At 47.9% G+C, this 55,488-nt stretch carries 58 protein-coding genes and 6 pseudogenes; 49 read left to right on the top strand and 15 right to left on the bottom strand.

The window, feature by feature from the left end:
* Window positions 1-76: 76 nt before the first annotated feature.
* Window positions 77-265 (top strand): annotated as a pseudogene (locus H2Z33_RS23390) (HNH endonuclease); the annotation flags it as partial.
* 386 nt (window positions 266-651) lie between these two features.
* Here H2Z33_RS23390 and H2Z33_RS08885 read toward each other — a convergent pair.
* From H2Z33_RS08885 to silR, 4 genes are all read right to left on the bottom strand, one after another.
* Window positions 652-1,002: a DUF305 domain-containing protein gene (locus tag H2Z33_RS08885; protein ID WP_000694953.1), complete on the bottom strand. Its 351-nt coding sequence runs from the start codon at window positions 1,000-1,002 to the stop codon at window positions 652-654.
* A 143-nt stretch (window positions 1,003-1,145) separates the two neighbouring features.
* A complete protein-coding gene (gene silE / locus H2Z33_RS08890; protein ID WP_000790483.1) occupies window positions 1,146-1,577 on the bottom strand; it encodes a silver-binding protein SilE in 432 nt (143 codons plus the stop codon).
* A 250-nt stretch (window positions 1,578-1,827) separates the two neighbouring features.
* Window positions 1,828-3,303, bottom strand: a complete 1,476-nt coding sequence (gene silS / locus H2Z33_RS08895; RefSeq protein WP_000555737.1) for a copper/silver sensor histidine kinase SilS — start codon at window positions 3,301-3,303, stop codon at window positions 1,828-1,830.
* Entirely contained in the window at window positions 3,296-3,976 is a 681-nt protein-coding gene (silR, locus tag H2Z33_RS08900; protein WP_000697969.1) for a copper/silver response regulator transcription factor SilR, read from the bottom strand. The genes silS and silR overlap by 8 nt, the downstream gene beginning before the upstream one ends.
* Window positions 3,977-4,165: 189 nt before the next feature.
* Between silR and silC the strand changes: the two genes are divergently transcribed.
* The 7 genes from silC to H2Z33_RS08935 all read left to right on the top strand — a co-directional run bounded on the left by silC (window position 4,166) and on the right by H2Z33_RS08935 (window position 13,835).
* On the top strand, window positions 4,166-5,551 hold the full coding sequence (gene silC, locus H2Z33_RS08905) for a Cu(+)/Ag(+) efflux RND transporter outer membrane channel SilC (protein ID WP_004098962.1): 1,386 nt from the start codon (window positions 4,166-4,168) through the stop codon (window positions 5,549-5,551).
* A 28-nt stretch (window positions 5,552-5,579) separates the two neighbouring features.
* On the top strand, window positions 5,580-5,933 hold the full coding sequence (gene cusF, locus H2Z33_RS08910) for a cation efflux system protein CusF (RefSeq protein ID WP_004098961.1): 354 nt from the start codon (window positions 5,580-5,582) through the stop codon (window positions 5,931-5,933).
* A gap of 113 nt (window positions 5,934-6,046) precedes the next feature.
* Entirely contained in the window at window positions 6,047-7,339 is a 1,293-nt protein-coding gene (gene silB, locus H2Z33_RS08915) for a Cu(+)/Ag(+) efflux RND transporter periplasmic adaptor subunit SilB (protein WP_004098959.1), read from the top strand.
* Window positions 7,340-7,349: 10 nt separating this feature from the next.
* A complete protein-coding gene (gene silA / locus H2Z33_RS08920; protein ID WP_000574021.1) occupies window positions 7,350-10,496 on the top strand; it encodes a Cu(+)/Ag(+) efflux RND transporter permease subunit SilA in 3,147 nt (1,048 codons plus the stop codon).
* Window positions 10,497-10,582: 86 nt separating this feature from the next.
* A complete protein-coding gene (locus tag H2Z33_RS08925) occupies window positions 10,583-11,023 on the top strand; it encodes a DUF411 domain-containing protein (protein ID WP_000758228.1) in 441 nt (146 codons plus the stop codon).
* Window positions 11,024-11,149: 126 nt separating this feature from the next.
* A complete protein-coding gene (gene silP / locus H2Z33_RS08930; RefSeq protein WP_023295437.1) occupies window positions 11,150-13,597 on the top strand; it encodes an Ag(+)-translocating P-type ATPase SilP in 2,448 nt (815 codons plus the stop codon).
* Between the two features lie 40 nt (window positions 13,598-13,637).
* Complete coding sequence (locus H2Z33_RS08935; RefSeq protein WP_000843497.1) at window positions 13,638-13,835, top strand: DUF2933 domain-containing protein; 198 nt, start codon at window positions 13,638-13,640, stop codon at window positions 13,833-13,835.
* Window positions 13,836-13,868: 33 nt separating this feature from the next.
* On the opposite strand, the gene H2Z33_RS08940 is transcribed toward H2Z33_RS08935, so the two are convergent.
* The gene (locus H2Z33_RS08940) at window positions 13,869-14,606 is read right to left on the bottom strand and encodes a peptidoglycan DD-metalloendopeptidase family protein (protein ID WP_000287501.1); all 738 of its coding nucleotides are present in this window, start codon (window positions 14,604-14,606) and stop codon (window positions 13,869-13,871) included.
* 288 nt (window positions 14,607-14,894) lie between these two features.
* Window positions 14,895-15,344, bottom strand: a complete 450-nt coding sequence (locus H2Z33_RS08945; protein WP_016151365.1) for a hypothetical protein — start codon at window positions 15,342-15,344, stop codon at window positions 14,895-14,897.
* A gap of 233 nt (window positions 15,345-15,577) precedes the next feature.
* Here H2Z33_RS08945 and pcoA point away from each other — a divergent pair, with 233 nt between their 5' ends.
* From pcoA to H2Z33_RS08980, 7 genes are all read left to right on the top strand, one after another.
* Complete coding sequence (gene pcoA / locus H2Z33_RS08950; RefSeq protein WP_000925242.1) at window positions 15,578-17,395, top strand: multicopper oxidase PcoA; 1,818 nt, start codon at window positions 15,578-15,580, stop codon at window positions 17,393-17,395.
* Between the two features lie 5 nt (window positions 17,396-17,400).
* Window positions 17,401-18,291 carry a copper resistance outer membrane transporter PcoB gene (gene pcoB, locus H2Z33_RS08955; RefSeq protein WP_001378118.1) on the top strand — a complete coding sequence of 297 codons (891 nt, stop codon included), beginning with the start codon at window positions 17,401-17,403 and terminating at the stop codon, window positions 18,289-18,291.
* 39 nt (window positions 18,292-18,330) lie between these two features.
* Window positions 18,331-18,711, top strand: a complete 381-nt coding sequence (gene pcoC / locus H2Z33_RS08960) for a copper resistance system metallochaperone PcoC (RefSeq protein ID WP_000025662.1) — start codon at window positions 18,331-18,333, stop codon at window positions 18,709-18,711.
* A gap of 55 nt (window positions 18,712-18,766) precedes the next feature.
* Entirely contained in the window at window positions 18,767-19,645 is an 879-nt protein-coding gene (pcoD, locus tag H2Z33_RS08965; protein ID WP_080821469.1) for a copper resistance inner membrane protein PcoD, read from the top strand.
* Between the two features lie 54 nt (window positions 19,646-19,699).
* On the top strand, window positions 19,700-20,380 hold the full coding sequence (pcoR, locus tag H2Z33_RS08970) for a copper response regulator transcription factor PcoR (RefSeq protein WP_001188930.1): 681 nt from the start codon (window positions 19,700-19,702) through the stop codon (window positions 20,378-20,380).
* On the top strand, window positions 20,377-21,777 hold the full coding sequence (gene pcoS / locus H2Z33_RS08975) for a copper resistance membrane spanning protein PcoS (protein WP_021242123.1): 1,401 nt from the start codon (window positions 20,377-20,379) through the stop codon (window positions 21,775-21,777). The genes pcoR and pcoS overlap by 4 nt, the downstream gene beginning before the upstream one ends.
* Window positions 21,778-21,992: 215 nt before the next feature.
* Window positions 21,993-22,427, top strand: a complete 435-nt coding sequence (locus tag H2Z33_RS08980; RefSeq protein ID WP_016151366.1) for a hypothetical protein — start codon at window positions 21,993-21,995, stop codon at window positions 22,425-22,427.
* A gap of 199 nt (window positions 22,428-22,626) precedes the next feature.
* On the opposite strand, the pseudogene tnpC reads toward H2Z33_RS08980, so the two are convergent.
* From tnpC to H2Z33_RS23570, 3 genes and pseudogenes are all read right to left on the bottom strand, one after another.
* Window positions 22,627-24,219 (bottom strand): annotated as a pseudogene (tnpC, locus tag H2Z33_RS08985) (IS66 family transposase).
* Window positions 24,220-24,249: 30 nt separating this feature from the next.
* Window positions 24,250-24,600 (bottom strand): IS66 family insertion sequence element accessory protein TnpB, encoded by a 351-nt coding sequence (tnpB, locus tag H2Z33_RS08990; RefSeq protein WP_016151369.1) that lies wholly within the window; start codon window positions 24,598-24,600, stop codon window positions 24,250-24,252.
* Window positions 24,597-24,917, bottom strand: a pseudogene (locus tag H2Z33_RS23570) (IS66 family insertion sequence element accessory protein TnpB); the annotation flags it as partial. The pseudogene H2Z33_RS23570 and the gene tnpB, both read right to left, overlap by 4 nt.
* An 81-nt stretch (window positions 24,918-24,998) precedes the next feature.
* Between H2Z33_RS23570 and H2Z33_RS09000 the strand changes: the two are divergent.
* A pseudogene (locus tag H2Z33_RS09000) lies at window positions 24,999-25,867 on the top strand (IS3 family transposase); the annotation flags it as partial.
* 272 nt (window positions 25,868-26,139) lie between these two features.
* Window positions 26,140-27,216: pseudogene (locus H2Z33_RS09005) on the top strand (IS110 family transposase).
* A 517-nt stretch (window positions 27,217-27,733) separates the two neighbouring features.
* Here H2Z33_RS09005 and H2Z33_RS09010 read toward each other — a convergent pair.
* The gene (locus tag H2Z33_RS09010; RefSeq protein WP_017384073.1) at window positions 27,734-28,030 is read right to left on the bottom strand and encodes a helix-turn-helix transcriptional regulator; all 297 of its coding nucleotides are present in this window, start codon (window positions 28,028-28,030) and stop codon (window positions 27,734-27,736) included.
* An 858-nt stretch (window positions 28,031-28,888) separates the two neighbouring features.
* On the opposite strand from H2Z33_RS09010, the gene H2Z33_RS09015 reads away from it, so the two are divergent.
* From H2Z33_RS09015 to H2Z33_RS09125, 24 genes and pseudogenes are all read left to right on the top strand, one after another.
* The gene (locus H2Z33_RS09015; RefSeq protein ID WP_021242119.1) at window positions 28,889-32,164 is read left to right on the top strand and encodes a P-loop NTPase fold protein; all 3,276 of its coding nucleotides are present in this window, start codon (window positions 28,889-28,891) and stop codon (window positions 32,162-32,164) included.
* 204 nt (window positions 32,165-32,368) lie between these two features.
* Window positions 32,369-32,698, top strand: a complete 330-nt coding sequence (locus tag H2Z33_RS09020; RefSeq protein WP_000140246.1) for a hypothetical protein — start codon at window positions 32,369-32,371, stop codon at window positions 32,696-32,698.
* 153 nt (window positions 32,699-32,851) lie between these two features.
* Entirely contained in the window at window positions 32,852-34,264 is a 1,413-nt protein-coding gene (locus tag H2Z33_RS09025; RefSeq protein ID WP_022646499.1) for a hypothetical protein, read from the top strand.
* 249 nt (window positions 34,265-34,513) lie between these two features.
* Window positions 34,514-34,753, top strand: coding sequence for a hypothetical protein (locus H2Z33_RS09030; protein ID WP_001180999.1), 240 nt, complete (start codon window positions 34,514-34,516; stop codon window positions 34,751-34,753).
* A 62-nt stretch (window positions 34,754-34,815) separates the two neighbouring features.
* Window positions 34,816-35,127 (top strand): hypothetical protein, encoded by a 312-nt coding sequence (locus H2Z33_RS09035; protein WP_000172888.1) that lies wholly within the window; start codon window positions 34,816-34,818, stop codon window positions 35,125-35,127.
* Window positions 35,124-35,318 (top strand): hypothetical protein, encoded by a 195-nt coding sequence (locus tag H2Z33_RS09040; protein WP_000159617.1) that lies wholly within the window; start codon window positions 35,124-35,126, stop codon window positions 35,316-35,318. Before H2Z33_RS09035 ends, H2Z33_RS09040 begins: the two co-directional genes overlap by 4 nt.
* 54 nt (window positions 35,319-35,372) lie before the next feature.
* Window positions 35,373-35,906, top strand: coding sequence for an HNH endonuclease (locus H2Z33_RS09045; protein WP_000241452.1), 534 nt, complete (start codon window positions 35,373-35,375; stop codon window positions 35,904-35,906).
* 110 nt (window positions 35,907-36,016) lie between these two features.
* Window positions 36,017-36,628, top strand: a complete 612-nt coding sequence (locus H2Z33_RS09050) for a DUF6012 family protein (protein WP_001371923.1) — start codon at window positions 36,017-36,019, stop codon at window positions 36,626-36,628.
* 570 nt (window positions 36,629-37,198) lie between these two features.
* Window positions 37,199-38,008: a toxic anion resistance protein gene (locus H2Z33_RS09055; protein WP_000368643.1), complete on the top strand. Its 810-nt coding sequence runs from the start codon at window positions 37,199-37,201 to the stop codon at window positions 38,006-38,008.
* Window positions 38,005-39,117, top strand: a complete 1,113-nt coding sequence (locus H2Z33_RS09060; protein ID WP_000609386.1) for a toxic anion resistance protein — start codon at window positions 38,005-38,007, stop codon at window positions 39,115-39,117. The genes H2Z33_RS09055 and H2Z33_RS09060 overlap by 4 nt, the downstream gene beginning before the upstream one ends.
* Window positions 39,107-40,000 carry a hypothetical protein gene (locus H2Z33_RS09065; RefSeq protein WP_000252081.1) on the top strand — a complete coding sequence of 298 codons (894 nt, stop codon included), beginning with the start codon at window positions 39,107-39,109 and terminating at the stop codon, window positions 39,998-40,000. Before H2Z33_RS09060 ends, H2Z33_RS09065 begins: the two co-directional genes overlap by 11 nt.
* Before the next feature lie 174 nt (window positions 40,001-40,174).
* On the top strand, window positions 40,175-40,402 hold the full coding sequence (locus H2Z33_RS09070; protein ID WP_000336109.1) for a hypothetical protein: 228 nt from the start codon (window positions 40,175-40,177) through the stop codon (window positions 40,400-40,402).
* A gap of 178 nt (window positions 40,403-40,580) precedes the next feature.
* Window positions 40,581-40,901 (top strand): hypothetical protein, encoded by a 321-nt coding sequence (locus tag H2Z33_RS09075; RefSeq protein WP_000071366.1) that lies wholly within the window; start codon window positions 40,581-40,583, stop codon window positions 40,899-40,901.
* 516 nt (window positions 40,902-41,417) lie between these two features.
* Window positions 41,418-41,729: a DUF957 domain-containing protein gene (locus H2Z33_RS09080; protein WP_001165367.1), complete on the top strand. Its 312-nt coding sequence runs from the start codon at window positions 41,418-41,420 to the stop codon at window positions 41,727-41,729.
* Window positions 41,730-41,733: 4 nt separating this feature from the next.
* Window positions 41,734-42,225, top strand: coding sequence for a DUF3085 domain-containing protein (locus H2Z33_RS09085; RefSeq protein ID WP_001371932.1), 492 nt, complete (start codon window positions 41,734-41,736; stop codon window positions 42,223-42,225).
* A 552-nt stretch (window positions 42,226-42,777) separates the two neighbouring features.
* Window positions 42,778-42,981, top strand: a complete 204-nt coding sequence (locus H2Z33_RS09090) for a hypothetical protein (protein WP_000781547.1) — start codon at window positions 42,778-42,780, stop codon at window positions 42,979-42,981.
* Window positions 42,982-43,035: 54 nt separating this feature from the next.
* Complete coding sequence (locus H2Z33_RS09095) at window positions 43,036-43,260, top strand: hypothetical protein (RefSeq protein ID WP_000551490.1); 225 nt, start codon at window positions 43,036-43,038, stop codon at window positions 43,258-43,260.
* Between the two features lie 39 nt (window positions 43,261-43,299).
* Window positions 43,300-43,500 carry a hypothetical protein gene (locus tag H2Z33_RS09100; RefSeq protein ID WP_000814953.1) on the top strand — a complete coding sequence of 67 codons (201 nt, stop codon included), beginning with the start codon at window positions 43,300-43,302 and terminating at the stop codon, window positions 43,498-43,500.
* Window positions 43,501-43,722: 222 nt separating this feature from the next.
* A complete protein-coding gene (locus H2Z33_RS09105) occupies window positions 43,723-44,034 on the top strand; it encodes a hypothetical protein (RefSeq protein ID WP_000633161.1) in 312 nt (103 codons plus the stop codon).
* A 53-nt stretch (window positions 44,035-44,087) separates the two neighbouring features.
* Window positions 44,088-44,264 (top strand): hypothetical protein, encoded by a 177-nt coding sequence (locus H2Z33_RS09110; protein ID WP_000802040.1) that lies wholly within the window; start codon window positions 44,088-44,090, stop codon window positions 44,262-44,264.
* A 145-nt stretch (window positions 44,265-44,409) separates the two neighbouring features.
* Complete coding sequence (locus H2Z33_RS09115) at window positions 44,410-44,691, top strand: hypothetical protein (RefSeq protein WP_000703842.1); 282 nt, start codon at window positions 44,410-44,412, stop codon at window positions 44,689-44,691.
* A gap of 216 nt (window positions 44,692-44,907) precedes the next feature.
* A complete protein-coding gene (locus H2Z33_RS09120) occupies window positions 44,908-45,513 on the top strand; it encodes a hypothetical protein (RefSeq protein ID WP_000137794.1) in 606 nt (201 codons plus the stop codon).
* A 321-nt stretch (window positions 45,514-45,834) separates the two neighbouring features.
* Window positions 45,835-45,945, top strand: a pseudogene (locus H2Z33_RS23395) (DUF5431 family protein); the annotation flags it as partial.
* Window positions 45,893-46,012: a type I toxin-antitoxin system Hok family toxin gene (locus H2Z33_RS09125; protein WP_223152483.1), complete on the top strand. Its 120-nt coding sequence runs from the start codon at window positions 45,893-45,895 to the stop codon at window positions 46,010-46,012. The pseudogene H2Z33_RS23395 and the gene H2Z33_RS09125, both read left to right, overlap by 53 nt.
* Window positions 46,013-46,620: 608 nt before the next feature.
* Here the strand turns inward: H2Z33_RS09125 and H2Z33_RS09130 are convergent.
* From H2Z33_RS09130 to H2Z33_RS09145, 5 genes are all read right to left on the bottom strand, one after another.
* Complete coding sequence (locus tag H2Z33_RS09130; RefSeq protein ID WP_000332796.1) at window positions 46,621-46,941, bottom strand: hypothetical protein; 321 nt, start codon at window positions 46,939-46,941, stop codon at window positions 46,621-46,623.
* A 281-nt stretch (window positions 46,942-47,222) separates the two neighbouring features.
* A complete protein-coding gene (locus H2Z33_RS23400) occupies window positions 47,223-47,426 on the bottom strand; it encodes a hypothetical protein (protein ID WP_001015183.1) in 204 nt (67 codons plus the stop codon).
* A 46-nt stretch (window positions 47,427-47,472) separates the two neighbouring features.
* Window positions 47,473-47,823 (bottom strand): hypothetical protein, encoded by a 351-nt coding sequence (locus tag H2Z33_RS09135; RefSeq protein WP_000743059.1) that lies wholly within the window; start codon window positions 47,821-47,823, stop codon window positions 47,473-47,475.
* Window positions 47,824-47,882: 59 nt separating this feature from the next.
* Window positions 47,883-48,485 carry a hypothetical protein gene (locus H2Z33_RS09140; RefSeq protein ID WP_001371889.1) on the bottom strand — a complete coding sequence of 201 codons (603 nt, stop codon included), beginning with the start codon at window positions 48,483-48,485 and terminating at the stop codon, window positions 47,883-47,885.
* Window positions 48,486-48,580: 95 nt separating this feature from the next.
* Entirely contained in the window at window positions 48,581-49,525 is a 945-nt protein-coding gene (locus H2Z33_RS09145) for a DUF5417 domain-containing protein (RefSeq protein WP_198091830.1), read from the bottom strand.
* Between the two features lie 510 nt (window positions 49,526-50,035).
* On the opposite strand from H2Z33_RS09145, the gene H2Z33_RS09150 reads away from it, so the two are divergent.
* From H2Z33_RS09150 to H2Z33_RS09185, 8 genes are all read left to right on the top strand, one after another.
* Window positions 50,036-50,212 (top strand): hypothetical protein, encoded by a 177-nt coding sequence (locus H2Z33_RS09150; protein WP_001371930.1) that lies wholly within the window; start codon window positions 50,036-50,038, stop codon window positions 50,210-50,212.
* A 416-nt stretch (window positions 50,213-50,628) separates the two neighbouring features.
* Window positions 50,629-51,813, top strand: coding sequence for a hypothetical protein (locus H2Z33_RS09155; protein ID WP_001272971.1), 1,185 nt, complete (start codon window positions 50,629-50,631; stop codon window positions 51,811-51,813).
* 65 nt (window positions 51,814-51,878) lie between these two features.
* Window positions 51,879-52,160, top strand: a complete 282-nt coding sequence (locus tag H2Z33_RS09160) for a hypothetical protein (protein ID WP_000708863.1) — start codon at window positions 51,879-51,881, stop codon at window positions 52,158-52,160.
* 314 nt (window positions 52,161-52,474) lie between these two features.
* Window positions 52,475-53,176, top strand: a complete 702-nt coding sequence (locus H2Z33_RS09165; RefSeq protein ID WP_000237191.1) for a hypothetical protein — start codon at window positions 52,475-52,477, stop codon at window positions 53,174-53,176.
* A gap of 134 nt (window positions 53,177-53,310) precedes the next feature.
* Window positions 53,311-53,607, top strand: coding sequence for a hypothetical protein (locus H2Z33_RS09170; protein ID WP_000856246.1), 297 nt, complete (start codon window positions 53,311-53,313; stop codon window positions 53,605-53,607).
* Window positions 53,608-53,651: 44 nt separating this feature from the next.
* Entirely contained in the window at window positions 53,652-54,089 is a 438-nt protein-coding gene (locus H2Z33_RS09175; protein WP_000286108.1) for a hypothetical protein, read from the top strand.
* A gap of 67 nt (window positions 54,090-54,156) precedes the next feature.
* Window positions 54,157-54,693, top strand: a complete 537-nt coding sequence (locus tag H2Z33_RS09180) for a hypothetical protein (protein ID WP_000800251.1) — start codon at window positions 54,157-54,159, stop codon at window positions 54,691-54,693.
* A 225-nt stretch (window positions 54,694-54,918) separates the two neighbouring features.
* Window positions 54,919-55,287 (top strand): hypothetical protein, encoded by a 369-nt coding sequence (locus H2Z33_RS09185; RefSeq protein WP_000537761.1) that lies wholly within the window; start codon window positions 54,919-54,921, stop codon window positions 55,285-55,287.
* Window positions 55,288-55,488 lie beyond the last annotated feature (201 nt).

The following is a 55,488-nucleotide window of genomic DNA, read 5'->3' on the forward strand; positions in this document are numbered from 1 at the left end:
GAAAGCGTGCGTATTGCCTGAAAACACAACCCGCTACGGGGGAGACTTACCCGAAATCTGATTTATTCAACAAAGCCATTCACTGGATGTGGAAGAGAATATCATATCACTATGTTGCAACTGCCATAAACAAATTCATCTTGGCAAGGGGTTTGAAGATATGTTGAGGAAAATATATGCCGAGCGGAAAGATGTATTAAAAAAAGCGGGAATCGAGATATTATTAGAGGATTTGATTCTTTTTTACAAGATGGAAGGTAATTAATCTTCGAGAAGATGCATGCTTATTTTTATTTTTTAGCAATGAATGTGAAATACTGCCTGACTATCAATCCTGTCATGTGGTTCAGATTTATGGGGGAGGATTTTAATATTTTACCAGCATGGCATGTCGATCAATCGGTTAAGTATAGCGCCAGGTAACCAGACGGATTTTCCCTCTCAGGCGGGAGTCGTTATCCATCGTCCAGTACCTGATTAAAAGTAGGAGTAATTACAAGAAAATTAAATTGTATGACTATTATTTCCGTTCAGAAAAGAAAGTTACATTAAAAACCCGAAATTATTCGGGTTTTTAATTAGTTAAGTGCTATATATTTTCGTGTCCGGGGGTACCCTAAGAGGGTGCGCAAGACAACACTCCAGTGTTCATTATTTATGACTGTCAAGCCATTTATTCATCTGCTCAATTTCACCTTTTTGAGCTTTAATGATGTCCTGCGCAAGCTTTCTCATTTCGGGATCTTTTCCGTATTTGAGCTCGGTCTCAGCCATTGCGATTGCCCCTTCATGGTGTGCGATCATACCTTTTGCAAAGGCCTTATCGGGATTGGATTCATTAACGGCGGCCATCATTTTTTCATGCATATTTTTCATGCCAGCCATATATTCCTGTGATGATGCCGATGAGTGCATATCTGACATTTTCATTTCCGAATGTTCAGCAGAAATGGCTGGCAGGGATAACATTAATATTACAAAAAGGGTGTTTTTGATTTTCATATAATAATTCCTTTCAGACAGGTACCGGTTAAGTGTAGCTGAGTCAGACAAAAAAGCCCTCTGACGGGGGGCAAAAATGTAGCAACGTTGTTTCAGGAAAATCTATCAGGGAAAAGGTAACAGCACGGATACTACCGTCGCATTCAGCCTGCATTGATCATGCGGCGGTGCGCTTCGGCCATGGCCTGATGTGGGCCGGATTGCCCGTTATTCATGAATTCATGGGCAACCGCTGCTCTTTCATGCTCATTCATCGCCGCGTAAGACGTTGACGGGACGGTCGTGGATACCGTGTTATTTCCCATCATCTTCTGATGACTTTCCACCATTTTCTGGTGCGCATCCGCCGAGCCGTTCGTCATGGTCTCATGAGCAATAATGGCCTGTTCATGCTGGTCCATACCGGTCATACGAGGAGCAGTCCCCTGGATCCCGACAGGAGCCGCAGCAGACTGCATCTGGTGAGCAGGAGCCTGTGCATTGTTGACGCGATCATGGATATTCACGGTTTCAGTGGCCCAGGCCGATGAAATTAAACCAAAGCCCAGCAAAGATGCTAATACGATATTTTTCATGATAACTCTCCATTTCTGAATTAGTGATGTCCGGGGAAGTACAACCGGTGTTTTCAGTTCCATAACTGAAACAAGTTCGGCAGCGTTTATTTCTCCGGAAGAGGGCTGGATATTCATTTCCTGGCGTACTCTGACGCCGGGTATTGATGAAGCAATCCAGCCTTCCTGATAAGTTGCACTAATTATATCGAATGGCTTCTGTTTGCTGCATGACAGGCTAATGACATCTTTGTCATTTACATCTTTATTTTCAGCATTGGGTTTCCGGGATCATTTTCTCCAGTCTGGGCACGGATAAGATAAAACGCGTGGAGCGTACGTCTGATTCCACCTGCACTCTTCCGTGATGTGCTTCCACGATTGACTTCACAATCGCAAGGCCGATGCCGCTGCCTTCTCCTTTTCGTTGTCTGGATGGATCCACCCGATAAAAACGGTCAAACAGCCTTGATAAATGTTCTTCAGGGATCGGTTTCCCCGGATTTTCAATCACAAGGTCAAAAAAGCTCTCCTGCTCTCTTATTGAGACGGTGATTGCCTGTCCCTCCGGGGTATAACGCAGGGCATTGGATAACAGATTATTGATCGCCCTTCTGAACATTTGTGGATCTCCCTCAACCAGGCAGGGCATCCCGTTAAATTTGAGCGTGATATTGCGTTCTTCGGCCCAGGCTTCGAAAAACTCGAAGACTTTCATGACTTCCGCTCTGAGGTCAAACATGACCCTGTCAGGTATCAGCTGATTATTATCTGCCTGTGCCAGGAACAGCATATCGCTGACCATTTTGGTCATCCGGTTATACTCTTCAAGACTGGAATAGAGGACATCCTCAAGTTCCCTCTGTGTTCGATCCTGACTCAGTGCGATTTCAGTCTGCGTCACCAGATTGGTGATGGGCGTTCTGATCTCATGCGCGATATCGGCAGAGAAATTGGCCTGGCGGGTAAAGACATCCTCAATCTTTCCAATCATATGATTGAACGAGATAACCAGTTGCTCCAGCTCAATGGGAACGCGTGTCGGTTCCAGTCGCGCATCAAGATTCTCGGAGGTGATGTTTTTAATGGCATTGCTGACATTACGAAGGGGCAGGTGCCCCTGACGGACAGCGATTCGAATGATCAGAACAATCAACAGGCTTATCACGACGGCAATCGCAATCAGGTTCTTTTTCAGCGCATCGAGGTAATGGAGATGGAAATTAATGGATAGGCCAGTCAGCATGACATAGTTCTGCTGTTTGCCCTGAAATATCGCCTGACCAGAGGAGGCGATAATCCTGTATGTTTCCATCTTCATTTCGGACCCGGTATCCATCGGTCCCGCAGGATCCTCCACCGTCCAGAGAAAGACATCCCGTGCGCGGCTGTGCTCGCTAAAATCTGCTGAATTCACTGCCGGGCGTAGTGCCGCCCCCTGAGCTGAGCTAAAGAGCACTTCCCCCCTGGGATTGAGGAGCAAAAGGGCAACGTTGCGGTAGCTGGCAATTGATTCCTTTATTTTGCTTATTTTTTTATCATCCGGATCCACCGGGGACTGCAGTATACGGTTCAGTGTGGTGCTGATTTGTTGAAGATCGCTGACATCCTGCTCGGCAAAATGATTTTCAACAGAATGCAGCATAAACCAGGTGAAGGCGATAAAAGCCAGTATCGTGGACAGGCTGATAAAAAAGGTCAGCCGCAGAGCGAGTGAGAAAGGGCGTCTGGAAGGTTTGCTATGCATCCGGGACCTCCAGCATGTAGCCCACGCCCCGGACTGTCTGGATCAGCTTTGTCCCGTAATCGTTGTCTATTTTAGCGCGGAGTCGCTTTACTGCGACATCGATCGCATTAGTGTCGCTGTCAAAATTCATGTCCCAGACCTGAGAGGCAATCAGGGAGCGGGGAAGAACCTCTCCCTGATGGCGAATGAAGAATTCCAGCAGGCTGAACTCTTTACTGGTGAGCACAATGCGGTTTCCGGCGCGACTGACTTTTCTGGATACGAGATCAATCGAGAGGTCAGCCACCTTAAACTGGCTTTCCGTGATCATCGTGTTTCCCCGCCTCAGAAGGGTTCTCACCCGGGCGAGCAGTTCAGCAAACGCAAAGGGTTTAACCAGATAATCGTCCGCACCCAGTTCCAGTCCTTTGACCCTATGTTCGATCGTGCCGAGGGCTGTCAGCAGTAAGACCGGCATACCCTTTCCGGCAGTGCGCAGCATGCGGATGATATCCCAGCCGTTCACATCAGGTAGCATGATATCCAGAATGACTAAATCATACTCGGCTGTCATGGCGAGATGATATCCGGTAAGACCATTATCAGCGTGATCCACTACGAACCCTGCCTCTGTAAGCCCTTTGCTGAGATATTCACCTGTTTTAATTTCGTCTTCGACGATCAATATTTTCATCTTGCTCCCCGGCTGGCTGCTAATGTCATTCTATTGCGCCCACGATCGTTATCAACGGATTACAGCAAAAATGACAACATTGTCATTATCCTGTCACCCGGCAAACAGAGAGCGTTAGGTAAAGTACCCCTATCAATACTCTGGACTTCATTTGAACCATTTACCAGGTCTGCCTGGACGAGAAGCGTTATGTTCAAATTAAAATTACTCAGCATTAGCACGATATTCATCCTGGCAGGCTGCGTGTCGCTTGCGCCTGAATATCAGCGGCCCGCAGCACCGGTACCCCAGCAGTTTTCACTGTCCCATAACAGCCTGACGCCAGCGGTAAATGGCTATCAGGATACGGGCTGGCGTAACTTTTTTGTCGATCCCCAGGTTACCCGGTTGATCGGTGAAGCTCTGACTAATAACCGTGATTTGAGAATGGCTGCCCTGAAGGTTGAAGAGGCCCGAGCCCAGTTCAACGTCACGGATGCAGATCGTTATCCCCAGCTGAATGCCTCATCCGGGATAACATACAGCGGTGGTCTGAAAGGTGACAAGCCGACCACACAGGAGTACGACGCGAGACTGGAGCTCAGCTATGAGCTCGATTTTTTCGGCAAACTTAAGAACATGAGTGATGCTGACCGCCAGAACTACTTTGCCAGCGAAGAAGCCCGTCGGGCCGTACACATCCTGCTGGTCTCCAACGTTTCACAGAGCTATTTCAGCCAGCAACTGGCGTACGAACAACTCCGTATTGCGCGGGAAACGCTGAAAAATTATGAACAGTCCTATGCTTTCGTTGAGCAACAGCTCGTGACCGGGAGTACGAACGTTCTGGCACTTGAACAGGCGAGAGGACAAATCGAAAGTACCCGCGCCGAAATAGCCAAACGAGAAGGCGATCTGGCTCAGGCAAACAATGCCCTGCAACTGGTGCTTGGAACGTACCGCGCAGTTCCGTCAGAAAAAGGGATGAAAGGTGGGGAGATCGCACCAGTAAAATTGCCACCAAATCTGTCGTCACAAATATTGCTGCAGCGTCCGGATATTATGGAAGCGGAATACCAGTTGAAAGCGGCTGATGCCAATATTGGCGCAGCGCGAGCGGCTTTTTTCCCGTCCATTACCCTGACCAGTGGTCTCTCCTCAAGCAGTACGGAGCTGTCCAGCCTCTTTACGTCAGGAAGTGGAATGTGGAATTTTATTCCTAAAATTGAAATTCCTATATTTAATGCTGGCAGGAACAAAGCCAATCTGAAGCTGGCTGAAATTCGCCAGCAACAGTCGGTGGTTAATTACGAACAAAAAATTCAGTCAGCCTTTAAGGATGTTTCCGACACGCTTGCGCTGCGCGACAGCCTTAGCCAGCAACTTGAGTCACAGCAGCGTTATCTTGATTCACTACAGATAACTCTACAGCGTGCCAGAGGATTGTATGCAAGTGGTGCTGTCAGTTACATCGAAGTGCTGGATGCAGAACGTTCCCTCTTCGCGACGCAGCAAACCATTCTCGATCTTACCTATTCCCGACAGGTTAACGAAATTAATCTGTTTACCGCGCTGGGTGGCGGTTGGGTAGAGTAAATTTATTCAATTAATCAGGAAATTAAAAATGCGTAATTCACTTAAAGCCGTTTTATTTGGTGCCTTCTCTGTCATGTTTTCTGCCGGTCTTCATGCTGAAACACATCAGCATGGCGATATGAATGCTGCCAGTGATGCTTCGGTACAGCAGGTTATCAAGGGCACCGGTATCGTTAAAGAAATTGATATGAATAGTAAAAAGATCACCATTTCGCACGAAGCAATCCCTGCGGTGGGCTGGCCTGCAATGACCATGCGCTTCACTTTTGTTAATGCAGACGACGCTATCAATGCCCTGAAAACCGGCAACCATGTCGATTTCTCGTTTATTCAGCAGGGCAATATATCCTTACTCAAAAGCATTAACGTTACGCAATCCTGATTGACTGTCCGGAGCGAATACATCCAGTGCGTCTGAACATTCATTAAGGGATTACTGTGAATGAATGATCGGCCGCATATGCCAGGTGTTTTGATTTTTCAGCGAGAAATTGTATGGCTTCTTTAAAGATAAAATATGCTGCAATAATTATCAGCAGCCTCATAGCAGGAGGGCTGATATCGGTTACTGCCTGGCAGTATGTAAACTCATCACAAAAAACAGTACAAACCGAACAAAAGGCACCCGAGCGAAAGGTACTTTTCTGGTATGACCCGATGAAACCGGATACCAAATTTGATAAACCCGGAAAATCTCCCTTTATGGATATGGACCTGGTGCCAAAATATGCTGATGAAAGCGGCGATAAAAGCAGTGGCGGGATCCGTATCGATCCAACGCAGGTTCAGAATCTGGGATTAAAAACGCAAAAAGTCACGCGAGGAATGCTGAATTATTCTCAGACAATCCCGGCTAATGTCAGTTACAACGAGTATCAGTTTGTCATTGTGCAGGCGCGCTCTGACGGTTTCGTCGAAAAAGTGTATCCCCTGACGATTGGCGATCATGTGAAGAAAGGCACTCCGCTTATCGATATCACCATTCCTGAATGGGTTGAGGCACAAAGTGAGTTCCTGCTGTTATCCGGTACAGGCGGTACGTCAACCCAGATAAAAGGGGTTCTGGAGCGACTTCGTCTGGCTGGTATGCCGGAAGAGGATATTCAAAGGCTGCGTTCAACCCGCACAATCCAGACCCGTTTTACCATTAAAGCACCTATTGATGGTGTCATTACTGCGTTTGACCTGCGCACCGGCATGAATATTTCGAAAGATAAAGTAGTGGCTCAGATTCAGGGGATGGACCCGGTCTGGATCAGCGCTGCAGTGCCAGAATCTATCGCATATCTGCTGAAAGATACGTCGCAGTTTGAAATTTCGGTACCGGCTTATCCGGATAAAACATTCCATGTCGAAAAATGGAACATTCTTCCCAGCGTGGATCAGACAACCCGTACGCTTCAGGTCCGTCTCCAGGTTTCTAATAAGGATGAGTTTCTCAAGCCGGGCATGAATGCCTATCTGAAACTGAATACCAAGAGCCAGGAGATGCTGCTGATACCAAGCCAGGCCGTTATCGATACCGGCAAAGAACAGCGCGTGATTACTGTTGATGATGAAGGCAAGTTTGTGCCGAAACAGATCCACGTTCTGCATGAATCACAGCAACAGTCCGGCATCGGTTCCGGCCTGAATGAAGGCGATACCGTGGTGGTCAGTGGCCTGTTCCTCATTGACTCCGAAGCCAATATTACGGGCGCGCTGGAACGTATGCGCCACCCTGAAAAAACAGAAAGCAGTATGCCAGCAATGTCTGACCAGCCTGTAAATATGCATTCAGGGCACTGAGGAGACGACGATGATTGAATGGATTATCCGGCGCTCTGTCGCCAACCGTTTCCTGGTCATGATGGGGGCCCTGTTTCTCAGCATCTGGGGTACATGGACGATTATTAACACGCCGGTCGATGCCTTGCCTGACCTGTCAGATGTGCAGGTCATTATCAAAACCAGCTATCCCGGCCAGGCCCCGCAGATTGTAGAAAACCAGGTCACCTATCCACTTACCACCACCATGCTGTCCGTACCTGGCGCAAAAACCGTGCGTGGTTTTTCACAGTTCGGGGATTCGTATGTGTATGTCATTTTTGAAGACGGCACCGATCTGTACTGGGCCCGTTCCCGCGTGCTGGAATATCTGAATCAGGTTCAGGGAAAACTGCCTGCCGGTGTGAGTTCTGAAATCGGTCCTGATGCCACGGGTGTGGGCTGGATTTTTGAATATGCCCTTGTCGATCGCAACGGAAAACACGACCTTTCAGAACTGCGCTCTCTGCAGGACTGGTTCCTGAAATTTGAGCTGAAAACCATCCCGAACGTGGCTGAGGTCGCTTCGGTTGGCGGCGTGGTGAAACAGTACCAGATTCAGGTCAATCCGGTAAAACTGTCCCAGTACGGTATCAGCCTGCCCGAAGTGAAACAGGCACTTGAATCGTCTAACCAGGAGGCCGGTGGCTCATCCGTTGAAATGGCCGAAGCGGAGTATATGGTCCGTGCCAGCGGTTATCTTCAGAGCATTGATGATTTTAATAACATCGTCCTGAAAACAGGTGAGAACGGCGTGCCGGTTTATCTGCGGGATGTTGCCCGCGTGCAGACCGGGCCCGAAATGAGGCGTGGTATTGCCGAGCTGAACGGCCAGGGAGAAGTCGCTGGCGGCGTGGTGATCCTGCGGTCGGGTAAAAATGCGCGCGACGTTATCACGGCAGTGAGGGATAAACTGGAGACGCTGAAGGCCAGCCTGCCGGAAGGCGTTGAAATCGTGACCACCTACGATCGCAGCCAGTTAATCGACCGGGCGATTGATAACCTCAGTTCCAAACTTCTGGAAGAGTTTATCGTGGTGGCCATCGTCTGTGCTCTGTTCCTGTGGCACGTACGTTCTGCCCTGGTGGCGATTATCTCTCTGCCGCTTGGCCTGTGTATCGCCTTTATCGTCATGCACTTCCAGGGACTGAACGCCAATATCATGTCGCTGGGAGGGATAGCGATTGCCGTCGGTGCGATGGTGGATGCCGCCATTGTGATGATTGAAAATGCGCACAAACGGCTTGAGGAGTGGGATCATCAGCATCCGGGTGAGCAGATTGACAACGCCACCCGCTGGAAGGTGATTACCGACGCCTCCGTGGAAGTGGGACCCGCGTTGTTCATTAGCCTGCTGATCATCACCCTGTCCTTTATTCCTATCTTTACCCTGGAAGGGCAGGAAGGTCGTCTGTTTGGCCCGCTGGCATTCACGAAAACGTACTCCATGGCGGGAGCGGCCGCACTGGCCATCATCGTCATTCCTATTCTGATGGGATTCTGGATCCGGGGGAAAATTCCTGCCGAGACCAGTAACCCCCTGAACCGGGTGCTGATCAAAGCGTATCATCCTTTGCTGCTGCGGGTCCTCCACTGGCCAAAAACAACCCTGCTGGTTGCGGCCTTGTCCATTTTCACGGTTATCTGGCCACTGAGTCAGGTGGGCGGTGAATTTCTGCCGAAGATTAACGAGGGCGATCTGCTGTATATGCCGTCGACCTTGCCTGGCGTCTCTCCGGCAGAAGCTGCAGCGCTCCTGCAGACAACAGACAAGTTAATCAAAAGCGTTCCTGAAGTGGCTTCTGTATTTGGCAAGACCGGTAAAGCAGAGACCGCAACGGATTCCGCGCCGCTCGAAATGGTGGAAACCACGATCCAGCTCAAACCTGAGGATCAGTGGCGTCCCGGCATGACAATTGACAAGATTATTGATGAACTCGACAGGACAGTCCGTTTACCGGGTCTGGCAAACCTCTGGGTGCCGCCTATCCGTAACCGTATTGATATGCTCTCAACCGGGATCAAAAGCCCGATAGGTATCAAAGTGTCCGGGACTGTTCTGTCCGATATCGACGCGACGGCGCAGAGTATCGAGGCGGTAGCCAAAACCGTGCCTGGCGTGGTGTCTGTCCTGGCTGAGCGACTTGAGGGCGGGCGCTACATCGATATCGATATCAACCGGGAGAAAGCCTCCCGCTACGGGATGACGGTAGGTGATGTCCAGCTGTTCGTCTCTTCAGCAATCGGAGGTGCTATGGTGGGTGAGACGGTTGAAGGGGTGGCCCGGTACCCTATTAACATTCGCTACCCGCAGGATTACCGGAACAGTCCGCAGGCGCTGAAACAGATGCCGATCCTGACCCCGATGAAGCAGCAGATCACGCTGGGCGATGTCGCGGATATTAACGTCGTTTCTGGACCAACCATGCTGAAAACCGAAAATGCCCGGCCAGCCAGCTGGATTTATGTTGATGCCCGCGGCAGGGACATGGTGTCGGTGGTTAACGACATTAAGACGGCCATCAGCGAGAAAGTGAAACTGAGACCGGGAACCAGTGTGGCATTCTCCGGACAGTTTGAACTGCTTGAGCATGCCAACAAGAAACTGAAGCTGATGGTGCCGATGACGGTGATGATCATTTTCATCCTGTTGTATCTGGCATTCCGCCGGGTTGACGAAGCCCTGCTGATCCTGATGAGCCTGCCGTTCGCCCTGGTTGGCGGAATATGGTTCCTGTACTGGCAGGGCTTCCATATGTCAGTGGCGACCGGAACCGGGTTTATCGCCCTGGCCGGGGTGGCAGCAGAGTTTGGCGTGGTCATGCTGATGTATCTGCGTCATGCCATTGAAGCGCACCCGGAATTGTCCCGTAAAGAGACGTTCACACCGGAAGGTCTTGATGAAGCCCTCTATCATGGTGCCGTACTGCGTGTCCGGCCGAAAGCCATGACCGTGGCGGTGATCATTGCGGGTCTGCTGCCAATACTCTGGGGAACCGGCGCAGGTTCAGAAGTCATGAGCCGTATTGCGGCACCCATGATTGGTGGGATGATCACGGCTCCGCTGCTGTCCCTGTTCATTATTCCTGCCGCCTACAAATTAATCTGGCTGCGCAGACATAAAAAAAGCGTGTCCTGAACCTGAAAGGGCACCCCCTGTGGGTGTCCTTCTTTACTGATTCACCCTGACGTCAGGGTTTATATCGATAATATACAGAGGTGAGTATGAAAAAAGTGGTTCTAATGGCGCTGGCTCTCGGCCTTTCACTACCCGCGATGGCGAGTGAAAAAGTGATTGATATGTACAAATCTGAAAACTGTGGCTGTTGTTCCCTGTGGGGCAAAGCGATGGAAAAAGACGGGTTTGAAGTACGAACTCACGTCATGAATGATCAGGCGCTGTCAGCCCTGAAAGAAAAGCATGCTATTCCTGCAGGACTACGAAGTTGTCATACCGCGGTTGCCGGTAATTTGATCATTGAAGGCCATGTGCCTGCGACAACGATACATAAGGCAATGCAGTCTGGTTCGGGTATATACGGTCTCGCCACCCCCGGTATGCCAGCAGGAAGTCCTGGAATGGAGATGGGAGCCCGAAAAGAGGCTTACGATGTTATCGCATTCTCACCGGATGGAAGTAAAAAAGTCTTCCAGCGAATCGAATAGTCAGCGGAACGGCTGATAACGGGACGCCGGTAGCAGGCACTCCTGTGCCGGCGATATTCGTGGTAATCGCATCCATGACATACCCTGAAGACAGAAGATGCTTCGGTATGCATAAGGAGAGTTACTGTGAAAAATGACAATGCAGTGCAACACAACAACCAGACTGCTTCTGAGCAGACATTATCCCCGGACGAGGGCCACGTATTGCATAAGGTGAGAGATCCCGTGTGCGGGATGGCCATCCTGCCCGACAGGGCGCACAGCAGCATTCGATACCAGGACCACCAACTTTATTTCTGCTCCGCCAGCTGTGAGAGTAAATTTAAAGCCCATCCCGATCGTTATCTTACCGAAGATGCCAGTGAACATTCCCATCACCATCACCACGATCATCACGAAGTCAGCCCTGATCAGATAAAACAGCCTCACAACCAGGCGGAAAAAGAGAATTCTGAAGGTGTGTGGACATGTCCGATGCACCCGGAGATACGCCGCAGTGGTCCCGGAAGCTGTCCTGTCTGTGGAATGGCACTGGAGCCGCTCGTAGCTACGGCATCCACGGGGCCGAGTGATGAACTTCACGACATGACAAGACGCTTCTGGCTGGGGTTGTTGCTGGCGTTTCCGGTTCTGGTACTCGAAATGGGATCTCATCTGTTTCCCGACTTGAGGAATACAGTACCGCCACAGTACAACACATGGCTGCAGTTGCTTCTGGCCTCCCCTGTCGTGTTGTGGTGTGGCTGGCCATTCTTCGCCCGGGCCGGAATGTCGTTACGTAACCGCTCCCTGAATATGTTTACCCTTGTTGCAATGGGGACCGGCGTAGCCTGGGTTTACAGCGTCATTGCAACCGTCTTCCCCTCCTGGTTTCCTGCATCGTTCAGAAACATGGATGGCCTGGTGGCCGTTTATTTTGAAGCCGCAGCAGTTATTACGGTGCTTGTTCTGCTGGGACAGGTTCTTGAGCTGCGGGCACGGGAACAAACCTCAGGCGCCATTACTGCGCTTCTGAACCTTGCCCCCAAAACCGCCAGACGGCTGGATCATGACGGTCATGAAACGGATATTAATGCGGAAGATGTCCTGCCTGGCGATAAGCTCCGCATCAGACCTGGAGAGAGTATTCCGGTCGACGGTATCGTGGTCGAAGGCAAAACAACCGTTGATGAATCGATGGTGACCGGGGAATCTATGCCTGTTACCAAAACGGAGGGTGACCCTGTCATCGGGGGGACCATTAATCAGACAGGTAGTCTTATCATCCGTGCAGAGAAAGTCGGTGATGAAACGATGCTCTCACGAATTGTTCAGATGGTCGCTGATGCACAGCGTTCGCGGGCCCCCATCCAGAGAATGGCTGACAGCGTTTCAGGCTGGTTTGTTCCTCTGGTGATACTTATCGCGGTTGTTGCTTTCATGATCTGGTCTGTCTGGGGGCCCGAGCCCAGGATGGCGCACGGTCTCATTGCGGCTGTGTCGGTCCTGATTATTGCCTGTCCCTGCGCGCTGGGGCTGGCCACGCCGATGTCGATAATGGTGGGGGTGGGCAAAGGAGCCCAGGCCGGGGTGTTAATCAAGAATGCCGAAGCCCTTGAGCGTCTTGAAAAAGTGGACACGCTGGTTGTCGACAAAACAGGCACGCTCACGGAAGGTTCGCCGACGGTGACAGGGATTATCAGTCTCAATCCGGGTGGGGAAACATCTCTTTTGCGTGTAACGGCCGCAGTGGAAAAAGGCTCGCAGCATCCGCTGGGTATGGCAGTAGTTAAAGCAGCACAGGAAAAGGGGATCGCAATACCCGCAGTCACTCATTTCAATGCGCCGTCGGGTAAAGGTGTCTCAGGCGATGTCGAAGGTCAACGGGTTGTTATTGGTAATGAACTGGCTATGCAGGAAAACAGTATCGTTATTGATAATCAAAAGGCCGTTGCGGATACGTTGCGGATGGAAGGTGCTACCGTTATCTATGTGGCCACAGACGGGCACCTTGCAGGCCTGATAGCTATCTCGGATCCCGTGAAAGCAACCACGCCGGATGCGCTTAAAGCTTTGCGTCAGGCGGGGATCCGCATCGTTATGCTCACCGGGGATAACCAGCTTACCGCTGAAGCAGTCGCACGGAAACTGGGAATAGATGAGGTTGAAGCCGGGATTCTGCCGGATGGCAAAAAAGCAGCGATAACCCGACTGAAAGCGTCTGGCCATGTGGTTGCGATGGCCGGAGACGGTGTGAATGATGCCCCGGCGCTGGCAGCGGCTGACGTGGGAATAGCCATGGGAACGGGTACAGATGTGGCAATTGAAAGTGCCGGAGTCACCCTTCTCAAAGGCGACTTGATGATACTGAACAGGGCCCGTCATCTGTCAGAAATCACCATGAAAAATATCCGACAGAATCTGTTTTTTGCATTTATCTACAACGCACTTGGCGTGCCTGTGGCTGCAGGCCTGCTTTATCCTGTGTATGGAATACTGCTGTCGCCAGTTATTGCGGCGGCGGCCATGGCTCTTTCCTCCGTCAGCGTCATTGTGAATGCGTTGCGTCTGAAAAGTGTCAGGCTCGGGAAATAACACTGAGTGAAGGGGCTGTTACGAACAGAAGGAGTCCAGTATGAAAAGTACCACCTATGCGCTTATTGCTGTCGCCGCGATCGCGGCATTTGCCCTCCTGCGCGAACACTGGTCACATGTGGCAGGTTACTGGCCATATCTGTTATTGCTGGTCTGCCCGCTAATGCATCTTTTCCACGGCCACGGAGGGCATGGAGATCATCAACATCAAGGAAGTGAAAACGATAAAAAAAATTAATCCGGCAGACGGGGCCGCGTCGCGGCCCCGTTATCAGTCCAGGTATCGTTCGTAGTCTCTGGCATGCGCAAAGGCATGCTGTTCAAGTTTGTTATCAGCGGGTGCCGCTGCCCGGAACGCCAGTGAGTTAACAGGATTGTTATTGATGACCAGCTCGTAATGCAGATGAGGACCGGATGAACGTCCGCTGTTACCGGATAACGCAATAGCGCCTCCCCGGGTAACCCTGGCCCCTTTAGTAACGAGTATTTTATTGAGGTGGAGATAGCGAGTTTTAACACCGGCTTTTCCTGTTACTTCAACAAAATATCCCATGGTGCTGTTGTATTCGGCCCGGGTGATTTTTCCGTCGATGACGCTGACTATTTTCGTGTTCATGGGCATGGAATAATCAATGCCATTATGGGGACTCACTTTTCCCGATACCGGGTTAAGTCTTGCAGGATTGAAAGGCGAACTGAGTCTTGCTGTGGCCGGTAACGGATAATCGAGACTGCCTTTCCCGGAAGTATCGGAAAGGTTATAGAACTTTTTATCTGATATACGATACGCCGTGTAATTAAATGAACCGGACGTAAATTTATAGGCCACGACACGTGATTTTCCCGCTTTCTTTTGCAGTACGAGTTTTAATGATTCATTTTTTTTCAAATGCCGCAGATTAAACCGGGAAGGCAAGGAGCGCTGAAGAGTAGCGATCTCGTTCGATTCCAGCCCCGAGCGGGTGGCTGAAAGGTAGGCATTTTCTTTTACGACATCGGTAGAATACATTTACTGGAATTCGCCGTTAGCATGAACACTGCGGCGTATGCTAGGGGTTTTCAGGAGGCGTGTCATCTGTCAGTTAATCGGGAGCACCGTTGATGGTCGTCATTTTTGTAACATATCTTGTTTCCCGTTTGCTCCTGAAGCTCTGGGAACTGTATGACCAGCCCGACGGTGATGATTAACGGGACTGAAACAGGTTACGGCAGAGCAATATGGGGCTCATGTCCTGCTACGTAACCCGTCAGTAAAGCCCTGCTGCGCACCTGACGCTAAGCACTAACCCGCCTGCAGTTACCTGGTCGAATACAGCCCGCGAAGCTTTCTTGCCTGCGTCTGATGTGCTTCCGCACCGGCATTATTGACCTGCTCATGCACGAGAGCGGCTTTTTCTCCGGCATTCAGTTCGTTAAAAGAAGAAGACGAGGTCTTTGAATTTGCATCACTGCCGGACAGCATTTTTTTATGTTCCTCAATCATTTTCTGATGCACATAGGACGCGCTGTTGTTCATAAATGAATGAGCAACAATGGCCCTTTCATGTTCATTCATTTCAGAGAATGAGGGCGTGTTGTTTTTATTAACCCTGTCCGGTAAGTTTTCATGCGTCGAGGAGTTCACATGACTGACGGCTGAGGCATTATTAACAAATCGATGTGCTTCATGGGCAATATCACTGGACTGAGCAAAAGCTGCCCCACAAAATAAAGCTGTAAACGCAGTGGTCGTGATTAATATATTCATGTGTAATTACCTTCTGAGGTACATAAAAGATGTCCTTATGATCATATATAAAAAAATCAACCTGTGGGGAAGATGACGTAAATGTAATACAGCCACGTACATTACACGATTGTAATGAATTTGTTTCTTAAGGTGTGCTAGATTCATTTCATTGTAAGTGGATGAACCAGTAATTTAATTTAAATCGGTTCTCGAATTCTGTCAGTAACCATACTTTAAATAAGGGAATGCGCATGCTGTTGAAAACGTCTCGACGAACTTTCCTGAAGGGGTTAACCCTCTCTGGCGTAGCCGGAAGTCTTGGCGTATGGAGTTTCAATGCGCGTTCCAGTCTGAGCCTGCCAGTTGCCGCATCCCTGCAGGGTACTCAGTTTGACCTGACCATTGGTGAAACGGCCGTCAATATCACGGGCAGTGAGCGTCAGGCCAAAACAATCAATGGAGGCCTGCCGGGGCCCGTTCTTCGCTGGAAAGAAGGTGACACCATTACCCTGAAGGTCAAAAACCGTCTTAATGAACAGACGTCCATTCACTGGCACGGCATTATTCTTCCGGCCAATATGGATGGTGTTCCGGGGCTGAGTTTTATGGGCATAGAGCCTGATGATACCTACGTTTACACCTTTAAGGTTAAGCAGAACGGGACTTACTGGTACCACAGCCATTCCGGTCTGCAGGAACAGGAGGGGGTATACGGTGCCATTATCATCGATGCCAGGGAGCCAGAACCGTTTGCTTACGATCGTGAGCATGTGGTCATGTTGTCTGACTGGACCGATGAAAATCCTCACAGCCTGCTGAAAAAATTAAAAAAACAGTCGGATTACTACAATTTCAATAAACCAACCGTTGGCTCTTTTTTCCGCGACGTGAATACCAGGGGGCTGTCAGCCACCATTGCCGATCGGAAAATGTGGGCTGAAATGAAAATGAATCCGACTGACCTCGCGGATGTCAGTGGCTACACCTACACCTATCTCATGAACGGGCAGGCCCCGCTGAAAAACTGGACCGGACTGTTCCGTCCCGGTGAAAAGATACGCTTACGGTTTATCAACGGCTCGGCAATGACCTATTTCGATATCCGTATCCCCGGGCTGAAAATGACGGTCGTGGCTGCAGATGGCCAGTATGTAAACCCGGTTACCGTTGACGAATTCAGGATTGCCGTTGCCGAAACCTATGATGTCATTGTGGAGCCTCAGGGTGAGGCCTATACCATCTTCGCACAATCCATGGACAGGACCGGTTACGCTCGAGGGACACTGGCCACGAGAGAGGGGTTAAGTGCTGCCGTTCCCCCCCTCGATCCCCGTCCTCTGTTGACCATGGAAGATATGGGTATGGGGGGAATGGGACATGATATGGCAGGAATGGACCACAGCCAGATGGGAGGCATGGATAACAGCGGAGAGATGATGTCTATGGACGGTGCTGACCTTCCGGATAGCGGGACATCCTCCGCGCCCATGGATCACAGCAGCATGGCCGGTATGGATCATTCCCGGATGGCCGGAATGCCGGGTATGCAAAGTCATCCTGCGTCAGAAACGGATAACCCACTGGTTGATATGCAGGCGATGAGCGTCTCTCCGAAATTAAATGATCCGGGTATTGGTCTTCGAAATAACGGAAGAAAGGTTCTCACGTACGCGGATTTGAAAAGCCGCTTTGAGGATCCTGACGGACGTGAACCTGGCCGTACCATAGAACTGCATTTAACCGGCCACATGGAAAAGTTTGCCTGGTCATTTAACGGAATCAAGTTTTCAGATGCCGCACCGGTGCTGCTGAAATACGGTGAGCGGCTCAGGATCACGCTGATCAACGATACCATGATGACTCACCCCATTCACCTGCATGGTATGTGGAGCGATCTGGAAGATGAAAACGGTAATTTCATGGTTCGTAAACACACAATAGATGTTCCCCCTGGTACAAAACGCAGTTACAGAGTGACAGCAGATGCGCTTGGCCGCTGGGCGTATCACTGCCATTTGCTCTATCACATGGAAATGGGAATGTTTCGTGAAGTCCGGGTGGAGGAATGATGCGAATGAAGAGAAATTTGAAGGCCATACCTGTTCTGGTCGCCGGTTTGTTTACCTCACAGCTTTCTATTGCGGCGGGCTCCGTCTCTGCAGATCCCCACGCCGGGCACGACATGTCTGCCATGCAGATGCCAGCAGATGAGAATTTCACTGAGATGACGTCAATGGAGCCCATTGTAACTGAGAGCAGAACGCCAATTCCGCCTGTTACCGATGCCGACCGGAAGGCTGCATTCGGCAATTTACAGGGGCATGCGATTCACGACAGTGCGATTAATTATCTGGTTCTGCTGGATCAACTGGAATGGCAACGGTCGGATAACACCAACAATTTCAGCTGGAGTGTTAACAGCTGGATTGGAGGCGACACAGATCGGATTTGGCTAAAGAGTGAAGGTGAACGAAGCAATGGGGAAACGGAGGCGGCTGAAGCGCAGTTACTCTGGGGACATGCGGTTGGCCCATGGTGGGATTTGGTTGCGGGTGTCAGGCAGGATTTCAGACCTGCTTCTGCCCGGACCTGGGCTGCTGTCGGTTTTCAGGGGCTGGCACTCTATAATTTTGAGTCTGAAATTACGGGTTTTGTCAGTAATGGCGGAAAAGCAGCCCTTCGTCTGGGAGGAGAATACGACGTTTTACTGACTAACCGGCTCATACTCCAGCCATCCTATGAGGTGAATTTCTACAGTCAGGATGATGAATCGCGGGGTCGCGGCAGGGGACTGACTGACACAGAGCTGGGGCTCCGGCTGCGCTATGAAATACGCCGTGAGTTTGCACCCTATATAGGCGTTTCCTGGAATCAACTTTACGGGAAAACATCCGATATGGCGAAAAGAGAAGGTGAGAAAGACCATCAGGTAGTATTCCTGGCGGGAGCCAGAATCTGGTTTTAACGCACTGATATAAAACACTCAACTAAACAGGTAAATAAAATGTCGATTTTAAATAAAGCCATTCTTACAGGTGGCCTCGTTATGGGCGTTGCTTTCTCTGCTATGGCCCATCCGGAATTAAAAAGCTCTGTGCCACAGGCTGATTCAGCCGTAGCGGCCCCGGAAAAGATTCAGCTTAATTTCTCGGAAAATCTGACCGTGAAATTCTCAGGTGCAAAATTAACGATGACGGGTATGAAAGGCATGTCATCACATTCTCCGATGCCGGTCGCGGCAAAAGTGGCGCCAGGCGCTGACCCTAAATCGATGGTCATTATTCCGCGAGAGCCTTTACCCGCTGGCACTTATCGTGTTGACTGGCGCGCGGTTTCTTCAGATACGCACCCTATTACCGGTAATTACACCTTTACAGTGAAGTAATATTATGAACGACCTGATTATGATTGTTATTCGTTTTCTTCTTTATCTGGATTTGATGGTAATATTTGGATTGCCATTTTTTCAGATATATGGAATAAGCGGTGTCAGACATGAAACCTATAACCTGACTAATTTCAGGTCGTTTATAACCTTTGCTGTTGTTACAGGCATCATTCTTACTGGCATTAATATGCTCCTGGTATCTAATGCCATGAGTGGAGTAACTGACCTCAGAGAATTATCCATCCATGTTATCGAGATGGTGATAGAAGAAACTGATGTGGGTATTAGCTGGATTGTCAGGCTCTGTGCCCTGTTTACCACACTCGGTGCTTTGTTCCTTTACACTAATAAGAGAGTATTGTCCTGCCTGCTGATGACGATGAGTGGGGGCGTGGCGCTGGCTACACTTGCCTGGGGAGGACACGCCGTTATGCATGACGGTCTGCATTACTATCTCCATTTACTGAGCGATCTGACCCATCTCGGCGCTGCAGGTGCCTGGACAGGTGCTCTGGTTGCATTTGCTATCCTGCTGATGCGCAGAAACGAGCATAATGCACAGAGCGTCATTGTGATATCTGACTCCCTGGCAAAATTTGCCACGGCAGGAACGGTGATTGTTGTAGCCCTGATCCTGAGTGCGCTGGTCAACTATCTGTATATTGCTGAGGGTAACTTAACTCCCTTATTCAACAGTTCCTGGGGGAGGATATTGCTTGCCAAGACGGCTCTGTTTGTTCTGATGCTTCTTCTGGCTGCAGCAAACCGGTTTCACCTGGGTCCCCGGCTTGAAGTTATGGTCAGGGAAGGGAATTATGATCGCAGCGTTGCCCTGATGCGAAACAGCATCCTGACAGAATTCGTTGTTGCGATTATCATTCTGGGCGCCGTAGCGTGGCTTGGAATGCTTGCTCCGTCTCAGATCAGCTAGGGGACAGCCAAAGCTTATGCGTGAGATTTTTACTTTCATATCAGCGAGTTGACCATGCAGCGTATTTTAATCGTTGAAGACGAACAAAAAACAGGTCGTTACCTGCAGCAGGGACTGGTTGAGGAAGGCTATCAGGCCGATCTCTTTAATAATGGCCGCGATGGTCTCGGGGCCGCGTCGAAGGGACAGTATGATTTGATAATACTGGACGTGATGCTGCCTTTCCTCGACGGGTGGCAAATCATCAGCGCACTGAGGGAGTCCGGGCACGAAGAACCGGTCCTGTTTTTAACCGCAAAGGACAACGTGCGGGACAAAGTGAAAGGACTGGAGCTTGGCGCAGATGACTACCTGATTAAGCCCTTTGATTTTACGGAGCTGGTTGCACGTGTAAGAACCCTACTGCGCCGGGCACGCTCGCAGGCCGCAACAGTCTGCACCATCGCCGATATGACCGTTGATATGGTGCGCCGGACCGTGATCCGTTCGGGGAAGAAGATCCATCTCACCGGTAAAGAATACGTTCTGCTTGAGTTGCTGCTGCAACGCACCGGAGAAGTGTTACCCAGGAGTCTTATCTCGTCCCTGGTCTGGAACATGAATTTTGACAGTGATACGAATGTGATTGATGTCGCCGTGAGACGTCTGAGAAGTAAAATTGATGATGACTTTGAGCCAAAACTGATCCATACCGTTCGCGGTGCCGGATATGTCCTGGAGATCAGAGAAGAGTGAGGTTCAAAATTTCCCTGACCACACGCCTGAGCCTGATTTTTTCTGCGGTGATGCTTACGGTATGGTGGTTATCAAGTTTTATCCTGATTAGCACCCTGAATGGCTATTTCGATAATCAGGACCGCGATTTTCTGACAGGTAAACTTCAGCTCACCGAAGAGTTTCTTAAAACAGAGACGTTCAGGAACAAAACGGATATTAAGTCATTATCAGAAAAAATAAACGATGCGATGGTGGGGCACAATGGCTTATTCATTTCTATAAAAAACATGGAAAATGAAAAAATTGTTGAACTCTATGCCAAAAATTCTGTTGTTCCAGCGGTCCTGCTTAATAAGTCGGGTGATATTCTCGACTATATGATCCAGACGGAAGAAAATAACACCGTGTACCGCAGTATCTCGCGGCGGGTTGCCGTGACGCCGGAACAGGGTAAAAGCAAACATGTCATCATTACGGTTGCCACGGATACTGGGTATCACACCCTGTTTATGGACAAACTCAGTACCTGGCTGTTCTGGTTCAATATCGGTCTGGTCTTTATTTCTGTTTTTCTGGGCTGGCTGACCACACGTATTGGTCTGAAACCGCTACGGGAAATGACCAGTCTGGCTTCCTCCATGACCGTACACAGCCTGGATCAGCGTCTAAATCCCGATCTGGCTCCGCCGGAAATCTCTGAGACCATGCAGGAGTTCAATAATATGTTTGATCGCCTGGAGGGGGCATTCCGGAAACTGTCAGATTTCTCGTCTGACATCGCGCATGAGCTGCGCACACCAGTCAGTAATCTGATGATGCAGACGCAGTTTGCACTGGCTAAGGAAAGGGATGTTTCGCATTACCGCGAAATTTTATACGCTAACCTGGAAGAACTGAAAAGGTTGTCACGAATGACCAGTGACATGCTTTTTCTGGCACGTTCAGAGCATGGTCTGCTGCGGCTGGATAAACATGATGTGGATCTGGCAGCCGAACTGAATGAATTACGTGAGTTGTTCGAGCCCCTGGCAGACGAAACAGGAAAGACAATCACGGTTGAAGGAGAGGGCGTTGTTGCCGGAGACAGCGATATGCTCCGACGTGCTTTCAGTAACCTGCTTTCCAATGCAATCAAGTATTCTCCCGATAACACCTGTACAGCGATACACCTTGAGCGTGACAGTGACTGTGTGAACGTGATGATTACGAATACGATGTCCGGCCAGGTTCCCGCTAATCTGGAACGTTTGTTTGACCGGTTCTATCGCGCAGACTCATCAAGGTTCTACAACACGGAAGGCGCGGGGCTGGGATTATCAATTACAAGGTCGATCATTCATGCTCACGGCGGCGAGCTGTCAGCAGAACAGCAGGGGCGGGAAATTGTGTTCAGTGTGCGTCTGTTAATGGATTAATACCGTTATTCAGGAGAAACCCGGAAGGTGACAAAAATGTCATCGTTCAGTCACGCGATAAACAGAGGCGGTTTTTTATAATCAGCCATAAATCAGGGCAGCGTGATAATTCAATCGCCCGGTTCCTGGCGTGATGATCAACCAGCCCTGAGATCAAATGCTTTCTCTGTTATAAGCATTGATTGTTCGGGTATGAAAACACCGGAGACCCAACCATGAAAAAGATCCTTGTATCCTTTATTGCCATGATGGCTGTCGCTTCATCTGCCTGGGCTGCAGAGACAATGAACATGCATGACCAGGTAAATAATGCCCAGGCGCCTGCCCATCAGATGCAATCATCCGCTGAAAAAAGTGCAGTTCAGGGGGAGAGCATGAAAATGATGGATATGAGCGGTCACGATCAGGCCGCAATGTCCCATGAAATGATGCAAAACGGCAATTCTGCTGCCCATCAGGACATGGCTGAAATGCATAAAAAAATGATGAAATCCAAACCTGAGAACACCCAAGAAACTGCTAAGCCATTTTCCGAAATGAACGAGCATGAGAAAGCCGCTGTTGTGCATGAGAAGGCGAATAATGGTCTATCTTCCGTTATTCATCAGCAGCAGGCTGAAAAGCATCGCAGCCAGATCACCCAGAATTAACCCGCAGCTCCACTTGTCAGACCCTCATTTGACGCCGAAGTCACTGGCTTACGCTCCCGTCCGGGAGCGTTTTTTTCCCATATATCAAACTTTAACTCTGAAGAGGTGGAAGTATCTGACCAACACTGTCACGTAACGCCAGATAACTACAAAAACACCTCAGGTGAACGTAAGCGTTAAGTGAGCGCCGTATTGACGGCTATTTATTGGTGAGATCTACGTTCCATGGCAGCAGTTCGGCCACTTTGTTGATGGGCCACTCCGGCAATACGCTCAGGATATGGCGAAGGTAACCCTCTGGATCGATACCGTTCAGCCTGCACGTTCCGATCAGACCATACAGCAGGGCACCACGTTCACCACCATGATCACTGCCGAAGAAGATGTAGTTTTTCTTGCCCAGACAGACCGCTCGTAGCGCGCGCTCAGCAGCGTTATTATCCGGCTCTGCCAGACCATCATCGCAGTAGTAACACAGGGCATCCCACTGGTTCAGTGCATAAGCGAACGCCTCGCCTAACCGGGATTTTTTCGACAGAGTGGCACTTTTCTCCACCAACCAGTCATGCAGGGATATCAGCAACGGTTAACTTCGGGACCGTCTGGCGGCCAGCCGCTGAGATGCCGGAAGGCCGCGTATTTCCTCTTCTATCGCGTATAACTCACTGATGCGCTTCAGAGCCTCCTCTGCTGTGGCCGTCCGGGTGCTGATATAGACGTCATGGATTTTGCGCCGCGCATGAGCCCAGCATGCCGCTTCTGTCAACGGGCCACCTTCACGCTCTGCGCTGAACAACCTGTCGTACCCTGCGAAGGCATCTGCCTGCAGCACGCCATGATAGTGCCGAAGATGTTGCTGAGGGTGTTTCCCCTGTCGGTCCGGTGAGAAGGCGAACCATGCCGCTGGCGGATCTGATGAACCCGCGCTTCTGTTATCACGGACATATGTCCAGATACGCCCGGTTTTCGTCTTCTTTCTGCCCGGCGCCAGCACGGGCACCGGAGTGTCATCCGTATGCAGTTTGCGGCAGTCCATCACGTAGTGGTAGAGGGCTTCATCCAGCGGGGCCATTAACCGGCAGCACGCATCCACCCAGTTGGAGAGCAGCGCACGACTCAGATCCACACCCTGACGGGCAAAGATTTCGCACTGGCGATACAGCGGCAGGTGTTCACAGTATTTGGCCGTTAACACGCGGGCCAGCAGACCCGGCCCGGCGATGCCCCGGTCGATAGGACGTGAGGGCGCTGGCGCTTCAACGACGCAGTCGCATCGGGTACAGGCCTTTTTCACCCTGACCGTGCGGATCACTTTCAGGGCGCTGGAGACCAGCTCCAGTTGCTCCGCGCTGACTTCGCTGAGATAGGCCATATCACTACCGCAACCAGGACAGCTGGTTTCAGCTGGCTCCAGTCTGTTTATTTCGCGGGGAAGATGTTCCGGTAACGGGCGACGATGACGGGACTGGCGCAACTGACGCGGAACCTGCTGATCATTGTCCCGGCCGTTGTAACGATCGCTTTGCTGCTCCTGCTGTTTCAGCAGGGCTTCGGCTTCTTCGACCTGCCGGCGTAGCTTTTCTGAACGGGTACCGAACAGCATTCGGCGCAGTTTTTCTATCTGAGCCCGCAGATGTTCTATTTCACGCTCTTCGTTCTCTATTTTCTCTTCTGCGCGGGCCAGCGCTGAACGCAGGAACGACTCAGTCTCAGCAACGAGACTGAGCTGGCTGTCTTTCTGGCGAAGCGCGTCTTCCAGCGCAGCGATACGGGCGAGATAGTCCTGACTCATGACCCCATTTATAATGCGGTCATGCGCTTTTTACAACATCGTCAGTGAGTTAAGGCGTGCAGTTTTAGGTTTCCGCCAGTCCAGCTTATCGAGGAGCATGGCGAGTTGTGAGCGGGTGATGGCGATTTTGCCGTCGCGTACAGCAGGCCAGACGAACTGTCCCTCTTCCAGACGTTTGGTAAACAGACACAGACCGTCAGCATCAGCCCAGAGGATCCTCACGGTGTCACCTTTACGACCACGGAAGATAAACAGGTGGCCGGAGAACGGATTGTCATCAAGAACATGCTGGACCAGTTCGCCCAGACCATTGAAGGACTTACGCATATCGGTGACCCCGGCAACCAGCCAGATACGAGTGCCTGACGGTAAGGGTATCATCGGCTCCTCCCGCTCAGCTCGCGGATCAGCGTTTTCAGAAGTGCAGGTGATAAATCCCCGGACAGACGCAGGCTGGCACCGCCGACAGTCACCTCGCATGTCATGGCCTCGCGGCAGGCTGGAGCGGCGGGTTCATAGTGCGGCTCAGCATGGTGTGACAGGACCATATCAGGCAGGACAACGGGGATAACAGAGTCTTGCTCTCTGATTGACCGTTGTATTTCATCGGGCAGAAGATGTCTGTAACGCTGGCGCCAGGTAAACAGCAGATTGTCATTAATTCCATTATCCCGCGCCAACCGGGCAACACAGGCTCCAGGCTGATATGAAGTGGTTTACTGAATTTGGCCACCTGAACAGAGGTGATATGCTCACCTCAGAACAACACAGGTGTCATAATGAAAAAAAGAAATTTCAGCGCAGAGTTTAAACGCGAATCCGCTCAACTGGTCGTTGACCAGAACTACACCGTGGCAGATGCAGCCAGCGCTATGGATGTCGGCCTTTCCACAATGACGCGATGGGTGAAACAATTACGTGATGAACGGCAGGGCAAAACACCAAAAGCCTCCCCCATTACCCCGGAACAAATTGAAATCCGTGAGCTCAGGAAAAAGCTACAACGTATTGAAATGGAAAATGAAATATTAAAAAAGGCTACCGCGCTCTTGATGTCAGACTCCCTGAACAGTTCTCGATAATCGGGAAACTCAGGGCGCGTTATCCTGTGGCCACTCTCTGCCATGTGTTCGGGGTTCATCGCAGCAGCTACAAATACTGGAAAAACCGTCCTGAAAAGCCAGACGGCAGACGGGCTGTATTACGCAGTCAGGTACTTGAACTGCATGGCATCAGCCACGGCTCTGCCGGAGCAAGAAGCATCGCCACAATGGCAACCCAGAGAGGTTACCAGATGGGGCGCTGGCTTGCTGGCAGACTCATGAAAGAGCTGGGGCTGGTCAGTTGCCAGCAGCCGACTCACCGGTATAAGCGTGGCGGTCATGAGCACGTTGCTATCCCGAATCATCTTGAGCGACAGTTCGCCGTAACGGAACCAAATCAGGTGTGGTGCGGTGATGTGACCTATATCTGGACGGGTAAGCGCTGGGCGTACCTCGCCGTTGTTCTCGACCTGTTCGCAAGAAAACCAGTGGGCTGGGCCATGTCGTTCTCGCCGGACAGCAGGCTCACCATGAAAGCACTGGAAATGGCATGGGAAACCCGTGGTAAGCCCGTCGGGGTGATGTTCCACAGCGATAGTAATAATGCCGATGTCAGTCTTTACCACCACTTAGTTTGCCGTTTAACCAGATTGGTGTGATTACTGATGCAGTGAAGACCTTCCCGCATCCTGACTCACACAGCGATCGACCTTTTGTGTCCTGCCCTGGACCCGTCGGTTGCCGGAAGCGCCTTCATGCGAGGCATCTCCTCACCGATGCGCGTGACTCAAGAAGGGCCTGACGGCTTGTCTCGTTACTGTCCTGTCCGGGTTATCTGTCTGGAGATTCAACTCTGTTTCCTCACAGGAGCTCTGTCATGGTTGATAAAGTTACCGAAGCTGCCGTTGTGGGTGGCGTGGATACACATAAAGATTTGCACGTTGCCGCTGTCGTAGATCAGAACAATAAAGTCCTTGGGACTCAGTATTTCTCCACAACACGACAAGGTTACCGGCAGATGCTGGCATGGATGACCTCGTTTGGGACATTAAAGCGAATTGGTGTTGAGTGCACAGGTACCTATGGTTCCGGTTTGCTTCGTTATTTTCAGAACGCCGGGTTAGAAGTTCTTGAGGTGACTGCTCCAGACCGGATGGAGCGACGCAAACGGGGTAAAAGTGACACAATTGATGCTGAATGTGCCGCTCATGCAGCATTCTCAGGCATCAGGACAGTTACTCCCAAAACGCGTGATGGCATGATTGAGTCCCTGCGGGTATTAAAAACTTGCCGAAAAACAGCAATATCAGCCCGCAGAGTCGCTCTCTAGATTATCCATTCAAATATTATCTCTGCCCCGGATGAATTACGTGAACAGCTCAGAAATATGACGCGCATGCAGCTCATCAGGACCCTGGGTTCCTGGAGACCTGATGCCAGTGAATACCGCAATGTAACCAACGTTTATCGCATTTCATTAAAGTCCCTTGCCCGACGCTATCTCGAGTTACATGACGAAATCGCTGATCTGGATGTCATGATTGCGGCAATTGTCGACGAGTTGGCACCTGAGCTGATTAAACGTAATGCTATCGGATACGAAAGCGCTTCACAGTTGCTGATCACTGCCGGAGACAATCCTCAACGGTTAAGATCAGAATCAGGATTTGCGGCACTGTGTGGTGTCAGCCCGGTCCCCGTTTCTTCTGGAAAAACGAACCGTTACCGACTTAATCGTGGTGGAGATCGTGCTGCAAATAGTGCACTTCACATCATCGCCATCGGACGCTTACGAACTGACGCAAAAACAAAGGAATATGTCGCCAGGCGTGTAGCCGAAGGACATACAAAAATGGAAGCGATACGCTGTCTAAAGCGATATATCTCCCGCGAAGTTTACACGTTACTGCGCAATCAAAACAGGCGGATCAACAGTATCCCGATAACAGCTTGACTCTTAGAAGGGCGTCAGTAAGTTGGCACCCTTACCCTGTATAGGTACTCTCTGTTTTTCGTGGCCTGCCTCGCCCACGAATTTCGCCAGTCATGACTTTGCTCCTGCATTTTATTAACGGAAAAGAATAAGTGATTTTGCGCGGAGGCTTCAATCAGTTTATCCCCGGCGGTGACGAGGTGGCCACCTATGCCGACTGGACAGGGGACTGACTATTGCCATAACGCCATCGCAGGTTGCTTCAGTAAACCTGCTAATCCCGTACAATGGCGAATTCGCTATATCCGCTTCTCGCACTTAGCTGCCATAAATCGGCCAGGCAATCACAGGTCATTTCTGTCTCGCAAAGAAGGTGCCGTTTCTGCTTTGCGTTGACACCCCTAAATATTAGAATTAAAAGGAGAGAGTTACTGGAAAAAGGCAGCGGAGGCAGTGACAATCGTGGCTTGAAGCCACTACTCGATGGATGCGGACATGTAGTTGGCGTCATTCGACAAAACTAGCAAACTTCTAATAGTCACCATTTCTCCCGTCTGGCGGGAGTGCTGTCAAATGCCCCCCTCATCTCTGTGTGGGAAATGAAGGGTGAAGGGGAAATAGATGACAGCGTTATTTCTACGCCCAGAATACTGAATACCTTGTACAGACGATCAATACTGGCGCTAGCAGGGTTTGCTTCCAGGCGGGCATAGGTTTGCTGCGTTACGCCAAGCCTCTCAGACACATCTTTTTGCGTGAAGCCCTTGATTTTGCGAAACCCGATTAGCACAGGTCTGAGCTGGTTCAGCGTTTTTATCGGGAACTGATTATTCATAAGTGACCTGCCTCGCAGACTGAGTAGGGAGTACCGCCCTGTAATACAGCAGGTAAGGTGTATTTTGTGTTATACAGACTATAGGCTGTAAAACCTTTATTGAAAAGATGCTGATGTTCCAGGGGCATGCCGAGCATGGACGATTTTCTGCGGGGCGGTATTTCGCTACGGGGGAGATTGCGTTCGGGCAATGTACCGGTGTAAAAAACGTCAATTTTTCAAAACCGCTGTTATCGGGATAAGCTGAAAACTCCGAAGGCAGACACAGCCACGAATAATGTCAGACTTAAGCTCTGTAGCTGTCTTCTTTTGCCTGTAAATAACGTCTAGTTTGACTCTGATGAAGGCTGTACCAGGCAGAGAACATGTCACTCTCGGGGCCGGATGATAAAATGTGTTCAACTGGCTGGGCAGGGTAATAGCGAAGAACGTTCTCTGAAATTCGATTCAGCTCAGCGTAACGTGCGCTGTAGGTATGTATAATCCATTGCATCAATTTTGCATCCGTATTATTCGCAGATTACACACAAGAAGCTTAACAATGGCTGAAAGAGTGAGCAGGGATATGTAACAAAAACAAGGGCTTCAAGATGAACTGGATAAAACCGGAGCAGAGCAAGCCCTGTTCCGGTTTGTCAGGCTTTGGAATTTCTTCCAGGCCCCTGCAGCTAGTCACAACAAACACATTAATGTTTTCATTGCTTCAATTCAATATTATTGTGTGAAAGGGATTCCATCGAAATCGGCTTATGCATGCTTAAAACTAAACTGCCCCGGCTGCAGTCATTTGGTTGCTGTGGGCTCTGTACTGTGTCTAATAGTGAAAGAATCTTACGTTATAACGAAGGAAATTGCTGAATGACTCTACGATTGCAGACGGAATCACCCGCTGACCAGGATATGTTTAGAGGCAGCAGTCATGAAAAAGTTGCAGAGAATGTGGCTCAGATCATCAGGACACCTGATGTCAATATTATTGGTCTGGAAGGTGAGCTGGGTTCAGGTAAGTCAACAATATTGAAGTTCCTGCAGAAAAAGCTTAAAGATGATTTTACGTTCATTAACTTTGATGCAGAACGTTACCATCATGGCTCAACTAAAAAAGCGCTTATCGATGTCATCCACCACGGGGTCAGCCTACAATGTCCGGGCTCCCGGGATGTGTTGGATAAGTATAAAAATCTGGCTCTGGGTAACATCGTTGAATACGACAAGAGGGTCAGCAGCAGGCTAAGCTGGTTGACCGTCGTTTTTATTTTACTGTCATTGCTTTCCGTGCAGATGCTTCGTTATGTGCTAACAGACCTTAATCAATATTTTACTAACAAGGAGTCATTATTAGGGTGGCTTTTTTATGTTGAGGTGGCCGCGTTTCTTTCTCCTGCCATTATGGTCGCAGGACTGGCATGCCTGCAGAACATGGAATGGTACAGAAAGAAAGGGTATTCGAGTATTGGTGATTTGTTCAAACGCAACAGTACTGACAGGATTGAAGAGACTTGGCTAGTTAATAAGGAGGTCGGAGCTATTGAGCTGGCTGAAGCTCTGCAGGGATTTACCTCCAAAGAGGTCATTTCCCATGGAGATCGCTTCATCCTTATCATTGATAATCTGGACCGAATCAGTGCAGACAAAGTGAAAGAGCTCTGGAGTGATATGGAGCTTATTGCCGGAGCCACTCATGAACACTTCAGGATAGTGGTGCCCTATTCGGCAAGACAGGTTTCAGCCTCACTTTCTGTGGCGGGTTTCAGCGGGCGTGAGTTTATTGCAAAGCGGATTCCTGTAAGTTTTCAGGTTCCTCCTCTTATTTCGGCAGGATGGCAGGAAGCGTTAAGGCAGTACTGGAAAGAAACAGTAAATGAGGATGCAGGGATAGCGTGCCGGGAAGCAACGGTGTTGCTTGAGCGCTGGAAACCCTCTGAGTATCCTCGTATCACACCGCGATTAATGAAGAAGTTTGTTAATGATATTCATATTCTGAACCTTACCGTTCCTGCAACAGAAGATCATCGCCATATTCTTATTGCTCTCTACTTACTGGTGGTCAGATACGGGGAGCGAGATATTAAAGTATTACTTCGCGATCCCAAAGCTAGTCAGACCGAACCCGGTATTGCTCCGGATGATTTTGACGAGATGCTCTCGCTAACTTATCAACAAATATCCCGAATTTTTAATAACGATACAGAAAGATGGAGCGAATTTCTGATGAGCATCCACTATCAGTCCACGGTGGAGCTTGCCAGGAGCGAGTTGCTTGATACGCCTCTTAAAGACGCGATTGGTGCTATAAATATCCCACGGCTTGAAGAACTGACGGCCTTGTGGGGTTTCGCTGAAGCATGGCAGCGAGTGGCACCACATATTCAGATGCGAGACTGGCTGGTTTCTTATAGCCGGATGGATGAGAAGTGTCAGGCTCTCGCCGAACCGCAACTCAAAGTCGCAGTGCAAATGCTGAATCAGAGTTATGCTGTTTCACTCAGAGAAAAGAATGATGAAGGTTTCGTATTGAGTCTGCAGAAACTGATGGCTGACGGGCGGATAAGCCTAGAGCCTTTCGTCGAAAGGCAAATATCGTTTATTGTGAGTAAACTTGATGAAATTCAGGATTCAGAAAAATTGGAGGCTGAATCCACGAAGACGTTGCTGCAGGAAGCTGATTCATACTCTGTTCTGGCCGGTGAATCACTACTGAATAAAATGGAGAATTTTGTAGATGGCGTATTTTATGTGGAATACCTTGTCAATAATGAAGAGACCTTGTCAAACCTGAAAATTGGCACACTAGATATCGGAAATCACGGTCGGGAGGAGATGTTACGCTATGGAGCTGAGCAACCTCAGATAGACCTTTTTAATCCGGGAATTATCCGGCATATCAATATTGCATCGAAGGCGGTACAGAACGTAATTGGAAAGAATGATGGTACAGGTGGGGCTCAGGTTAGCTCTGCAATAATGACGCTTAAAAATCGTCAGGTTGTTGAGGACGTTATCCATTTCAGAAAAATTGTTCTGAGCCCGGACTGGAATAATAATGTTTTAAATCAATATTATCTTAATAATACGGCGACGAGGAATCTCTTCCCTGCGGAATTTGCTGCACAGGCTGTTGCTCACATGGTGCTCCATGGTAACTATGCCGGTATCGAGTCGTACAGTGAACATATTGGTGAGGAACGGTTTGACCTGGCTTTGGCTGCATATCTTCGTTATCTACGTACTGCCGAGAGTATCTTTATAGCACTTAAGGATAAAAATGTTCTGCCGTACATCAAAAATGCTGTTGGCAGGATTGTTGATTTAGGTCTTCTGGTGAATATACCTGTCCTGAGCTTTGTTAAAGGTCAGTATGACGTCATCAAAGAAGCTACAAATGCAACCTCTCTTTTAATATTTGTGCGAGAGCGTCAAAAAGCACTGTCAGAGAAAATAATTGAGTCTGATGTGAATGCTATGGGTCCAGTATTTCTCCATGACGTATATCAGTCAGGTGAGCAGTTTGATATTTTGAAGAAAAAGCTGAACGCCCTGGCATGTGGAGTATTTAGTTCTTCTGAAAGGCTTATTGAGTGTTTTACGGTTCTTCCTGTGAACATGCGCTTTATCCTTGAACAAATGCAACTTCAGGGGCAGCATATCCGGATGGAAGGTAGTGTGGGTATCTTTGCATCATGGTTCCGTGATGCAGAGCCAGACGTTGTCACAAATGCCGAGAACATTCATTTTCTGTGGTCTTGCCTCGACGATACCCAGAGAGAGACTGTACTTGATGAGTTGCACGATGTCTTACTTGAAAGACATATTCGTATTGACAGCCGTATTGCGATTATTACCCGTTTTCATAATGAGTTGTCGTTTATTGAACCTGAGAAGGCCGTTGAACGCAGGGCTATTGCGGCGCTGTTTAGCGCTTCTGTTGATAATGTATTATTGTCTCAATGGCTTGACCGTCAGACGTTTTCATTTTCATCATGGTCTCCGGAGGACGCCCGTACGGCAACGAGTTGTATAATGAATAACTCGGAGATTTTTCCTCTCATCTGCAGGAATTCACAGTATATTAAAAACAGAATGTTACCAGAGAAAGCGGACGTTACAGAAGATAGTGATACGTTTCCGGACTGAGTTCGTTCTTTAAATCCTATACCTGAAGACCACAGCGGTGGTCTTTGGGAGTTTTTTTATTGCCTGATATACATTAAGCATGTTATATCTTGCTAAGAAATAATCATTCAGGGATTAATCATAACTACTGAAGTTATGTTGTGTTCTTTTCTTTTAAAAATAAATTATTCAGATTTATTTTCTATTGATTTAATGAGGTAGGGAATGACAGAAAGTGCTTTGCTTTTGCGAGAGGCATTTAATGAATCGGTTAACTATATGACATGGTCTTTTTATTCACTGATAACTGCTTACGTTTCGATGGCTTTTTATGATAGAGTTGAGGTTAAGACCCGAATAAATAATTATCTGAATAAGTTACTTTTCGTGATTGCTATGTCCGTTTTTATCCCAAATATGTACTTTGTTTCAATGGTGTTCAGTCAGAAGTTAGGCACCGCAGCTGGCGTTGCGTCATTCATTATTGGGCTACTTTTCATGATGTTAAACTCGGCACCTGTAATTACTGGTATCGTACAGCAGCGCAAAGATTGAGTTTTATGAGTATAGTCAGTTGGGTTTTCATCTGTTTTATCAGACTTAGAAAAATGAAATCTTTCAATTCATTGATTTTAAACGCAAAAAAATTTCTAAATGATCAGAATTATAGGGTGCTCCTTTTGCACAGCAGTAGGGGTTGACCATTCAATGGAAACGCTCCTTCGAACTGACCCGGAGAAATACGGTTATCAGGCTGGCCTGAGTCGTCTTCAGCGATTTCTTTCTAAGATCCAGTACGACTGGAGCCTGCGGGATTATATCGGTCGTAAAGTGTTCGAAGGCGGATATGTGCGTCTTCAACCCAATATCTTTTCTTCGTCCCTGACTGAACGTCTTTTTCATGCCTGTTGCAGCCTTGATTATGTTGAAGCAAGACGTGCGGCAGAGCATCGCAGAAAGCTACTTTCCGGCGAGGTTGACGATACGGCTTATAACCGTCGTATGGCTGAGCCACAATTTCGGCTTGTACAGGAAGCAAACGTGATCCACGTTGATTTCCTCTGGTCGTTGCACTGTTTCAACCCTCGCCCGTTTCGGGCAATTGAGATCTATCGCAGGGTCTGGGAAGAGGCCGATCTGGACCTTCTTGAGGATGAGCCTGACATGCAGCCTGTGCCCCGTACACCAATGCCAGCTCCACTCTGGATGAAACTGCCCGGAGGCCGGTTCGGTACAGCTTATGATGGACTGACTGATACGTTGCCGCTGATGACCTATTTTGACGGGCAGGCTGACCCCAGGGCTTCACGTAGCCTAAAGACCGGAGAGAGCAGTTCTGTCGTCGTGGCATTCGAGGAAGAGGATGAGCTGACTGTTGAAGAAGATACGGCGTCCTGGATTATCTGGCATGAATACGACGGGTTACGCCAGCGCATCGCTGACGGTGAGTTTACTCCAACGACTGCTGCTCAGTATCTTCTTCGTTATGGCGCGGTCCGAATTTCAAAAGGCAAGGGCGCTGTCTATCATCGTCTCGCACAACGGGGACAAACCTTTTCCCGCCTGGGGATAGGCGACAGAGTGTCGCTTCCAGAGCTGGTTGCCAGTCGGCGTTTTAAAATACTCAGTGATTCTGCATACCGTCAGGTTGTAGCCCGGAAATTGCGTGGACAGATAAAAAAGTTCAGATTCTGGGCATGCGTAGCTGCCTGTGTTCAGTTGCACGTACACAACAAGACGGCACTCGGAGAAAGAATTTTAACGTTACTCGAAGGTGAGAGGGAACAGCAACAAGGTGCGATCCAGGCGAAGCTGAAGGCGGGAATGATGGATGCAGTTCTAACTCTGTGTAACCAGCGACTCCGGGTGAAAGAAAATACTAACCAGCCAGAGGAGTTCCGCTATTACCGTGCCGTAAGAGCTCGTTTCATGCGCCATTTATCTGAATGCCTTAAGCCAGAAAATGGCGGCGTTATCCGTGACGTTATCTGGGAACTGAGGGTGCTGAGCAGTGCTCACGGTACGACCAAAACAGGTTTTTACTATGTCGATAGCAATCGCCCGACAGCGAAAGGACTGTTAAACCGCCTTCTGATGAGGATGGTCAAGCAGGTCGTATAAGCGTCTGAAACGCGAAACACACGAAAATGGAGGGGTTATACAAAAAAAACTTAGCTTTGATCGTGATGTAATGTGGACATCATGTCCAAGCGTTGCTGCATCCAGAAAAGTAACTTTAATCCTGTTGATACAGCCCTTGCATTACCTGTTTACGCATAGCGTGGAAACGTTCTAATTAAACCAGACGAATATAAATTTAAATTAATTCACTCACCCCCGGAATCGGGGAACTAAACAAAAGGATCATCAATGCAAAATCAAAATACACCCGCTCAGGAAAAACACACCGTATACCTTTTTAATGCCGAACATGCTGACAAGACAGCCGCCAAGCAAGCCGGGAAACTCTTCACGCTGGACATTGAACACCCAATGACCCTCAACGATCTCTCGCTGCTGTGTGAGTCGGTCGCGGACGCTGTGGGAGCACCTGGCGGAATTAAATATGAAATCACAACAGAGCCTAATGGGGTTCAGGAGGAATACTGAATCAGTGTGGTGTGAGTCCATTTTAATTTGACGTTTCATGAGTTCTATCGAGAGGCTGAAGTATGACTTTGAAAATGGAAAGTTCCCGGACTTCCAAGCCTGAGGGGCCATTTGTATTAATCACTTTTGAGGGGGACGAATTTCTTTTTGATGACAGACATAATGTCGTCAAGATAAATGGCAGGCCTAAAAAAATGGATGTAAAGCGAAATTATTTTGAGTCCGATCTGGGAGAAGGGAAAGCGAAATACTGGACTTTAAATATCGAAGAGGCTCATCGGTTCAATTCGATTGATGAAGCGACAGAACAACTTTGTAAACTGAGTCGCCCTCATCTGATCAAAATTCGCAAAGTTGAGGGGGTATCTGAATGACCAAAGAGATGTTTTTACGCATTTTAAATGAGGCACAGGCTCGTGTGGATAACGATTCGCTTCCGCTTGATGTTCGTATCCGGTCACGCACCACGGTAAATGATTGCGTCATCCGGGCAGATAAAGAGGGGTGGCCTATTGAGTATAAACAGAAGGTCTGGGTAGATGCAGTCAGTGGCTGTTATCTTTAGCGGTTACTTAAGCCAGTTCCTGTGCCCGTGAGCTTAGTAAAGGCGGAAAATGATATGGTCAAGGTGATAAATATCAACGGGAATTTAGTTGAATTACCTGAGCCCTCAGCAAAGTTATCCAAAGCTGAATCACCTGATGGTAGGTTCTCAAAACCTAAAAATAAGATCTCTAAAATACAGCGAGCTGAGCTGCGAATGAAATTTGGGGGGCGTTGTGCCTATTGTGGTTGCAAGCTTCCTGAAAAAGGGTGGCATGCCGATCATGTTGAGCCTGTTCGACGCGACTTTGAACTGGTGAGAGCCCCTGTCGGCAGCGGCGTAACTCATGTTGCCCGAAGTACGGGTAAGGTTATGCACCCTGAACTGCATGCTATAGAAAACTTATTTCCATCATGCGCCCCCTGCAACCTTTTTAAAGGAGCTTTTAGTGTTGAAGGAATGAGAAAAGAAATTACCAAACAGGTTGAACGGGCTCGCGCATATAGCGTGAATTTCCGTACCGCAGAACGTTTTGGGTTGCTTCATATTGTAGAAAAACCGGTCGTCTTCTGGTTTGAGCAGTATAACGAACAGAAACAAAACGAATAATTTCTGTGAAACATAAAAGAAGTTAATCAGCAGTGGTTTACTAATTAAAGAGTGATTTAAATATTTTGATGCTGCTGAGGAGCTGCCTGGTATATCCTTCAAAGGAGAAAATGATGTATCTGCATCTTGTGCCCCGTATTCTTCACCATATGAAAAACAAGTGTACTCTCGTGTCAGTTTCTGTACCTGAATTGTCACTTGAGCTTAAAGCTGATTCGCTGGTGGCAATGAAACCTTATCCCAACAAGTCCTACCACGTTGTCATGTTGAAGGGGCGACGTGCATTAAATGGCTTTCTGGTAAAAAGCCCACGGACTTTAACTGAGTTCACAATGATAACAATCTGGGAAATTGAAGGCTTTGGAAAAATTAGTCATACCGTAAAAACGCTCGTTCAGGACAAAGACTATGACTTGGTCTCCCATGATGTCCTTTTGGCACATGCATACCATCAGAGGGAGGAAGAATTGGGGTACCGTGTACATCCATCCTATGACAGTCTAGCTCCCGTCGATTTTGAACCAACAATGCAGTCAAGGTACATAAAGGAATCCGATCTTTCCCACGACGTATGGGAAACCTATTCATGGGGGGAATTGCTGCGTTCGCGTGAAGAGACATTTCTGGCGATGACCATGTCATCTGCTCGTTTAAGCCATCCAGCATTCATCAGAGGAAACCGACTTCCTCAAACTGACCAGGCCATCATTATCAGTTCGTAACGACCTTTTATTCTTTTTGATGCCAGGCGAGTCTCCTTTTGCCTGGCCACTTTGATTTATTGCCTGGGAGTAACCTATGGATGAGCAAGATATTCTCCGCGTTATAAACGGCCGTGAGATTGATGCTTCTGACCTCCTGGAAGAAGCTATGCCGAACGCAGCCCGACGCTTTTATCGTTTAACTAACAGCATGAACAAATTGCTTTAGGAGGTCAGGGAGCACTTTCCTGACGCGATGTATTACTCTGCCAGCGGAACGGTAAGCCTGCTGTTGGGGAGCAGCCACGACAACAATGACCATCCGGTTAGAGAAATGGTCGCTGTAAGGTCACCAGATCTAAACATTGAAGGCGGTGATTGGTAGGTCAAGCAGGGGATCTATGTGCACTTCATGTCCTAACTTCATCCAGTGCTGAATTCAGTGCACAGACAGTAGGGGACTTCTCCTTTAATCAGAATGGCAAAGGGTTACGTGAGGATCAGATTCTATTTTTTTGCCTCGAAAACGGATAAACCCAGGTTTTGGCGCTTTAACCGAAAAATCAGCAGAACGGTAAATGATAGGCTGTCATGGATAACCATTTTGAGGCAAAAATGAACGTTTCAACTGACAGCAGCAACATATCGATAGCAGAACTCAAAGAAGAATTTATACCCGGTCTTCTGCTTAATGCTGGGGCAATAAGCCATTACGGCGACTCGGCTTTATCTTCGAAGGCTATGGATAAGTATTCAAATCTTCTGGAGAAAGACGCAGTTACCGCTTTATCAGGAGCCTTGAACCGTATCGTAAGTGCCTTAGCGGAGGCAGATCCACGTTCTATCAGTAGCAATCCATCCTGGTTTTCCCGCTTTACGGGCAAACACCTTGAAAAGCGCGTTCGTTACCAACACGCACGTGAGAAGGTGGAAAATCTTATTAATGAGGGGAACGGATATCTGACACATGTGAATGAGACGCTACTGGCTTTAGAAGAGCTGCTTGAAACATATGTGTCAGAAATCAAACGCCTTAAAATTTTTATCCAGGCAGGCCATGAGTTCCTTAGGGATTCTACCGAAGAAAAAAATAGTGACGATCTAAGCCTTGTCTTCGATAAACCGAGGGAAAGATTTGCCAGACGTTTAGCTAACCTGGCAACACTGCTTGCGTCTCATGAAATGGCCGCCATGCAGATGGAAATCACTCGCGGGACTTGTATAGATATTGCTGACCGCTTTAACGAAACTATAAAAGTCCTGGTTCCAGTATGGCGGCAACACACACTTTCGCTGTTATCAGTAAATAACACTGACCCTACGATTGTTAGAAAAGCTAATCAGGCCCACGAGGCTCTTCTAAAAAGCCTGCGACAAAATTTAGAGGGATTCCAAAAATGATTAATAATTTGACCACCAAAACTGAGGTTGTTGCTTTTACTTTGACTTCCGCTGAACTGGAAAAGTTCGGGCTGAATGAGCAAGATGAACAAGAGATTAAAGCCGTCGCGGAATGCATTAATGCCGATGATCCAGGAACAGTTTATCGTTTTGGCCGGGCAATGGGGGAAAACACTGCTAATTATGCGGATAGCCTGCTTGAGCAAATTCGCAATAAAGATTTAGACGAAGCCGGGAGCAAATTAACTGAAATTATCAACCTTGCAAGAAATGTAAACATCTCGAACTTAACTGAAAGTCGTTCAAATCTGCCAGTTATTGGCCCTTTGTTGGATAAAATCCGCACCCGTGGGAAGAATTTCGCCGCACAGTTTGAATCAACTCGTGAACAAATCGATGCTCTGGTTTCAGAGGTTTCAGTTACACAGAATAGCCTCGGTTCTAATAATATTTCGCTCCAGCAAATGTTTGATGAAGTCGTTAAAGAACACCACTTAACAGGTGTACATATTGCTGCCGGTAAATTAAGGCTGGGAGAATTACAATTAAAAGCAGAAAATCTCAGAGCTAATGTTGGTAACAATCCTGCTAAGTTCCAGGAAGTATCTGATCTGGATACGCTAATTGCTAATTTAGAAAAACGTATTGGCGATTTAGTTGTTTCTCAGCAGTCTGCTATGCAAGTATTGCCAATGGTACGGATTATACAGGCAAATAACCAAAGTCTTATCGACAAGTTTCATAGCGTCAAAGAGGTTACTGTCCCTAATTTCAAGCGTCAGTTTCTGTTAGCCATTTCTCTAAATGGACAGCGTAACGCTGTAAATCTTGCCAATGATATCGATAATGCCAACAATGAGTTACTCCGTAGTAATGCAAAATTACTGCATCGCAATGCAGTAGAAACTATGAAAGCAAACCAACGGCTGGTTATTGATATAAGCACCCTTAAAGAGGTGCAGGATACGCTTATCCAGACGGTTGGCGATGTTGTTAAAATCCAGAGAGAAGGGGCTATTAAGCTCAGGGAAACAGAAAAACAGGTTCTTGCCATGCGTGAGAATTTGCGCACCCGACTGACACAAAAAGGGGTAGATCATGGTGCGTAACCTTAAGAGTAGTGACGATTTTTCCCGTGAACTGTCATTTCTTTTTCACCGGTCTATAAAGATTAGAAATTCAGGTTTCGCGATATTTGGTGCGGGCCTGCTGATAATGATTTTTGGTCTTTGCTTGTGGTTGCTGTCATTACACCTCTCACCTTCAGTTCTGGACTTTGATATTGATGTGCCCTTGTCATTCTTCAATTCATCTGAAGGTGAAGATAAGTTAGTGGTTTCGGATTTTGGCGATGCATTTGGAGGCTTCCTAACTACATATTCTAAGTTGCTATTAGGGATTATGGGGCTATTAGTAGTTTCTTCAACTGCCTTTAAAATTTTAAAGGGGGAGGAAATAGGTGAGATATTCCCGATGCTTCTAATTGCTGGCGCTTTTCTTATCGGCTTGTCAGTTTTTACATCTGCTTTAGGTTCGGAAGAGACTGATGCCACTTCAGCTTCGACTGTAAAGGTTATCAAGAAATATGTAAAACATGAAAAATACGATAAACTTGTCGCATATTTAAATGATAGTAATTGGCCCTCAGGCGAAGAGGTATCTGTAAACTATTTAAAGGCGCAACTACATATAAAACTCGGCAAGCCAGATGTGAAGTTAACACAGAATGTTGTTAGGGCGTATATGTCTGGTGTATTACAGTCAAATATTCCCGTGAAAGTTCGTTATGCATTGGAAAAGACAGCTTTAGATAAATCCGTCTCACCACTTGCGATTCGTTATGAGCAAAAACGTATGTCTAAATCACATACCTTTTCAAAAGCGTCGGTTAATTGTCTTAAAGTAGGTAGTCCCGTCGCATTCGTTGGCGTTTTGTTCGCTCTTCTTGGTATAAAAATCAGGCGGCGAGTCAGATTCTTAGAATCAAATTGAATGAAAGCCCGGTACGCTGGGCTTTTTTATTCAGTAACTTTTATCAAATATGTAGTAATTTACCGGAATCTGCTTCTCCAGCTTGTTAGCTGAAAAGCTTACTCAAGTATAATAATCTACTTCTGATTATGTTTTTTATGGTTTTATTTTTACACAACTTATTAAGGATACATGATGTGTAACTTTACTCCTGTTCAAATTATTGCTGATTATATACTGAGGTTTCTTAAAAATAATACTGATGCCAAGCTTTATGAGGCAATGCAGCGTCTTGAAAAGAAAATTGGTCAGTTTGTCGCTGATGGGGTTGATGAACATCAATTACGCTCTTCATTAAGCAAAGTCTGTCGATCTCGTTCCAGGGCGGCTCTTAAAGAGGAGTGTGAACAACTCATTCCATAAAAAGAACATCATACGGGAAAGTTACTTTAACGGTGAATGGCTCGCTTCTGGCGGTTTAAGTTGACGGCCATTCCTACCATAGCCATCATAAAGTATGATTAGCATTCGAGTGTGGCACTACTAATTTTAATGGGCTACGCATTCAGTCTCCACCTCTCTAACTATAAAGGTTCTTTTCATGTCCAATAGCTTCGATAAGCCGCAAACGCTCCCGGTACATAATTCTGATGCCGAACCCTTTTTTCCGAAAAACCTTGGTCCATTTATCGAGCAGGTATCCGGAAGGGATCTGGCAATGCTCACAGAATCAGAGAAGGAAAAACTTGCGCACCTGATCAGAACTGGGCGTAAATATGGAGTTTCTGTCGCTATCGTTCCTGATACAGATTCTGCTGAGCTTCATGAATTACTGTCTAATGCCGATTCCATTGAAAGGCAGTTTTCCATCTATGAACGCATCCAGACGAAGATTGCGTTCACGCGGTGTCAGGAAGCATAAACAAAGTGAGAAATACAACTACGTGGTATGACGTAGAACATATTGAAATCACCACAGGCGAGCGAGGCGGCAGGATATGGGTGCTGAAGCTCTCCTGTGGCCATACAGTATTTCGCCGAATACCTCCTATACGTCTTCATAACCTCACAGCTTTTTCTCTGCGGGAGCCCCCAGAAAAATGTCGGTGCTCTCTTTGCAATTCAAGTCCATAATAAAGCCTTTTTAAAGGCCACAAACTGCATATCACTGGATAAATCATCCTCTACAGCGTTCATTCTTAAACGCAAAATTTATATTTCATTCATTCTATTTTAAAAGCGTTATAAAAGACGGAATCCTATTTAGTCTGTTTGATGCTTAAATCATCTTCAGTGCCTTTTATCTTTTACCCAGCGACTTTAACATTAACCTGAGCAGAAAACTTGTTTTCAAACTAAGTTCGAAAACTTTCTGCTCAGGTTATTAGCCGGGTAAGCCACTTTGTTATATTTGTTTCATGTTAACAGAGGAGGCGATATGCAAATTGAAAAGGTGATGTCATTACTTGAAGTGCTTTCAAGCTGGCTTGAAGATAACATCAATATGGATTCTGAAATTATCTTTGATAATGACGAAGATAATACCAACTCAGAAATTCTGTATCCTGCTGTAGAAAAGGCTAATGCCGTTTTGCGCAAAATGGCATCTTTATCTTCAGATTCTGTTCATGCAATTCGACAGCGCTTGCAGCTTGCCGTAGAAGGCAAAGCTGAATTGTCCCTCAAGGATGTGGGAGAGCTTCTGCTGGCAACAAAGTATCTGATGTTGTCCACTGAAGAGGGAGAGTAAGCCTGTGACCACTCTCGTATTTGAAATGGCAGATATCAATAAACTGATCGAAGAAATTCGCACCGCAAAAACGTTTTCGGTCACCCCAGATCAGATCTATGACCCGGCATGCTATCCGGGGGGAGCCCTCCTTAACGCTGAGGGACAGACTGAAGAAGAGGCGCGTAAAGCTGGTAGGGTTTTCTTTCCCTCATCCTCAAAAATTGCCAGCACACATCTGGTGCCAAAAGTGCTTCTCGCGCACAGTCATGGTGTATACCTGATCACTAATGCTGAGCTTGAGGGCTCTCCCGCATCCCGCGATACTGTGGCTTACGCCCAGGGGATGAATCCAAAACTGGATGAGGACTGGGATTACGCTTGTGATGCCGCTTTGGGTGGGTCTGATTGTAGCTATACCATTCCCGTTGAGTGGCTGGAGTTAGCGGTAGAGCAGGGTTTTCAGGAGTTTCGACTTCGAATGAGTGAAACCAATATCAAACTTGTCAGCAAATAGTATGTCCTTGCTGTTTCCAGTCAAACATTGTCCGCCAGTCGAGCTGCTGGCGGATTGTTTTATATAAGGCCGGGAAGGTATGTCAGGTTTAAGCAGTTCCGCCCAGAAGCTTACAAGGGCGCAGATTTACGTGTTAAGACGGATGGCATCCGGCACGATCTATGATATCTCTGGCAATTTCAGACGGGCCAGAGAACGGCGTACGTTTATGGGGAATCCTGATGATGTGACGTGCAGGAGCTCTCCGGTCCTGTTCCGGCTGGGCCTCGTGGAGTTATGCCAGCCAGTAAGGCATCTGGAGCCAGGTTTATACTATCGGCTCAAGTTGAGCTCCTCAGGGCATGAAGCTCTTAAGGCGAACGCACACCTCTAACATTTGAGATAGTTCGTTCGCAGCCAGGAAAGTAACTTTCATCTCAAGTGTGACCCTTACTACCTCATTTATGAGTAAAACCCCCCTCTGATATGTCGAAAATGCTCATTTATACGAAAATAGTTTCTCTTCAGGTGTGATGTAATTACTGAGAATTCTCCCTGAATGGAAGGCAACCGATGAAAATGTTTTTTACCCCTTATGTTCGTATCGTTTTCTATTTTTGCGCATTGATTTTTATTGTTTACAGTTTCAGTGATTTTTTCCAGGGCGTCCCTGACAGCACCTTCTTCAGTGCGGTCATCACGCTACTTGTTATCGGAACCATTGTTGCCCGGCATCTGGATCGCAAAAAATCTCTCAAATATACTTCACAGATTTAAGTTTCCACTCAGGCCACTCTCGGGTGGCTTTTATAATTTAATAAGGACCGGTTCATGCATAACCACGAAATTCAGACCATTGCTATATTTAGTGCCCAGTATAAAAACATCGAAGATGCTGAAAATGCAGGTGCTTTATATTCAGTAGATATTGAATATCCGATGACACTAAATGATTTATCGCGGCTTTGCGACTCTATTGCCGAAGCAGTAGGTGTGCCTGGCGGCGTCAAATACCAGTTCGTGTCCCAGCCGGAAGCGCATGAAACCAGCTTCTGATAACCAGTAACCAAACTGCCTAAAAGCAGGTGCAAAGCCATGAAACAAACAAAGTCTTCTATGTCACGTATTGTGCAGCTGTACGACGGGAGCCGATACGGAAACTGCGAGCAGGCTGATAACGAAGGAGAGCTTTTTACGGTGGTGTTGAATAAGCCTTCGCAGATCGATGACATCCGTAAAATCGTAGACACAACCGCCGAAGTACTTGGCAAAGCTTTGCCAGTACTCCTCTTTTAAAGCTTACATCCGTGAAGGATAATTACGGTCTTACTACTTTCAGTTTTTCATTCCAGTGCCGTCCATTTTAATTTATCGATTTTAAGCGGTCGGCGCTATTTCATTGTTTCTTTTCCGACTGTAATTCCTTATATATAGGAATATTTCAAAGAATTTATCTCAGGTTATTTGTGGCGTGGTGCCAGTTGTTATAATGATTCCACATAATCTGGAGAGTCAATCATGATCACATCTCTAATGAATTTCCGCGATTTAACCGGAGAGGCAGTCATCCAGGCGCGGCAATGCGTTATTAATGCTGAGATCGAAGCGGCCCGGGAAAAGGTAATTCATGCTCGTTCGTTATTCAAAGCGGGTATACATAATGTTGTAAACGGTAGTTCTGGCATTAAGGCTGCGGCAGCACATTTTCTGGTGATAAAACGTTTACAGACTGACACTCGGTATCTGGACGCGGTTATCACTGATAACCTTTGCATGTTTTCTCCTGAGGGTTATCTGTATCTGTTTATGCAACAACGTTATTTCCTATAAAACAATGGGTTAGGTAAGTATCTTTCCATTAAAAACATTAAAAAGGTGACTTGATGAAACCATTTGGACTTGCCGGAAAACCCCGGCCCGAACCTTGCGGCTGCTGCTGGTATACCCGTGAGGACTGCCCTTACGTCAGCGCAAAACAGATCTATCGCCGCAGGCAGCGCAAGGCAGAACGCCAGCGTCAGCGCAGCACCATTGTGATGGCCGTTTCTGAATTTCGCTGACCTCTTCTGGAAATATCATTTTTTCTCCAGAAGAATTTTAAAATAAAGGGAAATCTTTTCACGGGTATCTGATGTTTATTGTTTATGGTAAATTGCGCCACATTAATTGTTTGTGGCGCAGTTCGTGATGGCTTAAGGATATAATATGAAAATCAGCCAGCTGGAATCCGGGATGCAGGTTTGGTCTGTAACCCGTACCAAAATGGGAAATACCACCATTTCAACGGTCATTGTCCACCCCGTTGTCATTATTGAAATTCATGATAACCATGTGATTGCTCGCTGGAACGGCAATGCACCACGTCGGTTTGGAGAAACGGCTATCAGGGGCTGGAAGAAGGAGAAGCCACTGCTTGTCCGTGAGCCTTTCGGAAATGTTCGTCTGGCCACCCGGGCTGAAAAAACCGCTATGCAGGAAAAAGAGTAATACCCCCTTTTAGCACCCACAATTTCACCGTCCATCTGCCTTTAACCTTGCCTGTTATTAACGGAATCCTTTCTGACTGGGCGGATCCCACGCATAACCTGAACTGTTGGCTAACCGTCTTACAGCCAAATTCCCTCCTTTATCTGGCAGGAGTGCGTCCGTGAGCTCTGTATGATCTACGTGTTTGTTAAGTAGAGCACATAACAGGAGTGGGGTATGACTGAATTAAATAAAAGCCCGTCCGGTTTTTCCGGAGCTGATGTCAGTAAAGAACAGGCTGCCATAAGGGCACTTGTAGAAAGAGTAGTGACCAACTATCGCAGCCGGACAGCACCTGATCGGGTTCAAAAGGCTTCGGTAGCGTTTAATGGGGGATTAATCCTGACCCTGATGCTGGCCTTGACGCTATTGGGCTACCTTGTGGCGGAATTGCTCAGGGGGTATGTTGCGGATAGTTCACCCTATGTGCCCGGTCTAAGTTATTCGCAATTTTCGATGCTTATGGTCGTTGAGCTGTGTCTATGCTTTCTTGCATGGTTTTTGGTTGTCACAGGGGACTATCCCCGGCCGTGGATATTTCAGGTAGTCCCGATGGAGCAGTACTGGTTCTTTGACGAAGTGGATGACGACGATCTTGCCCGGCTTTCCTGTAACCCTTACATCAAGCGCTGGCTACTTGATGAAATGTCCGGTATTCATCGACTGACCTACACGAGGCTGCATGATCGACTGGAGCGCATCTGTAATATTGCATCCCATCTCGAATACAGCCGTATTCAGGCACATAAGATTTCCCTAATCAACGGAAGCAGTGCCTCCTGATCCTACCATTGCATCCGGAAATTAAACGGGCAGGAACTGCACTGTATGTTCCGACCCAGCAGCTGCCCGTTACCCTTTTCTTTAGTATAAAATGACTTTCGCCGACAACCGGAAGTGAATCATGTCAAATAAATGAAAAATCAGTAATTTATGTAGGCGGGGTGTTTGGCTGATCAGGGCAGGGTGGTATAATAACGCTGGTGCTGGAGGCTTTTGCCCCAGCCAGCGGTAACACTGTTTGACTGTCCAACTTTTTGGGGTCAGTACAACCCGAGGCCCCTGTATGCTAGTCACATTCAGAGTAGCCTCTTGCCTGCTTAAATGCAAGGAGAAGAAGGCCATGAAAATGCCGAACCAACCCATTGTTTTGTGCATATTAATAGTTTGTTTAACGCTGTTGATATTCACCTGGCTCACACGAAACTCGCTTTGCGAGTTGCGGATGAAAGACGGAACAAGGGAGGTATCTGCTATCCTGGCCTACGAATCCGGTAAGTAGCTGACAAAGAGGGGGGCAACCCCCTCTTTTCGGGGTGTGGATTAGTATGCCATCGGCACCTTTTGAAAGGGTTTCTCCAGTCGGGGAAACCCTTTTTTCCTCCCGTCTTGTGGCATATAGCCTTTTGTATAAATCAAGAACCAGACCCAAAGAGTCCCACTTCACGCAAACCGTTCAAAAGCCTTAGCGTAATCCAGTCGGGAAAAATTTCACCGGTGCTCGTCCGGGCACGTACCGGAAACAATGGACTTCTCACTGGTCGGTAGCTCATAGAACGTAGCCATTGCGGTCAGTCCTTATTCTGTACCCAGTAGAGTTTTATGGCCGTCTGGCAAATCGTTCAAACATTGTCATTTCTGTTCTCGCTGCATCCGGTCAAATGATACGGTGAATTCAGCTCATGGGCATTCGCATCGCAGTCTACGAAGGCACCAGAAGTTTGAGGATGTTACGCAAAGAACAGTTATCAGGTTTGCTGGTGGGCGTAATGCCTACCTCTACTTTACTTCATAGGGATTCTTCTGCGGGGAAGCAAGAATTGACTCAACGTTGTCCGGTCGTACCAGATTTGTCGCGGAAAGCGCCTTTTTGTGAGGGGGGCCGCAGCGCTAAACCTTTTCCTGGAACGACATGAAGGACAGCAGAGCGTCCGCCCTGGAGGACAGCTCAATACAGTCTCCACGCTGCGGTTCTATCTCTTCGTCAATGGTTTCATTGTACCAAATACGCAGCCGCCATCCCTTCGCAGGGAAAGCGCTCTGCATCGCCAGGACCATCCCCTCCGGCGACAGCAGTTCTCGACAGAGGTAGCAGGCCCCGATCCGGGTTGAATCCCGCAGCCACATTACGGGATACTCTTTAACCAGTTGGTCATACACGCATTCTGCCATATGAAAGTAATTTTCGTCAGCCCTGCAAAAATCACACATTCGATTTCCTTAAATGGTGTTCATCGAGATAATTCAGAAAGTTGATTCGCCAAACTACGGGGCATTTCTTTAATGGCGGAGCTTTACATCACTATTTCTGTCATTTTCAAATCCGCCGGATACAGCAATAATTGCACCGAACAGCGGTTTGAACTGCAATGCATCCGTAGGGTATGCGACAATAATAAGGCTCTTCCCGTACTCTTAAAAATGGAAGAGTTTAAAACCCATACTGCTGGGATGAGCGAAGCACGGTACATTATGCCAGCGTATAAGGGCCGTCATAACTTGTTTTTTTCTAGAACACGGCGAAGTTTTCTTACCTGGGAAGCTGTGGAAAGCGTACCGGTTCGGGGATGGCATGCGCTTGCCTTTTCACCTGGTTTGAGTACATAGGCTAATGCCAGCTCGTTCAGAGCCGCCTCAGCTTTCAACAGGGCCTCAATGGCCGTGTTCAGGTATACAGTTCGGCTCTCATGGTTCATCAGGATTTTCCTCACAAGGGTAAAAATGACAGGCGATACCTGCCGTTTACCCTTTGTCTCCGTTAAGAATGGCATCACGGCAGGCTTCCCAGATTACCTGGGCATTAGCATCACACTCCACGAACCCGCCGCACTGATCGTATATCACCTGGTATACCTCAGGGGGAATCTTCCCAGGCGCAACCGGAGTTGAGCGTTTGCCTTTATGAATCTCATCTGCGGTATCACAGACAGCGTCGAGATGCCGCGACATCCACTCAGATAATTTCAGACCCTCTCGATTTGCCTGTTTTACATAGCGAACCTTTCTGGAAACCGTAGATCGCATCTGAATCTGTGTCACAGCTGGCACATCTTCTTTCATGGCATTCTGTAATGCAGCTTTGGGCTTTTTCATGTTCATGGTTGCTTTAAATTATTCTGGAGTTCGTCTGATATAAATGCTGACGTGATCTGTCAGCGTCGCTTAAATAGTTTATCGCCTTCCGCCAGTTCGCCGTTGAGCTGTTCAATCACGCTCCAGATGAGCCGATCATCCGGCGTTGAGCCTGCACACTCTTTCACGACCGCCACGGGTCTAAATTCTTCAGGGTCTGCCTGCCCGGAGGTGAAGAGCCTGCTCTCAATCCAGTGGGCCCCCTCTGTGCAGCAGTGGCAACTGGTTTCAGGTGGTTCATCCAGACCGTCCACTCCACAGGCTGAGCAGGTGAACAGTTTGCGAGACCCACCAGCCAGTGGCGTATCGCAAGCTGCTGGAAGTGCGCCAGCATTGCGCCAGTACAGCACATGATTTGAATCGTAGCAGTGTCCATGAAGCAGAAGCGAAACGCCGCAACTGCGAGTTTCAATGGCTTTGCCTGTGCCAAGGTATTGCCCGATCTCGTCCCATACGTCCACTAAGGTGTCAGGCAGCGGACGCGTAACAGGGAACTTAGCGCAGTCGTCCGGGGTGCCTTTAATGCAGCAGAGGGCCGAATACGCAAGCTCCTGCATTTCGTAGGAGTACTGACCACATACCACGCGTTCCAGTTTGTCGATTAGTTGTTCTTTATTCATCATACTCAGCCTTATTAAACAAATTCATTACGCCACTGGCACCATCTGGCCGGAGCAGACTGCGGCCCGGTAGTAGAGCCGCAGGGGGTGTCGCTGGACTAACAGGTGCTCAGTGAGTCCCGCACTTCCTCATGACTGGTCATTTTCAGAAGAAGCTTTCCAGGGCAGCGTGGTTCCGCCTGTGAACGGGTGACGTCTTCGTTGATTGCCTGGATATGAGCAGATTCAACGGTCCGACGCTGTACGACATGGTTGCTCAGGTTGAATTCGCACTGGAGCCTTCTGGCATCAGAATCCGCGTTCATTGCAATACGTTCATCAAAGCGGCGGTTCATTCGCAGAGCCTCTTCGTGAGCTGCATCAACAAGGGTGCGTCTGGTGACATAGTCGTTACCAGCAAAAAACGATAGCTGAGCGTGTTCCGAAGAGTAGTCGGAGCTTCCCTTACAACGGGCAATCGCGGCTTCAGAGTGCAGGATTAATGAACTCAACCGTGAACAGACGTCATTGATGGTGCCGGTTTTCAGACAGTCGTGGATAAGTGTCCAGGCGGAAATGCTCAGCGGGCGGCTGGTGATCACATAGGGATTGTAATGATCAACCGTTACGATAGTACGCAGTGAATGAAGCGATTCGGACTGCGTACGTAAGTCACGGCGAACAGTACATGCCACCGAGGCAACATCTTTACATTCTTTGTCGGACATCGAGTCCAGTGCGCGGATCTCCACCTCTGCCGCCTTTGAGGCGATATGCGCACTAATCTCACCCTTAAGACGTTTGTAGTCAGCCTTGAAGCTTCCCACGCTGTCAATATCGATCCAGTAACCACAGCTGTAACCAGCATTACCAAACTCGTCATCTTTCTCATAGTTCGGACAGCCGTCATTGCTCCAGCCAGCTTTTTCCAGCAGCTCGTCAATAGCGACCAGCTCAGCCATTGGTGCATGTTCGATAATGAAATAATGGACACGGCCCCAGGCATATGCGCGTGAACGGCCATCAACAGAAGTATCAGAAGTCGTCTGACGGGAAAGTTTCATGAGGTACTCCAGTTCTGCCCGGTACCGCCGGGGCGGTGGTGCGAAAGCCGCACCATGAATGACACTATGATCCTCCTAACTTCTATTGTCAATACAATTGAAGTGGCGTTGTATTTATTCATTATTTGGACCCGGCTCGTACGGAACGACCGTCGGGACTTGCCAATTATTCTGCGGTGAGCAGGGGGAAGGGAACATCCCACCGCTTGTTTCAAGATGTACAGCCAAGGAGGGCGCAGAATGCCTGACAGAATCATCGTGCAGCGGTAGCGAAAGACCTGACAAACGGGAAAAGTATCCTTTTATTCCAAAGCCAACCTCAGCTTTTAATGTCGCCAGTACGTTTCTTAAACATGCCAAATCGGTCTCTTATACGGCCGGATGGGCCCGATGAAAACGATAAAATGAGAAACAGAACCCGACACATCGCTGCTCTCTGGGAAAGCCGGTCAGCAGATGGAGCGCCAGGAACTAAATCCGCTGGTTTTAATAATGATTGAGGAGAACAAGATGAAAGATAACAAGACACGTCCTGTAGACTCGTATGCTCATGCTGATTTCATGGAGTCCGTCTTCAGCAACCTCAGGGCTTTCTGTGATGCGGAATGCCAGCGGCTAACTGCCGGTTATCCCCCAACTGTCAAACCAGAACAGCAAAGCACTGACGGCCAGCTGTCGGCGGCATAAATCATTACCTGCCAGTTCGTTCAAATTTCCGCTTCCTTAAGCCCGGGCCAAAAGCCCGGCTCAATCCAAAAACTGAACGTACCGGTTTACCTCTATATCTCCTCAATCCCCTGCGACTTACAAGAGACCCGCACCGGTTTAGCCATTCCTGTCCTGCCACTCTCTCATCACTGGCCCAGACAACCGGAAAAGTAACTTTTCTCTCCGACTCACCTTCTGAACCAGCTATTTTGCTTAAACGTAAAAACGGCCCACTGTTGTGAAGATTTAAAACGGACGGATCGAGTAGTATTGTCTCAGGAATTTTTTTTAAGAAAAGTTACTTTTTCTTCTGTGCAACCTATTAGAAAAAATGTCGAACCTGGTATTGTTGTGTTGTAGCGCAGTTAAACAACCAACCAAAAGAGAGAACAAAAATGTCCGCAATCGAAACTGAAGTAAAAAACAACAGCAACGAAATCAGCCTTCGTGGTTACCTGGAACGCACTGGTAACGGTGCCCGTAAAGGTAACGGCCTTATCATTGACCCTTCGGTTGTTGTAGAGCAGGAAGGCTTTAACACCCGCACGGCCGGTATGGGCGAGCTCTACTATTCAATGCCTCACGTTGTGGAACACCTGAACAGCCTGGCCGATGCCTACATGGAAGACCCGTTCAGCGTGACGCCTATCGTTGTTCAGATGGTTAATGGCGTACCTGTACTGCGTCAGGGGGCTTGCCGTATCCGTTCCATCGCTATTGCAAACCGCCAGCTGGAAGCAGAAGGGCGTGAACGCATTACTCGTATTCGCTGCGAAGAGTTTCGCGGTAGCGCTTCAAAAGCAGAACTCTTCACCCTGACCGGCAACTCCAACCTGGCGCTGTCTGTCGTAGCTGAAGCGCTTTCAATTAAGCGTCTTGTTGAAGATAAAGAAGAGCCTAAGACCTTTGCGGAACTGGCAAAAAAACGTGGTAAATCAGAGCAGCATCTTCGCCAGATGGTTCGCGTACTGGACCTGCCTTCTGAACTACAGACCATGCTTGTGAGCGATCAGGTGAGCATGTACGTTGCGCTGGACGAGTATATGTACAGCGGTGAGGATGCGGTAGATAACATCAACAAGGCGATCTCCATCTATGGTAAAGCGACGAAAAACACGCTGAAATTCGTCAAAGCTGCCAAGGTAGAAGAGCGCATGGCAGATCCGCAGACTCCGGAAAACTCCGGTGATGAGCAACCGGCAGGTAATGCTACCGTTAACACCCCGGTACCGGATCAACTGAATGATGAAAGCAATACAGAGACGCTGGTTACGCCACCGGTACAGGAACCAGCTCCGGCTCCAAAGGACAGCGCTCCTAAACAGAACCCGGCAGGTAAAGCACCATCCATGTCCAGCGTTCTGAACAAAAAGACCGTGACCGTCATTGCCGACACCGCGATCCCGATTTTTGAACGTATTGCTGAAGAAGCCAAGCTTAAAGAAGGTGAATCTGTCAGCACTGATACTTACACGCTTGTTCTGACCAATGATGAAATGAACGATATCATCAATGCTCATGCTGACCTGAAAGAGTACCTGCGTAAGCATGCTGAGAAGATGAATAAGGGACAGGCATGATTTTCTGACCGACCCCTCCATCCGGACGGGTCGGTAACTTTTTCAGGACAAGGGGAAACAGGGCAATGAAGAAGGCTTTTATCAACGTAGACAAGACTAACCCACTGCCAGTCCTGACGGATTCGGTGACCCGGGTAAGTATTCAGTGCACGGCAAAAGATGAAAACGGGGCAGGGATCGAAGTGAACATCCTCGACCTGATTCAGGATCATGATACGGATGAAGTGAAAGTGCAGTTTGGGAGCTCGCCTGTTCAGGCTCTGGCGATGCTCCGCCGGGTTATGACAGCACTGGAAAAGCAGGCAAATGCAGAACTGCAACAGAATTCCTGCTCGCGTATGCAGTAAACGGTAAAAGCAGAATGTTCCCTACTGGATAAACCCGGTGGACCTCACGGAGAGCAAGTCACCGAATGGTTCACTGTTAAGTGATATACATCCGGATTTATAAGGTTTTGCAGCATCCGAATAGGCAATAAATAGAATTATTTTGATTTATCTCAGCAAGGAAATGGAAAGCTACCAGATTTTAGGATAGCGAAATGCCTGTATCGCTACTCTGCTGAATTAGAAATGATTTTAAACGCAATGCATAATGATAGAATAGCAATGCCTTTAATTATTTGTCACGTCTGAATTATATGTAGACTTACGGAGAGGATATGGTAATTACTTATTCATTATCGGAAACGTTTAATATGTTTTTACGCGAGATTATTGCATCTGGACTTGCAGTTTTTTGCGCATGGTGCGTTTTGTGTCTTTTCTCTGATCAGGAACGAGGTAAAGAGGTTCCTGTTTCTATGAAAAAAATAACTTCAAAGTCAGCTTTCTCCTACTTTATCAGTTCTCAAATTGCCGCTTTTATTATCTCCTTGTTGGGTTCAATCTTAAGCACGAAATGGGACAACATCGTCTGGAATGATGAAATAAGACAGTTTTATCTGCATGTAGGATTTGGGCTGGTAGCTTGTGTATTCTGTCTGCTTGTAATCTTGCATGAGAAATTTATCAAAAGAAATTTAAATGTTTATTCTGGTTATTGTGGTTCACTGGCAGTTAGTCTCACAGGAATCTTTGTACTTTGTGCGTTATATCTGACATTTTCATTACCATTTCATTATGAAGAACGTCTACTTAATGATGCATCCTTGGTGGCTTCGGATGGCGTTGAAAATTCAGTCGTTTTTGCAGACGGTCGTTACTGGGTTTTTGAACTGGGCTTACCATATTTCAAACAGTCATTGCTCAAAGAGGTAAGAAGGGGCAGGTACCAGCTAATCTGCACTACAGAAAAAAAACCAACATGCTGGTCTGGCAAAAAACTTCCCGAAAAACCAACCTCTTTGAAAGCTAGTTCATAAAGATTTAAACTGCTCGCTTAAATCCACACTGGTCCAATTTTGAAAATTTATTGTGTTTTTAAAAGAAATTACAGTGTGGGTTATTAGCCAGTAGGTCGGAGTTTTATATAATACCCAAAAACACAGGAGGTATTATGAAAACCAATCTGGCCTATGCATCTAATTGCTCCGATTCTGTCTACTCCTATATTTATCAGGCACTGCAACAACGCTCTGGTGCCGAGAATGAAAGCCTTTATCAGCAGGCCATTTCCAGCTGCTGCACAGATAAACAAAAAAAGAAACTGGCCGGGTATTATGCCGGTCCATGGCAGCTGCTATTCAACGCGTGGTGTAACAATCGCGTCCCTAACACAGCGGTGCTGGCCCTTTTACTCCAGCAGTGCTTATCTCATTTCCAGTGCGAAGAAGTGATCGCAGCCTGGCAGTAACCCTATCAAGCCCCTTCGTATAGCGGAGGGGCAGGAGATATCTCATGTACAGAAACGACAGAAACGTGGATTCCTTCAACCTGGTTAATGCTCTTCAGCCGGTCTTTCGTAACACCGGCTGTGGGATGTTTGAATATGATCGTAAAAAGCAGAATGAAACCGCTGATTCAATCTTACGAGCGTTGGCGTTAAATGCCGATTTCGCGAGGGCCTTAAAACAGTACGTCCGGATTAATTCTGTACGACGGGTTGTTCAGTTCGATGACGGCTCGGTTCGCTATGGTATTCATGCCGAATTTGAAGGGCATAATAAAATTAATTCCTTCCGTATTTTTAAAGATGAAGATACAGACGCATTTGACTCCTATTTTTATTCGGTTTGCGATAATAAAGCTGAGCTGGTGGATTTTAAAATGGACTCTCTCGATATTCAATTGCAGGCAGTTTTTGAAAAGGTGACAGGTATTTTTCTGTCACATTAAATATTCAAATTTTCAATCCTCGGGCTGATAGACAAAAAACGCACTTTAGAATATAGATGAGATGAATATGAAAAACGTAAATATTTTGGATACCGATATTGCGGCCATTAATGCTCTTTCTGGCGTAGAACTGACTGACTTTCTCACTGCCGGGTATCAGGTAAACTGGTTAGGAGAAAGGGAGGTTTCGCTGGTGGGCTTTCCGTGTTTAGCAAGCAACAAGCAGCCGGTAGAAGTTGGTCCCGGCATTTTCATTAATCGCGTGTACAGCAGAGACAGCCAGTCTCTGAGCGGGAAATTGCGCTATGACCTGTCTAATGGTCTGGCAACGAGTGCATTTTCATTTTTCTCCCAGTCAGGCTGGTATGGGGGATTCCGTGTCGTATCTTTCCGTGACAACGGGCCAGCTGCGTTAATCAACATTGGTATTGTCCATGAGAATGTTTTGAATGCATTTTGTGCTGACTTCCCCCGGGCCAATGTGAGCGTAACCCGTTTTCATTGTGGCATGACGCTTGAGCAGATCCGAATGTTCATTTCAGACACTGCTTACGATATGCCGCTTTATAACAACGAGTCTGACTTTCGCAGGCTCGCCAGTTAGCATGGAGGCTGACTTCAGTGCTTACGCCTAAAAGCCGGTGAGCGAGGTGGCGGAACCGGTTGGCTTCGCCCAGTCTTACTTACTTCTCTCAAGGTACTGCGCTGCAAGCGTACGTAAAAAAAGTAAGTAGCTAAATGGCGTGAGCGATTAGTTCTATACGGGAAGAAGTCATAGTATTCTGAAATGATAGTTATCTCATACGAACGATAGTAATGGAGTTTCTTAATGGGCGTTGATATCTGCTGGCGATTTCAAAGGGAAGAAAAGCCTGGTAAATGGATTAATTTATCAAGCAATTATAAAGGGGACCGATCATATCTCCACTTTGCCTGGCTCGGATTTGATGTAGATCGTGAAAGGGCGAGCACATCAGCAGTTTTTATCCACGCATTACGCGGATTACCTGATGATATACCGTCCGAAGATGATGATTTATTCGGTGAACATTCATACTCATGGCTGACTTCGGAAGAAATTTTGTCAGCCATACCACCCGATAACGCCGGAGAGGTGATCCAGGAATTTGTCGAAGAAGTAAAGCGTCTCCACGTGGAGAACGGCAGCGTCCGTTTCGTCTTTGGATTTGAAGGGTAACCCGTAAGAAAGTAGCTATCTTACCCGGCTAGGTCTCCAATCTCTCAGATGCTCAAAGAGGGCCGGGCATGGTGCCCACACATCCCCTACCATTCCGATTTGATATTCGTCTAATACACCCTTTAAAGAAAACAAGCAGACGGCAATGAGACGTCGGATTAGCGTCAGCAAATATGAGACGTCAGTAGTCGATGTTTGTCC

Source organism: Enterobacter sp. YSU (assembly GCF_016082135.1).
GTDB lineage: Bacteria > Pseudomonadota > Gammaproteobacteria > Enterobacterales > Enterobacteriaceae > Enterobacter > Enterobacter hormaechei_C.

What these genes read in the sequence shown, in the direction of transcription:
- H2Z33_RS09130 (WP_000332796.1), bottom strand. Translation starts at nt 46,941, where the DNA reads ATGTGTGATTTTTGCAGGGCTGACGAAAATTACTTTCATATGGCAGAA.
- H2Z33_RS09110 (WP_000802040.1), top strand. Translation starts at nt 44,088, where the DNA reads ATGAAACCATTTGGACTTGCCGGAAAACCCCGGCCCGAACCTTGCGGC.
- H2Z33_RS09180 (WP_000800251.1), top strand. Translation starts at nt 54,157, where the DNA reads ATGAAAAACGTAAATATTTTGGATACCGATATTGCGGCCATTAATGCT.
- H2Z33_RS09165 (WP_000237191.1), top strand. Translation starts at nt 52,475, where the DNA reads ATGGTAATTACTTATTCATTATCGGAAACGTTTAATATGTTTTTACGC.
- H2Z33_RS09025 (WP_022646499.1), top strand. Translation starts at nt 32,852, where the DNA reads ATGGAAACGCTCCTTCGAACTGACCCGGAGAAATACGGTTATCAGGCT.
- H2Z33_RS09065 (WP_000252081.1), top strand. Translation starts at nt 39,107, where the DNA reads ATGGTGCGTAACCTTAAGAGTAGTGACGATTTTTCCCGTGAACTGTCA.
- silA (WP_000574021.1), top strand. Translation starts at nt 7,350, where the DNA reads ATGATTGAATGGATTATCCGGCGCTCTGTCGCCAACCGTTTCCTGGTC.
- H2Z33_RS09105 (WP_000633161.1), top strand. Translation starts at nt 43,723, where the DNA reads ATGATCACATCTCTAATGAATTTCCGCGATTTAACCGGAGAGGCAGTC.
- H2Z33_RS09150 (WP_001371930.1), top strand. Translation starts at nt 50,036, where the DNA reads ATGAAAGATAACAAGACACGTCCTGTAGACTCGTATGCTCATGCTGAT.
- pcoA (WP_000925242.1), top strand. Translation starts at nt 15,578, where the DNA reads ATGCTGTTGAAAACGTCTCGACGAACTTTCCTGAAGGGGTTAACCCTC.
- H2Z33_RS09050 (WP_001371923.1), top strand. Translation starts at nt 36,017, where the DNA reads ATGATGTATCTGCATCTTGTGCCCCGTATTCTTCACCATATGAAAAAC.
- H2Z33_RS09075 (WP_000071366.1), top strand. Translation starts at nt 40,581, where the DNA reads ATGTCCAATAGCTTCGATAAGCCGCAAACGCTCCCGGTACATAATTCT.
- H2Z33_RS09060 (WP_000609386.1), top strand. Translation starts at nt 38,005, where the DNA reads ATGATTAATAATTTGACCACCAAAACTGAGGTTGTTGCTTTTACTTTG.
- pcoR (WP_001188930.1), top strand. Translation starts at nt 19,700, where the DNA reads ATGCAGCGTATTTTAATCGTTGAAGACGAACAAAAAACAGGTCGTTAC.
- H2Z33_RS09035 (WP_000172888.1), top strand. Translation starts at nt 34,816, where the DNA reads ATGACTTTGAAAATGGAAAGTTCCCGGACTTCCAAGCCTGAGGGGCCA.
- H2Z33_RS09095 (WP_000551490.1), top strand. Translation starts at nt 43,036, where the DNA reads ATGCATAACCACGAAATTCAGACCATTGCTATATTTAGTGCCCAGTAT.
- H2Z33_RS09040 (WP_000159617.1), top strand. Translation starts at nt 35,124, where the DNA reads ATGACCAAAGAGATGTTTTTACGCATTTTAAATGAGGCACAGGCTCGT.
- tnpB (WP_016151369.1), bottom strand. Translation starts at nt 24,600, where the DNA reads ATGATACCCTTACCGTCAGGCACTCGTATCTGGCTGGTTGCCGGGGTC.
- H2Z33_RS09155 (WP_001272971.1), top strand. Translation starts at nt 50,629, where the DNA reads ATGTCCGCAATCGAAACTGAAGTAAAAAACAACAGCAACGAAATCAGC.
- H2Z33_RS09055 (WP_000368643.1), top strand. Translation starts at nt 37,199, where the DNA reads ATGGATAACCATTTTGAGGCAAAAATGAACGTTTCAACTGACAGCAGC.
- cusF (WP_004098961.1), top strand. Translation starts at nt 5,580, where the DNA reads ATGCGTAATTCACTTAAAGCCGTTTTATTTGGTGCCTTCTCTGTCATG.
- pcoB (WP_001378118.1), top strand. Translation starts at nt 17,401, where the DNA reads ATGAAGAGAAATTTGAAGGCCATACCTGTTCTGGTCGCCGGTTTGTTT.
- H2Z33_RS09100 (WP_000814953.1), top strand. Translation starts at nt 43,300, where the DNA reads ATGAAACAAACAAAGTCTTCTATGTCACGTATTGTGCAGCTGTACGAC.
- H2Z33_RS09170 (WP_000856246.1), top strand. Translation starts at nt 53,311, where the DNA reads ATGAAAACCAATCTGGCCTATGCATCTAATTGCTCCGATTCTGTCTAC.
- H2Z33_RS23400 (WP_001015183.1), bottom strand. Translation starts at nt 47,426, where the DNA reads ATGAACCATGAGAGCCGAACTGTATACCTGAACACGGCCATTGAGGCC.
- H2Z33_RS09030 (WP_001180999.1), top strand. Translation starts at nt 34,514, where the DNA reads ATGCAAAATCAAAATACACCCGCTCAGGAAAAACACACCGTATACCTT.
- H2Z33_RS08935 (WP_000843497.1), top strand. Translation starts at nt 13,638, where the DNA reads ATGAAAAGTACCACCTATGCGCTTATTGCTGTCGCCGCGATCGCGGCA.
- H2Z33_RS08925 (WP_000758228.1), top strand. Translation starts at nt 10,583, where the DNA reads ATGAAAAAAGTGGTTCTAATGGCGCTGGCTCTCGGCCTTTCACTACCC.
- H2Z33_RS09120 (WP_000137794.1), top strand. Translation starts at nt 44,908, where the DNA reads ATGACTGAATTAAATAAAAGCCCGTCCGGTTTTTCCGGAGCTGATGTC.
- H2Z33_RS08945 (WP_016151365.1), bottom strand. Translation starts at nt 15,344, where the DNA reads ATGAATATATTAATCACGACCACTGCGTTTACAGCTTTATTTTGTGGG.
- silR (WP_000697969.1), bottom strand. Translation starts at nt 3,976, where the DNA reads ATGAAAATATTGATCGTCGAAGACGAAATTAAAACAGGTGAATATCTC.
- silC (WP_004098962.1), top strand. Translation starts at nt 4,166, where the DNA reads ATGTTCAAATTAAAATTACTCAGCATTAGCACGATATTCATCCTGGCA.
- pcoD (WP_080821469.1), top strand. Translation starts at nt 18,767, where the DNA reads ATGGTAATATTTGGATTGCCATTTTTTCAGATATATGGAATAAGCGGT.
- H2Z33_RS09160 (WP_000708863.1), top strand. Translation starts at nt 51,879, where the DNA reads ATGAAGAAGGCTTTTATCAACGTAGACAAGACTAACCCACTGCCAGTC.
- H2Z33_RS09175 (WP_000286108.1), top strand. Translation starts at nt 53,652, where the DNA reads ATGTACAGAAACGACAGAAACGTGGATTCCTTCAACCTGGTTAATGCT.
- silB (WP_004098959.1), top strand. Translation starts at nt 6,047, where the DNA reads ATGGCTTCTTTAAAGATAAAATATGCTGCAATAATTATCAGCAGCCTC.
- H2Z33_RS09045 (WP_000241452.1), top strand. Translation starts at nt 35,373, where the DNA reads ATGGTCAAGGTGATAAATATCAACGGGAATTTAGTTGAATTACCTGAG.
- H2Z33_RS08980 (WP_016151366.1), top strand. Translation starts at nt 21,993, where the DNA reads ATGAAAAAGATCCTTGTATCCTTTATTGCCATGATGGCTGTCGCTTCA.
- H2Z33_RS09010 (WP_017384073.1), bottom strand. Translation starts at nt 28,030, where the DNA reads ATGAATAATCAGTTCCCGATAAAAACGCTGAACCAGCTCAGACCTGTG.
- H2Z33_RS09090 (WP_000781547.1), top strand. Translation starts at nt 42,778, where the DNA reads ATGAAAATGTTTTTTACCCCTTATGTTCGTATCGTTTTCTATTTTTGC.
- H2Z33_RS09140 (WP_001371889.1), bottom strand. Translation starts at nt 48,485, where the DNA reads ATGATGAATAAAGAACAACTAATCGACAAACTGGAACGCGTGGTATGT.
- H2Z33_RS09080 (WP_001165367.1), top strand. Translation starts at nt 41,418, where the DNA reads ATGCAAATTGAAAAGGTGATGTCATTACTTGAAGTGCTTTCAAGCTGG.
- H2Z33_RS08940 (WP_000287501.1), bottom strand. Translation starts at nt 14,606, where the DNA reads ATGTATTCTACCGATGTCGTAAAAGAAAATGCCTACCTTTCAGCCACC.
- H2Z33_RS08885 (WP_000694953.1), bottom strand. Translation starts at nt 1,002, where the DNA reads ATGAAAATCAAAAACACCCTTTTTGTAATATTAATGTTATCCCTGCCA.
- silS (WP_000555737.1), bottom strand. Translation starts at nt 3,303, where the DNA reads ATGCATAGCAAACCTTCCAGACGCCCTTTCTCACTCGCTCTGCGGCTG.
- H2Z33_RS09115 (WP_000703842.1), top strand. Translation starts at nt 44,410, where the DNA reads ATGAAAATCAGCCAGCTGGAATCCGGGATGCAGGTTTGGTCTGTAACC.
- H2Z33_RS09015 (WP_021242119.1), top strand. Translation starts at nt 28,889, where the DNA reads ATGACTCTACGATTGCAGACGGAATCACCCGCTGACCAGGATATGTTT.
- H2Z33_RS09145 (WP_198091830.1), bottom strand. Translation starts at nt 49,525, where the DNA reads ATGAAACTTTCCCGTCAGACGACTTCTGATACTTCTGTTGATGGCCGT.
- silE (WP_000790483.1), bottom strand. Translation starts at nt 1,577, where the DNA reads ATGAAAAATATCGTATTAGCATCTTTGCTGGGCTTTGGTTTAATTTCA.
- H2Z33_RS09020 (WP_000140246.1), top strand. Translation starts at nt 32,369, where the DNA reads ATGACAGAAAGTGCTTTGCTTTTGCGAGAGGCATTTAATGAATCGGTT.
- H2Z33_RS09070 (WP_000336109.1), top strand. Translation starts at nt 40,175, where the DNA reads ATGTGTAACTTTACTCCTGTTCAAATTATTGCTGATTATATACTGAGG.
- H2Z33_RS09135 (WP_000743059.1), bottom strand. Translation starts at nt 47,823, where the DNA reads ATGAAAAAGCCCAAAGCTGCATTACAGAATGCCATGAAAGAAGATGTG.
- H2Z33_RS09185 (WP_000537761.1), top strand. Translation starts at nt 54,919, where the DNA reads ATGGGCGTTGATATCTGCTGGCGATTTCAAAGGGAAGAAAAGCCTGGT.
- pcoC (WP_000025662.1), top strand. Translation starts at nt 18,331, where the DNA reads ATGTCGATTTTAAATAAAGCCATTCTTACAGGTGGCCTCGTTATGGGC.